The following is a 54,152-nucleotide window of genomic DNA, read 5'->3' on the forward strand; positions in this document are numbered from 1 at the left end:
TTTGTCGTACAACTCGCGTTAGAAATCAGTTTTTCACTGCCGTCTAAAACCGCTTCGTTTACGCCTAAAACCACCATTTTTATAGCTTCCGTTTCCGATGGAGCAGCTAAAATTACCTTCTGCACACCTGTTTTCAAATGCTGCGAAAGCTCGTCGACTGTTTTAAACTTTCCAGAACTTTCAATAACGTAATCCACCGAGTGCCGATCCCAGCTAATGTCGGCCGGATTGCCGTGTTGCGAATAATTAATCTGATGCTGATTCAGCGTAAAACCCTCCGCCGTTGCTTCTATTTCATCTGATAAAATACCGTGAATGCTATCGTATTTCAACAAATGAAGCATGGTACTTTTGTCGGCAACATCGTTTATAGCTACCACTTCAATGTCGGTTTCTCGCGCCAATAAACGCAATAAAGTGCGTCCAATGCGGCCAAAACCGTTAATGCCAACTCTAATTTTTGCCACTTATAAAATGTGCTTTTGTGCTTTATACGACGAGCGAACCAAGGCACCGCTTTCAACGTGTCTAAATCCTAAGCTGTAGCCGTATTCTTCGTATTTCTTAAACTGCTCAGGTGTGATAAATTCTTTCACAGGCAGGTGTTTTTTACTCGGCTGCAAGTATTGGCCAATCGTTACTACGTCAACATCGTTGGCACGTAAATCGCGCATGGTTTCCATAACTTCGGCCTCAGTTTCTCCCAAACCAAGCATAATTCCGCTTTTTGTTCGGTTAATTCCGTTGGCTTTCAAGTATTTTAAAACGGCTAACGAACGATCGTATTTCGCCTGAATACGTACTTCACGTGTAAGTCGGCGTACCGTTTCCATATTGTGCGATACCACTTCTGGATTGGCTGCAACAATGCGGTCAAGCTGTCGCTCGTTTCCTTGAAAATCGGGGATAAGCGTTTCTAAAGTGGTACCCGGACTCATACGTCGGATGGCAGCCACCGTTTCTTCCCAAATGATCGATCCGCCGTCTTTCAAGTCGTCGCGGTCCACGCTAGTTATAACTGCGTGTTTGATATTCATAATTTTAATGGAACGCGCAACTTTTTCAGGTTCTTCCCAATCAACGGTCTCGGGTCTGCCTGTTTTTACGCCACAAAAACCACACGAACGCGTACAAATATTGCCGAGAATCATAAACGTTGCCGTTCCTTCTCCCCAACATTCGCCCATATTCGGGCAACTTCCCGAGGTGCAAATAGTGTTTAATTTATATTGATCTACCAAACCGCGTAATTCGGTGTATTTTTTTCCGATCGGCAGTTTCACCTTTAGCCATTTTGGCTTGGCTTGTGTAGTGTTTTGTTGTTCTAAAACCGTCTCCATAGTTTCAAATTACGAGGTAAAGATACGTTTAAAATCTTGTTTTTTGTGGGCGGCAATTCCCGCTTTTCACTTCATCCCGATTGCTATCGGGACGCAAAGCAATATGCGCGTTCACTCGGCGCACAACGGGCTTCCTGCGGTCGCCGTTTTGCTTCGGTTCACGCAGCAAATTGCTTTTTGCGCGCTTTCCGTTGCAATCGGGGCCGCAAAAGCGTTACAACACAGTCTTATCCGATTCTTCTGCTTCTTTCTTGTCGTAGTGTTCCCGAATCTCAACGGGCTTAGCACCTCCGTGCATACGCATTTGCAACACGTCAACCAAAAGCGAAAACGCCATAGCAAAATAGATGTATCCCTTCGGAATTTCCACACCGCAACCTTCCGCTACAAGCGAAAATCCGATCAACAAAAGAAAGGCCAACGCCAGCATTTTAAACGCCGGATGCTTGTTTACGAAATTACTGATAGGTTCGGCAGCAAACATCATTATGGCAACTGTTACAATAACCGCAACATACATAACCCACACTTCGCGAACCATTCCTATAGCTGTTATAATCGAATCAATCGAGAAAACCATATCCATAATTAAAATCTGAACCAGTACTTTTCCAAAGGTTACCGCCGCTGTTTTTACGGTTTGATCGCCGCTAACACCTTCCATTTTATGGTGAATTTCAGTTGCGCTCTTGTACAACAAAAACAAACCTCCGGCCACTAAAATCAAGTCTTTACCAGAAAATCCTTTTTCAAAAACATGAAACAAAGGTTCTTCGAGTTTGAGTATAATGCCAATAATTAGCAGTAAACCAATTCGCAAAATTCCGGCAAGAATTAATCCCAATCGGCGCGCTTTTTTCTGTTCGCTAGCAGGCAATCTGTTGGCTAAAATACTGATAAAGATTACGTTGTCTATTCCTAGAACAACCTCTAAGGCAATTAAGCTGAGTAACGAAATAAGTAACTCGTATTCCATAAGTTTTGTTAGTTTGTGCGCAAATTTAGTTGCTGTTTAAGCTTTGTTGTATCTTGTTTAGGGTACTTTAACAAATTTTATTCTGTTACCTTTGGCCGCTTAAAATACCAGAAGATTTAATTCGAAACCATGGAAGTAAAAGATACCAACGGAACCTTGTTACAAGACGGCGACACAGTTACCGTTATTAAAGATTTAAAAGTGAAAGGTAGTTCGGCAGTCATAAAGCGCGGAACAGTTGTTAAGAACATTCGCTTAACCGACGACGCCGCAGAAATCGACTGTCGAGTGAATAAAGTTGCCCTAGTTTTACGTACCGAGTTTGTGAAGAAAGCATAACACGAATTGTTGACGGCTAAAATGCCGGGACTACCTAAGTTGTTTTTAAAAAAAGCTAGCCTTGAAATTAATCTAGGCTAGCTTTTTCAGAATTTTTTATATATTTTTTTAGTAGGTTTGTTAAACTATTTAAGGCTACTTTTCCTCATATAAGGTCGTAGTTTTTTGTAGTTTAACTCGTTGTCTTTTTTATAGATTTACACGCTCTTTCGGTTTTTTCAATTAATTTCCGATCTTTTCCAACTGTCCAACTTTTGGCCAATTTGGATCTATTTCTAGAGCAACAGCAACATAAACGTCGCCTTTCTTATAATTAAATGCAGTTCCTTTTTTCATTTCTGCAGTAATTTCTTTCGGACTTAAATTGTACATCGCTCCAGTAATTGGATCGATAACTAGGCCAATAACGCCACCAATTAAAATATTTCCAAAGTACCAACCATTTAGTTTCTTGGTGAGCTTTGTTTCGTATGTTTGATAGCCCTCTAATTTTATTGATACTTTGTGTTCTTTTTTACGAGAAAGTTTTACATCAAGAGGCGTTTTTCCTATAATTTCGTTATTAACGTAAACAGTCGCAGCACTCGGATTACTGACAAACTTGACATTCTGCTTTGATCCAGATACTATGGTCGCACAACTTGATAACAAAGCAACGACAAGTGAACACGCAATTAGTTTTTTCATCATGGTTTATTTTAGATTTATTATTTTTTCAACGCAGCAACTACGGTTTAATTTCAAGGCTATTTAGTTTTAAAGTATCGATTTCTAAATTACATTTCTTTAAACTCCCAAAGCAAAATGGCTAGAACACCCTAAGTGCCGTTAGTTCTATTTTTTTCTATTTCTGCCAAAAATAGAAATAATAGGTAACTGCGCAACATTAAATTTTAATAAATATTTACAAAGAAGCTTGTTTTTTTAAGTCCATGGCAATTGTAGCTAACACCCGTCGTACTTGATATTGGTGTACTAGCAGTCGAGCAAAAACTACTGATTGGTTTAAATTCATAATAACTGATTTTTAGATAAATATGAATTTTAATCTCGACTAATATTCGCCTTCGTTGGCAATGATTTCAGCCAGTAATTTCTTTGCGCGAAGCAATTTAATTTTCACGTTATTGAGCGGTTCATTGGTTTTGTTCGCAATTTCTTGATACGACAATTCCTGGAAGTACCGCATTTGGATTACTTGCTGGTAATGCGGTTTGAGCTGCTTGATTTGTCGAAGCAAGTTCGATAAATTTTGTTCTGTAATGAGCACATCTTCCGCGGATGGTGTATCGTCGATAACGCCATACGCCAATTCTTCATCGCCTAAATTGTGAATTTCATGCAGTGCTTTTCTCTTGCGAATCAGGTCAATGTGTACATTCTTGGCAATGGCAATCAGCCAGGTATTGAATTTAAACTCGGGGTTGTAGGTTTTTAGCTTATCGAACGCTTTAGCAAATGTTTCAATGGTAATATCTTCTGCATCTGTTTCGTTTTCAGTTCGTTTCAGCATAAAGCCGTAAACTTCATTCCAGTACTTGTCGAGCAAATGCGTAAAAGCCGTTTGATCGCCTGCAATAGCTAATTGTATGTACTGATTTATTTCCACTGAACTGGTTTTGTAAACGTATTGGCAATGAAGATACACAATTGTGTGAAAACCAATGCTATTTCAAGAATTGGATAAAAATACATCGTATCTTTTTCCTGTAGTTTTCCAGCTGTGAAACCTAAACACAACCAGGTTGAGAGGTATCGTAAACCAATTAACGACACTACGATAATCCATTCAAATTGGGCAATAAGCAACACCGTTGCCAATACTGGAAAAGCTAGTTGTGTAGCATAGAAAATAGATAGCTGTATCCGATCGAATGCTTTGTAATAGTTTGCAGTGGTCGAATGCCTACGCTTTTGGCGAAACCAAGTTCCAAAAGTTGTCTTCGGTTCGCTGATGGTAAAGGCATGTGGCGCATCGGCATAGGTCGTATTTTTCTTGGTAGCTACTTGATTCACAAATAAATCGTCGTCGCCCGAACGCAATTTTAAGTGATCTCTAAATCCATCTACTTTGAAGAACTCCTCGCGCTTATATGCTAAATTTCGGCCAACTCCCATGTACGGTTTTCCGGCTAAAGTCCATCCAAAATATTGAACGGCAGCTAACAAGGTTTCGTATCGAATCAGTTTATTCAAAAATGAATTGGGTATTTTTCGGTATTTTCCATAGCCTAAAACAATCGTTTTTTGCATGGTAAACTGTCCGGCCATTTCCTTTAACCACTGATTTGACGCCGGAACGCAATCGGCATCAATAAAAAGTAAGTATTCTTTTGTGGCTGCTTTAATGCCTAATGTCAGTGCAAATTTTTTGTTGCCCCAAAAAGCTTCGTTATTAACTACTTTAACGATCTTAATCATGGGGTATTGCGCCTGAAACTGTTCAAAGACCTCTAAAGTTTCATCGCTAGAAGCATCGTCAATCAAAACAATTTCAAAGTCGTGGTACTCTTGCGCAGCTAAAAGTGGAATGAGGCGTTCAACGTTTTTCTCTTCATTCTTAGCGCAAACTAAAACCGAAACACCAATTTTTTTTGGCGTTCCGCTGCGAACGGGTTTAAAGCTAAATTTCGCAAAAACAGCCCAATAATAAAGGAGTTGCAGCACAACCACAACGGCAAAAACACAAAGTAAAATGGCATACATAGCTAGCTGTTCAGTTTTGTCGGCGGCAAAGGTACAAAGCTGCGTTCGATTAAAAAATTTTGTCGGATTTCAGTCGGCTACTTCTCAAAGAAATGTATACGAAAGCACGAAACTCTCACACATTTTACCTTAAACCGATTCGGGAACTAAATTAACTTCGGGTTCAATCGCTATATCAAACGTATCTAAAACTACTTGTTTGACTTCCAAGGCTAATTGGTACAACTCAGGGCCGCTCGCCGAACCGTAATTTACAAGTACCAACGCTTGTTTTTCATGCACTCCTGCGTCTCCGCGACGAAATCCTTTGTAACCAGACTTTTCGATCAGATATCCTGCAGGTATTTTTACTGTTCCATCTTCGAGTAAGTAATATTTGATATCGGGATGTTTGGCCAGTACTTCCGCAAATTTATCGGCACTGATAATCGGATTTTTGAAAAAACTACCGCTGTTGCCCAATACATTTGGATCGGGAAGTTTCGATTGGCGGATTTTAATCACCGCACGACTTACATCTATCGGCGTAGGTTCGCTGATGCCGGCAATTTCCAATTCTTGCAAGATATCGCCGTAATTCAAATGTAACTGGTGGTTTCGTTTTGTGAGTTTGAATACAACTGAGGTAATGATGTACGTACCTTTTAGCGCGCCTTTGAAAATGCTTTCGCGATATGCAAATTGGCAATCGTCGGTATGAAAGGTTTTAAATTCTGCTGTTTTTCGGTGCAAAGCTTCGCAATACACCATTACGTCTTTGATTTCTACGCCGTAGGCACCAATGTTTTGCATCGGTGCAGTTCCCGTGTTTCCAGGAATGAGCGATAAATTTTCCAATCCGCCGTAGCCATTTTCCAAACAGTACACCACCAATTCGTGCCAATTCTGTCCGGCTTGCGCTTTGATCCAAACAAAATCGTCGTCTTCATCTAGAATTTCAATTCCCGAAAAATTAATTCGCACTACCGGAATGGCAATATCGCGACTCAACAATATATTACTGCCTCCGTTTAAAACAAAGTAGTTGCTGTCTTTTAATTCTTCGACAATTTCTACCAGCTCAGACAAAGTGTTTGCCGTGTAAAGTTCTTGAGCTGTTACATCAATTCCAAAGGTGTTGAACGGCTTTAGCGATACGTTTTTGTCGGGCGTCATATAAATTCAATTGGTGCGTCGGTGATTATGCTGCCAAATTTCGCGTTATAGATTTTATGCCACAAGTGAAAAACCAATAAAGGTGTTATTACCGCAGTATATTGGTTCGGATTTTTGAAAAACTCATTCACCAAACGGTTCTTGTCAATATTTTTGAAGTAAGGCAACTCGAAAATCGGACTTTTTCGCAGCGCTTCTACGTCGTTTCGCAAGGCATCTATTTGGGTTAAATACTTGGTGTAGGGCGCACTTAATCCAACTTTTCTGAAATCGGTTACTTCTTTTGGCAAACGTTTCATCAACGACTGTTTCTGAACATATTTACCTTTTTTTCCAGTGAACAACCAACGATCGGCTAATTTTCCTGCGCCGATGATCAGTTTGTGATCGAGAAACGGTTCCCGACATTCAATCGATGCTCCCATGGTACAACGGTCGTTTCGATCAAGTAACGATGCCAAGTAAGTATGCTGATCAAAGTACAGCGCCTGTCTTTGTAAATTATTGGGATACAATTGTTTCGCTTCCGCCAAAATTTGATAACGATAAGCGTTTTCAGGCTCGGAAGCCAAATTATACTGCTTTTTTAAATCGTTCGGGTACAAGTTACTGCCGTTATAGATAACGCGAGCATCATTCGAGCTTATTTGCGAATAGCGGTAAAGTTTATCCCACCTTTTCGAACTTCGGAAAAATTCTAAGGCACCGCTTACTCGAGCCGCATGAATTAAATTTGGATAGGCGAGCGGTTTGTAGCGTACATAACCGCCAAACAATTCGTCGGCACCTTCACCCGAAAGCAACACTTTTACATTCGATTTCGCCAAACCTGCTAAAGCTAGCAGATGCGGTTCGCTCAAATGCGTAAGCGGTTCGTCTTGTAAATAAATGGATTGCAATAAATTGCCGTAAAAATCGCTGCCGTTAATTTCCAACTCATGGTGTTTGAAACCAAACTGGTTCGATACTTTGCGAGCTAACTGCGATTCGTCGTGCTCTGCTTCTGCGAAAGCAACATTAAAAGTATTGATGTTTTTAAACTGCTGTTGAAATAAGGAAGCCGCCACAGCTGTCGAATCGAGCCCGCCGCTAAGCATTAAGCCAACAGGAACGTCGCTAACCATACGTAATGCCACCGATTCGTCGAAAGTTTCTGTAAACCACGCTACTGGGTCATTGATTTGAGAAGCCTTTGCAATTTCTTCACCCAAATTCCACCATCGAGTTTCGCTAATGTAGCCTTGTGCGCTGATTTTTATAAAATGACCAGGTAACACTTTTTTGATGTTTGCAAAAAGTGTGCTTGTCCCCGCAGCGAAGCGATTAAAAAAGTATTCTTTGATACTTTCGGTAGCTAATACAATCGGAATATCGGCACTAAAAAGCGCTTTTTGTTCACTTGCAAACAGGTACGTATTTCCGTGCGTGGTGTAATAGAGCGGCTTTACACCCATGCGATCGCGAACAAGCGTGAGGCTGCGCTCTTGCGTATCGTAAACGGCAAAAGCAAACATGCCACGTAAGCGAGGTAAAATGGCAGTTCCATACTTACTATAGCATTCAACTAAAACTTCAGTATCTGAATTTGATTTTAATTGAAAACCGTCGGCGCGAAGCTCGTCGGCTAATTCTTTGAAATTATAGATTTCACCGTTATACGTAATCACAAAACGCTCATTTGCGGATGTAAATGGTTGATGCGCCGCCGACGATAGGTCGAGTATGGATAAGCGTCGGTGACCGAATCCGCAATTCGAAGCGGTGTAATATCCGTAGTCGTCCGGACCGCGATGCTCCAATGCGAGCGTCATTTTTTCCAGAAGCGCTCTTTCTGTAAAGAGGTTATCTTTAATTTTAAATATTCCGGTTATTCCACACATGTTGTTTTTGGTCGATTAGTTTGTGATAGCGCGCTGCGATTATCTTCATATTTACGTGATAATTCGCATTTTGGGCTACAAATTCTCTGTTTTTTTGGGTGGCTTCAACGATTTTATCTCTGTTTTCGCCGATCCATAATAACGAATCTGCTAGTTTCTGTGGGGATGCAGAAACGAGCAATCCGTTTTCCAAATCAGTTATAAATGATTGGTTCCCAGGAATATCGCTAACCACTGGAAAACAACCCGCAGCCATGGCCTCAAAAAGCGAGGCTGAAACGCCCTCGGTTTCCGGCATTGATATATAAATCGGGTGTTCCGACAGTAATTTCGGTAATGCTGTATTGGGAATGCGGCCTGTGAAAACAACCTCTTTGCTAATGTTTAGCTCGCGAGCAAGGGATTGCAACTGTTCTTTCTGCGCACCATCACCAATTATAGTTAGTTGAAAATCAACATTTCTTTGCTTTATTATTCCAAACGCCTTTATTACTAAATCGTGTCGATATTCCGGAAGTAAGCTTCGCGTGACAATGCACTTTAATTTCGGTTCCGATTCTGGAAAGCGCGTAAAATAAAAACGGTCGGTGTCAATTCCTTTGGGTAGAACCAACACTTTATCCATATCTACACCCGCTGCCTTCATCGAATGCGTCATAACAATGCCCCAAGCATGAATCAAATCCGCTTTTTGGAATGCGTAGTTCTGTATGGCTTTTTTTAACGGATAAAGAACCGAATTTTCAGGCCATAAGTCGGTTCGTCCTTGTTGAGCAATCACGCAGGGTCTTACTTGCGAAAGCGCGGCTAGAAATCCGTAACTGGTTGTTCGTTCTGCAATTACCATATCCGGACGTTCTTCTCGAATAATGCGCTTTATTTTCGGTAAGCAAAATAAATACTCGAACATCCGCTGCGTGCGATCTTTAAAGCTGTAGCCGCCTTGTCCCAATTCCCAAGTCACGAATTCAAAATCGCCATAGGTTTCGAGTCCGCGCATCCAAGTTTGGGCGTCGGTACGGTACACTTCACCTAAAAATAAAATCTTTCTTTTCATTAGTCGGCAACGTCGAAAGCGCGATTTAAAAAGTCGTTTAAAGGTTTTATTATTTTGAAATTTGCGACAACATCAGAAATGAAATTGCTCTTAAATAAATCGTCGAACGGGATATCGCGCTGTACGATAAAACTTTTTAGTTGTAAGTGTTTGATGGCAGGATGATCTTTTTCGAAATCTTTTGGAGCTGTTTTTAGTGTGTGCTCGTCGCGTTGTAAATCTCCAAAAGTAGACTTAAACTTTTTTTCCGAAAGTATTTCCTGTAAATCGTCGTAAAAGAAGGCTATTTCTGTGCGGATTTTCTTTAAATCTTTGGCCTCGGGCATGTAAATTCCTCCCGCGAGAAAACTTCCTTTGGGATCAACGTGCAAATAATATCCGGCTTTCGGATTGTTGGCATGCGCGGGCGAAATCCAAAAGCCCATATGTGTTTTGTAAGGCGATTTGTCTTTGGAGAATCGAATGTCGCGATTAATGCGAAAAACCACTTTTTTAGCTTCTACATCGGCCATTCCTAAATCGAATTCTTGGACGCCTGATAATAACTCTTGTGCCAATTCCAAATAGTGTTTCCGATATTTTTGGTAGCTATCTTGCTTACTTTGAAACCAATCGCGGTTGTTGTTTTCGGCCAGATCCTTTAAAAATGCTATCGCTTCTTGCTGTATCATTTTGTTTTTTCTTCAAATTGAGCTGTTGTGAATGAACCTATTTCTGCCCACTTTTGTTCGCCAGCCTCGTAAAATTGCACGTACGGAAGTGTGGTTACGTTAAATGCTCTAGCAAGCATTTTATTTGCTTCTACGTCTAATCGCAACACTTGTACTTCTGGATGCGCCTTTTCAAAAGCTTCAACCTCGGGTTTCATTTTAATGCAAGGCGCACACCATGAGGCCGAAAATACAACCAAAGTCTTTTTTCGCGCGCGTAATTTTGCTTGAAAATCGCTCACCGACATTCCTTTCTGATTTTCTGGAATGGGTAATTGTGCTTGGTTTTGATACGCACTGTAGCCTCCTTTTAGTTCGTAAACGTTCTTGAAGCCGTTCGAAACCAAAGCAGCCGCCGCCTTTTTGCTTCTTCCTCCACTCAAACAAAAAACGAGTACAGGTTTTTCTTTGTCGAGTTGTTGTACTTCTTTATTGAAATCGGCACCATTCCAATCGATATTTTTCGATTTGGAAATCGTTCCGTTTTTGAATTCTCCGGGAGTACGTACGTCTAACAGTTGTGCGTCTTTATGCAGCGCAAGTTTTTGAAATTCAGTTACATCTACTTGTTTGAAGTCGGTCGTTTGTCCTTGACACGAGGAACCGATTAACAGTAAAATAGCGTATGAAATTAGTTGCTTTATTCTCATAGTACGAAGGTAAAAGAATATAAATTATAGATTAAAGATTTTGTACGAAATTCCAGCAGCTGTAAGCACTTTCAGCGTTCGGTCTTCGTGGGTATCGGTTACGAAAATCTGTCCGAAGCTACTTTTTGCCACCAAATCGATAATGTATTGGACGCGGAATTCGTCGAGTTTGTCAAAAATATCATCGAATAGGAAAATGGGTTTTTTCCCAATTTTTTGATGCAGCATGGTAAATTGTGCCAGCTTTAATGCAATAAGAAACGACTTTTGTTGTCCTTGCGAGCCAAATTTTTTGATGTTGTGTTTGTTGAGTTTGAATTCGAAATCGTCGCGATGGGTACCAACCGTTGTAAATTGAAGTACGCGATCTTTGGGCAAACTTTCGTGAAGTAAATCCAGAAATCCGCCTACACTTAGATCCGATTTATAAGAAATTTCGGCACTCTCAGCCTGTCCCGAAATGGCTGCATAGTATTCTTGAAACAGCTCGTTGAAAGGTTCTATAAATGCTAAACGCCGTTCGAAAATCAGTTGTGCTTCTCGATCGAGTTGCGCATTGTAGATTTGGAGTGTATCGTTGTCGAAAGTCAGATTTTTAGCAAAAAACTTTAGCAAGGCGTTTCGTTGCGCCAAATTGCGTTGGTATTGAATTACGGCTTGCAGGTAGAGTGGGTCGGTGGAAGCAAGAATGGTGTCCACAAATTTTCGTCTGTTTTCGCTTCCATCGGTAATTAAATCGCGATCGGCGGGCGAAATTAGAACAGCAGGTACGAAACCTAAATGTTCCGAAAACTTCTCATAAGCCTTGCCGTTTCGCTTGAGCACTTTTTTTTGTCCGCGTTTTAGGCTGCAAATCAATTGTTCGTTTTTATTGTCAACGTTGTATTTGCCGTCGATGACAAAAAAGTCGGCATCATGACGAATATTCTGAACAGCCAACGGATTAAAATAGCTTTTGCCGTAGCTCAGGTGGTAAATGGCGTCGAGGACATTGGTTTTTCCGATGCCATTTTTTCCTACAATGGCGTTTAAACCTGCATCAAACTCGAACGATGCATCTTCAAAATTCTTATAATTTAGCAAATGTAGCTCTTGTAGTACCATAAAAAATTTTCGCCGAAAGGCCTCTGCAGAAAACCAAATCGCGGCTGCGGCGGAAAGGTATTTAATAAATCGAAAAATTGGGCTTTTTGGTTTGACAAAAAATTATATTTTTGCACCTCACAAATTTAGAACAATTACGAATGGCAACATACAATAAAAGAGGTTATAAGGCACCGAAACCAAAAGAGGAGAAAGAGCAAGTTGAGGTAATTGAAGATATCAATATCGACGAAAGCCAAAGTACAACCGCTGGTGTTTTTAATACTTTAGACGAAACTGCTTCAAAAACAGAAGCATTTGTTGCTAAAAATCAGACTATTATCTTAGGTGTTATCGGAGCCGTAACTTTAGCAGTTGTTGGTTACTTTGCCTACACAAAATTTATTGTAGAGCCTAAGGAAGAAGATGCGGGAAGCCAAATGTATTTAGCTCAGCAAAACTTTACTAAAGCACTTGATGGAACTAAGAGCGATTCGCTTTTTAAATTAGCACTAAACGGTAGTGAAGGTAAATTTGGTTTCGTTAAAATAGCCGACGAATACAGCGGAACCGACGCTGGAAACATGGCGAACTACTACGCTGGTGTGGCTTATTTGAATTTGAAAGAATTCGATAAAGCTATTTCGTATTTGGAAAAGTTCCAAGGTAAAGATCGCTTCCTTTCTATTTTAGCTGCTGGTGCGATTGGCGACGCTTACGCGGAAAAAAATCAACTTCAACAAGCTTTAGATCAATATGTGAAAGCGTCTGAAATGGAGCAAAACGATTTTACTACTCCGCGTTTCTTGTTCAAAGCAGGTAAAGCGGCTTTAGCTCTAGGTAAGAAAGCCGAGGCATTGAAATTTTTCACGTCGATTAAAGAATCGTACGAGAATACTCCAGAAGGACAGCAAGCAGACACGTTTATTGGTCTAGCTCAATAAATAAAAATTTATGGCGACAGCAAATACCAATCTGTCGAACTACGATAAAGCTTCAATCCCAAACGCGAATGATTTTCGGTTTGGGATTGTTGTTTCAGAGTGGAACGATACCGTTACTGAAGGACTATACGCGGGTGCCGTTCAAGCCCTAATCGACTGTTGTGCGCAACCTCAAAACATAGTGCGCTGGGATGTTCCCGGAAGTTTCGAATTGATTTACGGCGCTAAGAAAATGCTTGAAATTGAAAAGCCCGACGCGCTTATAGTTATCGGTTGCGTGATTAAAGGCGAAACCATGCATTTCGAGTTTGTTTGTGAAGGAGTTACTCAAGGAATTAAAGACCTTAATATTTTAAGTGATACGCCAGTTATTTTTTGTGTCCTGACGGATAATTCCATGCAGCAATCTCTTGATAGAAGCGGCGGGAAGCACGGAAATAAAGGTGTAGAAGCTGCCATTACGGCAATCAAAATGGCCGAACTTCGCCGTAAGGCTAATCAAAAATCTTCCACAAAAAAAGTAGGATTTACCGCTACGCCAAACTTGGAAGCCGCTGTTCCAAAAATTGATAAAAAATAGGGCAAAGGAAGTCGAAAAAGTATGGCATTCTTCGATTCGCTTTAGTTATCTTTACGTTTCATTAGTTTTTTGAAATGTCCAGTATTATACAATTACTTCCCGATCATGTTGCCAATCAGATAGCTGCCGGAGAAGTGGTACAAAGACCGGCTTCTGTTATAAAAGAATTACTGGAAAACGCTGTAGACGCACAAGCTACCGAAATTAAATTATTGATCAAAGAAGCTGGAAAAGCTCTCGTGCAAGTAATTGATAACGGAATTGGAATGTCGGTTACCGATGCCCGAATGTGCTTTGAACGTCATGCTACCAGCAAAATCCGATTGGCCGAAGACTTATTTCAATTAAATACCAAAGGTTTCCGTGGCGAAGCCCTAGCTTCTATTGCCGCAATTGCGCATGTTGAATTGAAAACGCGACAAAATAACGACCAATTAGGAACTCAAATCGTTATCGAAGGTAGTAAAATCGTTTCGCAGCAACCTACAGTTACACCTCAAGGAACGAGCATTGCTGTTAAAAACCTTTTTTTCAACATACCCGCGCGACGCAATTTCCTTAAATCAGATGTTGTTGAAAATAAACATATTATAGACGAATTTCAACGCGTTGTACTCGCACATCCTAATATTCATTTCTTCTTGTATGTGAATGGGAGCGAAGTGTATAATCTGCCCGCAGGGAATTTACGTCAACGGATTGTGGCTGTTTTTTCAGGAAAGATGAACGAGCGTATTTTGCCGCTGCAAGAACATACCGAAGTTGTAGGTATTAACGGCTTTATCGGAAAACCTGAGTTCGCCAAGAAATCGCGTACAGAACAGTTTTTGTTTGTAAACGATCGTTTTATCAAAAGCGGATATTTGCATCATGCCATCATGGGCGGTTTTGAAGGGCTGATTCGCGAAGGGATGCAACCTTCGTATTTTATCTATCTGCAAATCGATCCGAAACACCTCGATATCAATATTCATCCTACAAAAACAGAAATAAAATTCGACGACGAGCACACGATCTACGCCATATTGCGTTCGGCCGTAAAGCACTGTTTAGGTCAGTTTAAAGTAGCGCCCGCACTCGATTTTGAGAAAGATCCGAGTCTGGAAACTCCGTATGAATTGTATGGAAAGGAAGTTAGTATACCCACAATTCAAGTAGATCCGAATTTCAATCCGTTCGGCGAAGCACCCAAACAACAGCGCGGAACTTCATCGTACTACAAAGGACCAGAACCCGCTTGGAAAGCCTTGTACACCGATTTGCCCAATGATTTGCCTGTTATTGAAGCAGAATTTGTTCCCTCACAAACCAACTTGTTTGAAAATACCCGAGTGGAGACCGAATTTGCTCAAGTACAACAGTTGTTCAATAAATACGTGCTTGCAAAAACAGCTAATGGCTTGTTAATTGTCGACCAAAATAAAGCACATCAGCGTATCTTGTACGAAGATTTCTTAAAAAATATCACAGTAACCAAAGGCTTTTCGCAACAGTTGCTTTTTCCAATTGAAATGCATTTAAGCGGTCCAAAAAAAATGCTATTCGAAGACATGAAAGACGCTTTGTATCACATCGGTTTTCAATTTGATATAACAAATTCCGACGGAGTAGTTTCCATTTTGGGAATTCCGCCACTTATTCAAGAATCGGATGCAGAAGATGTTATCAATCAGTTAATAACCGTTATTTCGGAAGGAAGCGTTTCGGATGCGTTCGATTTAAATGATAAAATAGCAAAGAGTTTGGCAATGAGTGTGGCCGTTCGAAACGGACAGTCATTATCGCAATCGGAGTTAGAATCCTTACTACAACGCCTTTTTTCTTGTATGGATTCAACCGTATCGCCCTTTGGAAAACCCATTCAATACACTTTTACTCAGGAAGAGTTAGACCGTAAATTCACATTATGATACAAATTACCGAAACCGTTAAGCATTTGCTTATCATCAATGTAATTCTATTTGTAGGTCGGTTTTTTGTTCCGGCTTTAAACGACCTCCTTGCACTGCACAGTTTTTACGACAATCGTTTTCAATGGTGGCAATTGGTGACGCATATTTTTATGCACGGTGGTATTTTTCACATTTTGTTCAACATGTTTGCCCTAGTTTCATTTGGTTCGGTGATGGAGCAATTTTGGGGAAGTAAAAAGTTTTTGTTTTTTTATTTTTCATGTGGAGTTGCTGGTGCTTTGGTGCAAGGTGGAGTTAATTTTTTTGAAGTTACTCAGGTAATTACTAGTATGCAGGAGCTAGGATTGAATGTAAACCAGATTCGAAGTGTTTTAAATGTGCAGTTCTTATCGGGTAACTATTATGACGGCAGTTTATTTGAAGAAGGTATTCGACAAGTCTTGGGAACTACTGATATTTCTAAAGTTCAGCAATCCGATTTTAACTTACTGTTTTCAACCGCTATCGATGTTCAAACACCAATGGTTGGTGCTTCGGGCGCTATTTATGGATTAATGGTGGCTTTTGCTTTTCTGTTTCCCGAAGCCCGTCTGGCCATGTTATTTTTACCGGTTCCTATCGCGGCAAAGTATTTTGTGCCTGGGATTGTTGCGATTGATTTATATCTAGCTTTAAAAGGCAGTTCTTTGTTTGGGTTTGGCAACATTGCCCACTTCGCGCACTTAGGCGGAGCAGCCATGGGATTTTTGATTATGTGGTATTGGAAACGAACTCAGTTTAACAAAAACAGATGGAATTAATATGAGCACCATTCTAAATGACTTAAAATGGCAATATCGAAGCGGCGGAATTGTACTGCAACTGATTATTTTAAATGTCGCTTTGTATTTAATACCGGAGGTTTTATTTACGATTCTGAAAATTTTAGGCCTGTCGGTCGATTACCTTTCTTGGGTAAATGTAAGCTCCGATCCTTCAAACCTGCTGTATAAACCTTGGTCTTTGCTTACGTATGCATTCTTTCACGCAGGTTTCCTTCATTTGCTTTTTAATATGCTCATCCTGAATTTTTCGGGACGCTTGTTTTTAACTTATTTTAAGGAAGCTCAGCTGCTGTCTATTTATCTCGCTGCCGCCATTTTCGCCGGACTTATCTTTATTCTTGCCTACAATTTGATACCGGTTTTGCAATACCATACAGTTCCCATGGTAGGTGCTTCAGGAGCTATCATGGCAATTGTTCTAGCAACGGCAACGTACAATCCGCTTATGGAAGTACGACTTTTACTAATCGGAAACGTAAAATTGTGGCACATCGCTCTGGTTTTAGTATGTCTCGATATCATTCAATTGTTTACCTCGAACACGGGCGGCCGATTCGCCCACTTAGCAGGCGCTCTAATGGGGTATTTATATATGAAGAATCTGCAAAACGGCGGAAATTTCTTCAAGCTTTTCGATCGATTGGCAAATTTTTGCCTGGGCATAAAGCAAGCAAAAAAGCCTGCTAAAATGCGCACAGTTCATCGTCAAACTGCTTCTAAACCAACAAATAAACCCGTAAAAGATTCTGAACAACAACGTGTCGACGAGATTTTGGATAAGATCAGTAAATCGGGCTACGACAGTTTATCGACCGAAGAAAAAGAGTTTTTGTTTCGCGTCGGGCAAAATCAATAGTTCTCAAACCAAAGCTTGTTGCTATATTTGAAGTATGGCAAAATTGTCTTGGTTTAATAAGGTGGTCTTTTTCTTTAATTGGTTGCTGGCAGCAGCTACTATTATTGCTTACCTATTGCCACGAATTGCGCCAAGTTTGTATCCCGTTCTTGCTGCATTAACGCTGTTTCTACCTGCGTTACTTATTGGAAACGGCTTGTTTCTTATTTTTTGGGTAATTCAACTGAAACGCCAAGCAGCACTTTCCTTAATTGTCTTGCTCATCGGCATCACCTTTGTCAATAAATTTTATGGTTTTCGATCCGATATCAATCACGAAAAGCAAACCAATGAGGTAAAAATTGTTTCTTATAATGTTCGGTTGTTCAATAAATTTCGTTGGTCTGACAAGCGTGCGGTTCCGTTGGAAATCTCGGATTTTGTCAAAGAGCAGAACCCAGATATTCTGTGTATTCAGGAATTTAGTGCTAATACCGATTTCCATACCGAGCAATTTCCATACAAGCACACCACTTTACGTCATAAAAAGATAAAAACCGGACAAGCCATTTTTTCCAAATATAAAATCATTAATAGCGGCGTGGTGAGCTTTCCAAATTCTGATGCAGAAGCCATATTTGCAGATATATTAATTAAAGCTGATACGGTGCGTGTGTACAATATGCATTTAGAGTCGGTACGCATTTCGCCAAGCGTTAACAAAATTAACAACGACATTAACGAACTCGATCAGTCTAAGTCGGAATTTATGCTACGTCGAATCGGAAGAGCATTCCGCAAGCAGCAAAATCAGGCCGAAATGCTGCGTTTACATCGTGCCGACATTCGATTTAGAACGATTGTTTGCGGCGATATGAATAACTCGGCGTTTTCTTACGTGTATCGACAAATTAAGGGCGATTTAAACGACACTTTCGTGGAAGCAGGATCAGGTTTGGGCAAAACGTACGACTTTAAGTATTATCCCGCACGAATTGATTACATACTTGCCGATAAACGTTTCGAGGTAAAAGATTTTGATACGTTTAATGAAATTCAAGACAGCGATCATTTTCCGATTGCTGCTGTATTAGCTTTTACAAATTAAGCGTTTGGCGTTTGAGATACTCGCCCGCTTTCCTTCCTTCATTAAAGAGTAAATCAAGGATGCTCAGATTGTTCAAAAATCCGTGTTTTTCTATAAAAACTTGATGATACGACTCAAATTCGTGCCTGTCTTTTTTTCTATTTGCCAATTCACGCCCGTTTGTTTGCAACGGATTTTTAAAGAATTCTGTGGTTTTGGTGTACGATTTCTTCACTTGTAAACACTTCAACGCAAGATCTATGGTATGGAACTGTAAATCGGTTAAGAATTCATACTTCTTACCGTACAAATCCTTGAAGAAGTCTTCGTAAAATTCAAAGTAGGGCGAACTGCGATAGGCTGCTTCAAGCGATTTAAAGTGCTGTTTGCGCCAATCTTCGGCATATTCAATGCGCATGTCGCGTGTTTTTTGGTGTAACTGTTTTTTGTGTACAACAGGTACATTTAGAAGTTGCAAGCCATTCGGACTATAAATAAAGGCTCGATTTCTGTTGGTTTGCTTTTGGAAGTTGTCGTCGCATTCAAAAACAATTTCATCGTTTTGAATCAATGCTACGTATTCCGAAATGGATCCAAAATACGTGGGTGTAAGCAAAATGGTCATGGTTTACGCTTCTTTCTTTTTAAAGACAAAACGAATTAATATTTGGTACACTACAACCACAAGTCCGAAAACCCAAAGATAACTCACTGCGGGGCCATCTCCATTCACCGTCGTAAACATGCGCGACCAACGTATCTTACTTAAACCAGACGCACTTCCGTCCCAACTCATCCATACAAAAACGGCCTTACCAACCACGTGATCTTCCGGCACAAAGCCCCAATAACGCGAATCGAGTGAATTTCCGCGATTGTCTCCCATCATCCAGTAGTAGTTCTTTTTGAAAGTGTAGGTTTTTGTTAGTTGATTATCAATGTAAACATCATTTCCTACTACTTTAACCGTATGCGGACCTTCGTATTCAGTAAGAACTCTTTTGTAAAGCGGCAAATTTGCAGGAGTTAATTCGATGCTAGTACCCGCTTTTGGAATGTAAATCGGTCCCATATTGTCGGCGTTCCAATTAATTTGCTTCCCAAAAATTGATGAGTCTGAACCAGAAATATACCTTTTTTTGACATCAGAAAACGTCGAAAATGTTGCCAATTTTGCAGCTCCTTCCTCTGTTAGTGCACTAAAAATGATAGTGTCTTTTGTTTCATTTAAATCGTATTTTTCAGTAAAACCAATAGTCTTAAAAACATACTCAATGTCAACTGGTTTGTTTAAATCCATAGCTGCTTGATAGACATACTGCAATTTAGCCCGCTCCGGATATACCACTGCTTTTCCGTTAATATAAACAGTTCCCTTTTTTATTTCTATCTGATCTCCAGAGATACCAATACATCTCTTTACGTAATTGGTTCTTTTGTCGATAGGCTTATCGTATCTGCGATCAGCAAGCTTGTACATGTTATATAACGTATCGCACGGCCAGTTAAAAACAACAATGTCGTTATTTTTGATTTCTTGAAATCCGGGAAATCGAAAATAAGGATACTGTAATTTGTTAATCCATGAATCTTTATTTGTGTCGTCGTAAGCGTACGATTTTACATTTATGAATGGAAGAGTGTCGTGAACCATGGGCAAGGCAACAGCCGACATTTGAGGTCGCGGACCGTAGTGGATTTTACTAACAAAAAGAAAATCTCCAACTAAAAGTGTTTTTTCCAGCGAAGGAGATGGAATCTGAAACGGCTGCATCACGTACGTATGTACTAGCGTAGCAACTATAATTGCAAATAAAATTGAACTAATTGTATCGCCTGTTTTTGTTCTAGGTACTAAGCTTCTGTTTTCAATATAGGTGAGTTTTGCAAAGTAGTTTAAAAAGTAGAGATAGAATCCAAATGTTAAAAGGGTCAGAACTGTATCTGTCTCGGAATTCTTCCCAAAACTACGAGCCGTCTCAACCCAAATAACAGGAAACATTATCAGGTTTACAACAGGTACAAATAAAAGAATAACCCAGTACGTTGGGCGATTTATAATCTTCATTAAAACTATGGCATTGTAAATCGGAATGGCTGCTTCCCATGCCTTGCGACCTGCGCGAACGTAGAGTTTCCAGGTTCCTAAAAAATGGATTACTTGAAAAAATAAAATAACGATAAGCCATTCACTAAATGTCATAGTTTAAATTGTATTAAGGAAAAATGTTCTCGTTTAAGCGTAGAACATCTTTCATGGTGTAAATTCCTTTCTTGTCGTGTAAAAATTCGGCAGCTAACACGGCGCCGTGTGCAAAGCCTTCGCGATTGAAGGCAATGTGACTAATTTGCAATTGGTCGATATTCGATGAAAATGTTACATAATGCGTTCCCGGAACAGCATCTTCCCGAATGGCGTTAATCTTTAGATCGGTTTCTTGCGTGGGTTCCAAACTCCACTTGTCGTAACGCGAATTGCTAATCACCTGATTTGCCAAACTAATTGCCGTACCACTCGGCGCATCAAGCTTTTGCGTATGATGAATTTCTTCTAACTCGATTTTATACTCGGGAAATCTTCCGATAAGTTTACTGGCAAATTGGTTGATTTCGAACAATAAATTCACGCCTAAACTAAAATTCGAACCGTATAAAAAAGCAGTGTCTTTTTCTTTACACAACGCTTCCATTTTATGGTAATCAGCCAACCAACCCGTAGTTCCTGAAACTACCGGAATTCCCAATTCCAGCGCTGCTGAAATATTGCTAACTGCAGTTTCTGGTGTGCTGAATTCAATAGCCACAGCGGCTGCTTCCAAGCCCGAAAATGAAGCGCTGCTGTTCTTTCGTAAAATAATCTCGTGACCGCGATTTTGTGCGATAACTTCGATGATTTTACCCATCTTTCCATATCCAAGCAGTGCTATTTTCATCAAAATTGATATTGAAGTGTCAAACCTATATTTTGCCCATTTGATATATCTGAAGGAAATATCTCGGGAACAACTGTGAGCGTATCATTGACATTGTATTGCTTTAAATGTGCGTCGACATTGGCATCGATGATGTTCAACACATACAGCCCCACGGTTACTAACAATGAAAGGTCGCGATTTCTCTGAAACGTTCGTTGTGCATTAATCAACGTTTGGTCGTTATATTGTCCCAAGAATTGATCGGGCTGCCCGGCAAGTCGCTGTTTATAGGCTGTACGGAATTTGTGATACTCGTTATTGTTTCGCTGATACATAAAAAAACCTGTACCCAAAGCGCCGTAAACAATCGGTATTTTCCAGTATTTCTTGTTATATGCCTGTCCAAGACCTGGAAGAATTGCCGAATAAAATGCAGCTTTCGCAGGTCGCAACGGATCAATTTGATTCGTTTTAATGGTATCAGACTGTTTCAACGGAGTCCCAGGACCTTGCGCCAAAGCAAACAAAGGCATGGAAATCAGTAATATGTAAAAGTACTTTTTCAAGAATTTTGCAATAATTCCAGAATTCGAGCCAAGTCGGCTTCCGATTTGAACGGAATGGTAAGTTTTCCTTTTCCGTTTGCACCTACTTTTACATCAATCTTCACCGCTATTTTCGCTGCTAAGTCCGAAACTTTGTCGGTATGCGGCGTAACACTCGGCTTCGGTGCTTTTCCCGTTGCAGTTTGTTGTCCTTTTTCCTGATATTCTTTCACCAATTGCTCGGTTTCGCGAACGGAAAGATTTCGAGAAATGATTTTCTGGTAAATGTCGGCTTGATCGTCTTGGTTTTCCACCGAAATCAATGCACGGCCGTGTCCCATCGAAATAAAACCATCGCGAATACCGGTTTGGATAATCGGATCAAGTTTTAACAATCGTAAGTAATTTGTGATCGTCGAACGCTTTTTACCAACACGTTCGCTCATTTGTTCTTGCGTAAGCTGAATTTCGTCGATTAAACGCTGATACGACAATGCGATTTCAATCGGATCTAAATCGTGACGCTGAATATTCTCCACCAAAGCCATTACCAACGATTCGTTGTCGTTTGCTAAACGTACATAAGCCGGTATCGTAGTCAATCCAGCAATTTTCGACGCGCGCATACGACGCTCGCCCGAAATCAGCTGATATTTGTTAAAGTCGAGTTTTCTTACGGTAATGGGTTGAATGACACCAAGTTCTTTAATCGAACTCGCTAATTCGTTTAAAGCTTCTTCGTTAAAGTTACTGCGCGGTTGAAACGGGTTGATTTCGATAAAATCTAAATCTAACTCGATAATATTTCCAACTACTTGTTCGGCGTTCTTGTCGTCGGCCGATTTAATATCGTTGTTCGGATCTTTCAACAATGCTGATAATCCGCGGCCAAGCGCTTGTTTTTTGATTGCTTTGGTCATACTAGCTAATCTTCTTTATAATTTCCTGAGCCAAACTCAAATAATTGGTAGCTCCTTTGCTTGTGGCGTCAAAATTAATGATACTTTCTCCAAAACTCGGCGCTTCACTCAATTTAACATTTCGTTGAATGATCGTCTTAAACACCATATCTGCAAAGTGTTTCTGCACTTCTTCAACAACCTGATTCGACAATCGCAAACGCGAATCGTACATCGTCAGTAAAAGTCCTTCAATATCTAAATGCTCGTTGTGGATTTTCTGAACACTTTTAATCGTATTGAGCAATTTTCCTAAACCTTCCAATGCAAAATACTCGCACTGAATCGGAATCAATACCGAATCCGCAGCGGTTAACGCATTCAAAGTCAGTAATCCCAACGACGGCGCACAATCAATTAAAATATAATCGTACTTATCTTTAATTTCCGCAAGTGCTTCCTTAAGCATGTACTCGCGATTTTCCTTGTCAACCAACTCAATTTCAATCGCCACCAAGTCGATATGCGCCGGAATCACATCCACGTTCGGAGCGGTACATTGTTGTATCGCTTCTTCCGGTGTGTTGCTGTGTTCTAAAATTTGATACGTACCAATTTCTACCTGATCCACATCAATACCTAATCCCGAACTGGCATTGGCCTGTGGGTCGGCATCTATCAGCAATACTTTCTTCTCCAAAACACCGAGCGCCGCAGCTAAATTCACAGTGGTTGTGGTTTTTCCAACACCGCCTTTTTGATTGGCGACAGCAATTATTTTACCCATTCAGTAGTCTGATTTTTGTGGCGTAAAAGTACAATTATTTAGCGCGTAATCAAGTCAAATTTGTTAACCAAACAGCGTTTTATTAACCAATTTCTAAATTGTTTTAAGTCGCTGATTACAAGATGTTTTTCTGCAAACAATAACTTTACTGCGCACTAACAATTTCATAATCCGAACTTTCTAAAGTACTTTTCCAACTACCGCAATCGCAAATTCTACGATCGCGCTAATATTCCCAAACGTTTAGCTACAAATCTGGTGTAAATAACGCCTTAACTCGACTTCTTCGCTTTAATCATCGCTTCGAGCATATCCCACATTTCTGCCGGAATTTTCTCCAACAAATTAAATTGTCCTGCTCCTTGCAACCACTCGCCGCCGTCGATAGTAACGACTTCGCCATTCACGTAAGCCGAAAAATCCGATACGAGATATGCCGCTAAATTGGCCAATTCCTGATGATCGCCCACACGCTTCAACGGTACTTTTTTCGACATGTCGAACTGCTGTGCTAAATCGCCCGGCAACAACCGATCCCAAGCGCCTTTCGTTGGGAATGGTCCCGGAGCAATGGCGTTCATACGTATGCCGTACTTCGCCCATTCCACAGCCAAACTCCGCGTCATCGCTAAAACGCCCGCTTTTGCCGTAGCACTCGGAACCACGTACGCCGAGCCTGTCCACGCATAAGTGGTAACTATATTCAACACATTTACGTTGGTTTTCTTTTCCGAAATCCAGTATTTTCCAGCTGCGAGCGTACAATTTTTCGATCCTTTCAAAACAATATCAATAATAGTATCAAACGCATTTGCCGATAAACGTTCAGTAGGCGAAATAAAATTACCAGCTGCATTGTTCACCAAAACATCAACCGTTCCAAATTGTGCAATTGTAGCTTGAATCATCTGTTCCACTTGGGCGTAATCGCGCACATCGCAAGCTACTGCAAAGCACTTTCCGCCGGTTTTGGCCGACATTTCTTCCGCGGCAGCGCTAATCTTCTCCAAATTACGCGAGGTAATCACAACATGCGCACCCAATTCCAAAAAATAGGTACTCATGGCCTTTCCTAAGCCACTTCCGCCACCTGTAACTATAATCGTTTTGCCTTCCAAGGCGCCGTCGCGCAGCATTTTATCTGAATATCCCATGTTTGTTTATTTTTTCACAAGATACAGTTTTAAGCGAAAAATGGATTTTCTACTGCCGATTTTTATTTGGGCAAATCCCTCCGCCTTCCCAAATCCCGCCCGTCGGGTCGCGCTTTCCGTTGCAACTCCTCGCCGCCGGGTTAGCACCACGGCAGCTGCGGGGTTTCCACTGCAATCGCTTTTGCGGAAAATCGTTACCGAAAATTCGTTTCCAGCAGTAGGTTTAATGCGAATTCACGTTAATTTTACCAACAAATTGACCAGCTGTGGATGCCACCTCAGATTTTTTAAGTTCCGACGCCGCACAACGAATCAAAGATTTGCGTAAATCCAAAATCGATGTGCAACAACTTCAAACCGATTTACGTTCTGGCGATCGTGCGGCTTTAAGTCGGTGCATCACACTTATCGAAAGCAATTTACCCGAACACAAACTCGAAGCAGCACAGCTTTTAAACACACTCGAAGCTAAACAAAATACGGTTCGTTTAGGCATTACTGGCGTTCCGGGCGTTGGAAAAAGTACGTTTATCGAAGCTTTTGGTTTGTATGCCATTTCAAAAGGGTATAAAGTGGCTGTACTGGCGGTCGATCCGAGTAGTCAGCTTACGCGCGGCAGCATTCTCGGCGATAAAACACGTATGGAAGAGCTGGTAAAATCCGAATCGGCGTTTATCCGACCTTCAGCTTCTGGAACAACTCTGGGCGGAGTGGCAGCAAACACGCGCGAAATCATTACGCTTTGCGAAGCCGCCGGATATAACTTCATCATCGTCGAAACCGTTGGAGTAGGGCAGAGTGAAACTACTGTTGCCGACCTAACCGATTTCTTTTTGCTTCTTCATCTGGCAGGCGCCGGCGATGAGTTACAAGGCATCAAGCGCGGTATCATGGAAATGGCCGATTTAATCGTGATCAACAAAGCCGATGGTGCCAATGTAAAACCTGCCAAACGCGCACAAGCCCAACTCCGAAGCGCATTGTCGTTGTTTCCGCCCAAAACGAACTTCTACGAAAGTAAAGTACTTACAGCTAGCGCCTTAGAACACAGCGGAATTGCCGACGTTTTCGATGAAATTTCGTCGTACTTCCAGCAAGCAAAAGAAAACGGACAATTCGAGTTGCATCGCAAAAAACAAGTGCTAAAAGCTTTTCAAAGTATGATTCAGCAAGCACTTTTATTCGACTTTACGAATAACGAAAACGTAAAAGATTCGTGGCAAAAAATGATTCTCGAATTGGAAAACGGGAAAATTTCACCTCGAACTGCGGTACAACAATTGCTAGAACTTTATCGAAAGGCGTAACTACTCGTCGTAGCGCGCAATTTCACGATCGTAAAATTCGGTAGCTTCCACAATCAAACGCTCTAATTCTTCGCTCAATTCTTGTTCCTCGGCTTCTTCAATATCGTCGATTATTTCCACTTCATCGTTTCGTAAATTAATTACAAAGCGCGGGAAATCAAGATGAATTACAAAAATATCGTCCGGAAAATCGGTATTATCGCCAAGTACAAATTTGGGTAGTTCCATAGAGTTAAAGTTTAATGTGAAGGCAGCACGCTTGCACTTTCAGGGTTGTCAATTTTATTATTGATGATGAATTTCTTACTCAAATATAAAAATCTGGCGTACAACAAAAAGGCGGCCGTTGCTAAACTTCCCAACAATCCGAACCAAATCCCTTCTGCTCCGTATTCGAGCTTGATTCCCAAATAATAACACAGCGGAAATCCGACAATCCAATACGCCACAAACGTAATGTACATCGGAATTTTAACGTCTTGCATGCCGCGCAAAGCACCCAGCACAACCACTTGCATGCCGTCGAAAATCTGGAAAAAGGCAGCAGCTATCAATAATTTCGCTGCAATGGCAATTACTTCTGTGTTATCGGCCAATTGCGTATTGTTTTCCATATTCAAAAACTGCTCCGGTAAAATCTGGTGTAACGCAATGAACACCAAAGCAAAAACGATTTCTATAAAAACAGTCAGTAAAAAAACAGATTGCGCCACCAACCGAAGTTTCTTAAAATCTTGTGCTCCAACGTAATTGCTCACACGAATCATGGCCGCAGCGCCCAATCCAACTGCAAACATAAATGTGAGCGAGGCCAAAGAAAGCGCTATTTGGTTCGCCGCCTGTGCATTGGTGCCGATAATGCCACTTAACCAAATGGCAGCCGTAAATAAAAGTACTTCGAACAGCATTTGCGCCGCCGACGGTATACCGATGCGAACTATTTTTCGCGTAATTTCTCGATCAAACGAAACCGTAGGCAAGGCATCGAAATACTCGCGCAAGCCTTTCGAATAACGCGTAATTAGGTGCATAAACACAACCATGAGTATGCGCGAAATCACCGTTCCAATAGCAGCACCGATAATTCCTAACTTCGGAAAAATCCATATGCCGTAAATCAATACATAGTTCAAAATTACATGCGCAACATTGGCAAGAATAATGGCGTATAACGAGTATTTGGTTTGCGACATCCCATCGGCAAATTGCTTATAACCTTGGTAAACAATTAAAGGAATCAGCGACAATGCCACGTAATCGATAAACGGTTCGGCTAGCGCAATGACCTCGGCCGGTTGGTTGAGTTGGCGCAACAATGGTTTCGAAAGAAAAACGACACCAAAAAGCAAAACACCAAGTACGCTACACAGCAACAAGCCTTGTTTGAGCGCTTTTACCAAAGTGGTTTTGTCGTTCGCAGCATCGGCAGCGCCAACAATAGGCGTTATGGCCGTCGAAAATCCGATTCCGAGCGACATTGCGATGAAAATCACGCTATTTCCCAACGAAACCGCCGCAAGTTCGGTGCTTCCCAGCTTTCCAACCATAATATTGTCGGTGATGGAAATTAAGGTGTGTCCAACCATGCCAAGCATCACCGGATACGCCAGTTTCAAGTTGTAACCAAACTCTGCAAAATACTTTTTCATAGCAACAAAAATCGGGCAAAGATAGCGCACTGTATTCCGACTATCGGTCATTAATATCATAAAACTTAAACGAAATTGCGTAAGAGTAAGCTTTCATAAAGGCGGTTCTTTGCAGCTCAGATCAATACTATTTGGTTTACTTATATGAAAAATACTTTACGCTCTTTTTGTTTGGCTTTTGTAATCGGATTTTCAGCACCAAGCGTTTTTGGTCAGGAAACTATCGCAACGGCAATTGAAAACTACGATCAGGGCTTTCGACTCGGATTTGGATTGAATGGTGGTTTGCCACTAAACGATCCGTATGATTTCTCGCTAGGCGGCGATGTTCGTTTGCAGTACGACTTAACAAAAAAAACTTCTTTAACCCTAACAACGGGCTTTACCAACTTTTTCGTTAGCGGAAAAGACAACGATTTAGGGTTTATTCCCTTGAAAGCTGGATTCAAAGTTTTTGTGTATGAAAATGAGTTTTATTTAATTGGCGAAGGTGGTGCTGCTTTTGCCGTGACCAACAATTACGATAAAACTTCTTTATTGTTATCGCCTGGAGTTGGTTATGCTACAAAAGTGATCGACTTTAGTTTACGTTACGAATATTTAAAAGATTTTATCGACGAATCAGGCGATGAAGGTATCGGGCAAGTTGTAGCTCGTTTAGCCTACGCTTTTGAGTTGTAGAAAACTTTTTCCACCATTCCATTGTTTTCAAAAGCCTCTCTCGGGAGGCTTTTGTATTTTTGGATCTATGAAATTTACAGCAATTCAAAATTTTGGGACTGTTCACGGAATACACTCGTCTTCCGGTTTGCTTTGGTTGAACGATTATCTTTTCTGCATTAGCGATAATTCTGATTTTCTTTTCAAAATAAATCCGACGAATTTTACCTTCGAGGCGATTCCCACCATCGAAAATGCACAACATTGGGTCGAAAAAAAGCACAAACGCGATTACGAGATCATTTATGCAGATTCGGAAGGTATTCACCTCTACGGAAGTGGTTCCAAAGAAAAGCGAAAGATAAAAACCTCGTTTGCTGATCTCGAAAATTTAGCCATCAGCACGGAGTGTTTGCTGTACGATGCTATTAGCAGTCGCGGTATTTCTGACGACGATTTGAATTTGGAAGCCCTGTGCAAACACGACGATACGTATTACATCTTCAATCGCGGCAACGGACCGATGAAACAAAATCGCGTTTTCAAAGCGCGTAAATTAACCAACGGCTCCTTTGAAATCGTTTCGGAACGCGATATTCAACTTTATTTCAACAATCTCGATTTCACCTTCACCGATGCGTGCGTTTGCAACGACTTTATTGTATTTACCGCTGCCGCAGAAGCTTCGGATTCCACCTATCTAGATGGCGAAATTGGTGGTAGTTTACTGGGAGTTCTAAAAATCGATTCCTTGGAAGTGCTGTACACACAAATCGTTTCCCAAGAACATAAATTCGAAGGAATTACCTGTTACAAAAGCTCCGAAACTACCCATCATTTCTATCTCGCCGAAGACAACGACCGCAACGACGGCGCATTAACGATGTACGGAGTTGAGTTGGAACTTTGATTCTAATTTAAAAATGGAGCACAAAGTTCCGCGAAGTTTCTCACGAAGGCCACAACGCTTTCCTTTCAACAGCTTTACAAAATGAATTATCGTAAAGTGTAAATGATACGAAGTCTAGCTTCTATCCCGATGGCTATCGGGACTAGCTTCTATCCCGATAGCAATCGGGACTAGCCTCTATAACAATAGCACAAAGTTCCGCGAAGTTTCACACAAAGGCCACAACGCTCTCCTTTCAACAGCTTCAAACAATGAATTATCATTAAGTGGAGATGACACGAAGTCTATCCCGATAGCAATCGGGACTAGCTTCTATCCCGATAGCAATCGGGACTAGCTTCTCAAAAAAAACACTTCCCCCTTTCACCTACAACGCTGCCAATTTCTCTAATTTCTTCGCTGCCAGAAATCCGTTGATGTCTTCGAAGTGTTCCACGACGCGTTTGTTGGTAAATTCGAAAACTTTCGTGGCCAAGCCGTCTAAGAAATCACGATCGTGCGAAACTAAAATCACAGTTCCTTCAAAATCGCGCAAGGCTTCTTTGATGATGTCCTTGGTTTTCATGTCTAAGTGATTCGAAGGTTCATCCAAGATTAGCAAATTCACGGGTTCAAGCAAGAGTTTTATCATTGCCAAGCGCGTGCGTTCGCCACCTGACAGTACTTTCACTTTTTTGGTAATATCGTCGCCGTGAAACATAAAAGCACCTAACAAATTCTTGATTTGCGTACGAATATCGCCCACCGCAATCTGGTCGATGGTTTCGAAAATACTTACATTTTCGTCCAGTAAAGCCGCCTGATTTTGTGCGAAATAACCAATTAGTGCATTATGTCCGATTTCAACGCTTCCGCTATCTGGCGCAAATTCTTTCATGATGGCCTTTATCATGGTCGATTTCCCCTCACCATTCTTACCTACAAACGCAACTTTTTGTCCGCGTTCAATCACCATATTAGCGCCTTTAAACACCACGTGATCGCCGTATTTTTTCTCCAAATCGGTTACCACCACCGGATATTGCCCGCTTTTCGGTGCCGGTGGGAATTTTATTTTCAGTGCCGAATTATCAATTTCATCCACTTCAACTAAGACTAGCTTTTCCAGCATTTTCACGCGCGATTGTACCTGCAACGTTTTCGAGTACGTTCCTTTAAATCGCTCGATGAATTCCATGTTTTCAGCAATCATTTTTTGCTGTTCGTCGTAGGCTTTTTGCTGATGCGCACGGCGGTCTTTTCGCAGTTCTAGGTAGTGCGAATATTTTGCGCGGTAATCGTAAATACGGCCCATGGTTACTTCGATGGTGCGGTTGGTGATGTTGTCGATAAACGCTCTATCGTGCGAAATAACCACAACGGCTTTAGCAGCATTCACTAAAAAATCTTCCAACCACTGAATACTTTCAATATCCATGTGGTTTGTAGGCTCATCGAGCAAAATCAAATCGGGTTTTTTCAACAACAGTTTTGCCAATTCAATACGCATGCGCCAGCCGCCCGAAAATTCGCTGGTTTTTCGGTTAAAATCCTCGCGAACAAAGCCCAGGCCGAGGAGTACTTTTTCCACATCGGCTTCGTAGTTTATTTCTTCAATGGCGTAAAACTTTTCGCTGAGGTCGCTTACTTCCTCAATCAATTTCATGTAGGCATCCGATTCGTAGTCGGTTCGTACGGTAAGCTCGTTGTTAATGGCTTCGATACGGTCGCGCATGGCGAAAATTTCCGAAAATGCCTTCGATGTTTCTTCAAAAACCGTACAGTTGTCTTGCGTGAGTAAATGCTGCGGAAGGTACGCAATTACCGTATCTTTGGGCATCGATAAACTGCCGCTGCTGGGTTTGCGTTCGCCGGCAAGAATTTTCAAAAGTGTCGATTTCCCCGCGCCATTTTTCCCCATCAAGGCAATTTTATCGGTTTCATTAATGGAGAACGAAACGTCGCTAAAAAGCGTAGTTCCACCAAACTCAACCGATACGTCGTTTACTGTAAGCATTTTTAAAAAATTTGCGCAAAGGTAGTCTAAAACAAGCCATTTTTAGCTCTTTCAGCCACAGCGTCCGACAATTATTTTCAATCGAATTCCGGTGTTTGAATCGATTTTTAGAAGCCATTCCCGTTTTTCGCTGTAGTCCTCAAAAAATACGGCACGTTCACACGCCTTGCCGCTGGCTTCTTGGGTCGCCATCGCAACGCGTTTCACGTAGCCGTTTTTTTCTCCGGGCTGCCGCTGCAACCGGGGCTAGGAAATACGTTACTAACGTTTGGTGGAAATACGTATATTCGTGAGAGCTAAGAAACGAAGCGCGAGTGCGATTTACTATGTCAAAAATACGAATAAGCTTATAGGTTCAATGCGTTGTTATTTAATAGTTTGTGAACTGTGAAAATTGCGGATTATGTCGGTATTTTACGAATGGTCAAGGCAACAATTGGCGTAAATGCCAACCAATATTCAAGAATATTTGGTCTTTGTTGACAGATAAACCAATTTTAAATAATCAACAGAACTTGATCCTATTCACCCACGGCAAAATAGTGGGTATTTACACTATTAAGCAATGGGAATCTACTATCTTTGAATTGTTAAAAATTCATTAGGCGCAAATGAACCGAATTAAAGAAGTTTTGAAAGAAAAAGGTATCTCACAAACTTGGCTTGCCAAGCAGCTGGACAAAAGTTACAACACGATTAACGAGTATGCACGTAATGTGAGACAACCTAGTATCGAGGATTTGTACCGAATTGCAAAAATTCTAGATGTTAACGCCAAAGATTTATTGAAAGAAGAATAATGAGCAAAGAGAATCAAATAGAAGAAAATCTAATCGAGCAATTAAAAGGGCTGAAATACTCGTATCGGCCTGATATAGTTGACCGGAAAACGCTTGAGCAAAATTTTAAAACAAAATTTGAAACGCTCAACCGTGTTCGCTTATCTGACAACGAATTTTTGAGACTTAGAGAAGAAATCATTCAGCCCGATGTGTTTAAAGCTTCGAAACTTTTGCGAGAAAGACAATACTTTCAGCGTGAGGACGGAACGCCTTTACATTACACTTTGGTAAACAACAAAGACTGGTGTAAAAATGATTTTGAAGTTATTAGTCAATTACGAATCAATACAGAAAACAGCCATCAACGGTACGACATTATATTACTGATTAACGGACTGCCTGTTGTGCAAATTGAGTTAAAAAAACTAGACATTTCTCCACGGAAAGCACTTCAGCAGATTGTAGATTATAAAAACGAAGCGGGCAATGGCTACGGCAATTCGCTGCTGTGCTATATGCAGTTGTTTATCGTAAGCAACAAAACGAACACTTTTTATTTTGCCAACAACAAGAATCAGCATTTCGCTTTTAATGTAGATGAGCAGTTCTTACCCATTTATCAATTAGCAGATGAGAACAATAAGAAAATAACGCACCTTAATTCGTTTGCTGAAAAATTTCTGACTAAGTGCACCTTGGGCAATATGATTAGCAAGTATATGGTTCTTATTGAAAGTGAACAGCGATTGCTTGTTATGCGACCGTACCAGATATATGCAGTGAAGGCAATTATTGATTGCATTCAACAAAATCGTGGCAACGGCTATATTTGGCATACTACAGGAAGCGGCAAAACGCTAACTTCTTTCAAAGCATCCACTTTGCTGAAAGATAGTACCGAAATTGAAAAGTGTTTGTTTGTAGTGGATCGCAAAGACCTTGACCGACAAACCCGCGAAGAGTTTAATAAGTTTCAGCAAGGAAGTGTGGAAGAAAATACCAATACCGAAACATTGGTAAGACGTTTATTATCTTCTAATTATGCCGACAAAGTTATTGTTACAACCATTCAAAAATTAGGATTGGCTTTGGATGGCACAAACAAAAAGAATTACAAAGATCGATTAGAGCCACTCCGCAATAAACGAATGGTTTTTATCTTTGATGAGTGCCATCGGTCGCAGTTTGGAGATAATCATAAAGCCATCAAAGAGTTCTTTCCATGTGCCCAGCTCTTTGGTTTTACAGGCACACCCATTTTTGATGAAAACGCAACCTACCAAATTAGAGAAGGCGAAGAAGCCTCGTACAAAACCACGCAAGATATATTTGAAAAGCAATTACACGCTTACACTATAACGCATGCCATTGAAGACAGAAATGTATTGCGTTTTCATATAGATTATTTCCAAGGAAGAGGAAATTTAAACCCAAAACCAGGAGAACCTATAGCCCAACAAGCAGTGGTTGAAGCGATTTTAGAAAAACACAATAACGCAACTAACTCTAGACGTTTTAATGCGGTTTTGGCAACAGCCACAATCAATAACGCCATTGAATATTACAACCTATTCAAGGAAATTCAAAAAAAGAAACAATCCGAGAATCCGGATTATATTCCGCTAAACATTGCTTGTGTGTTTTCGCCTCCAGCGCAGCTAATAGCAAAAGATGGAGATCAGAAAAGTCTAAAAAACGCCGAAGATGTTAGGCAAATGCAAGAAGACTTGCAACAGGAAAAGTTAGATAATCAAACAAATCCTGAAGAAAAGAAAAAAGCACTGATAGAAATTATAGCAGATTACAACCAACAATTTGGCACTAATCACTCTATTAATGATTTTGATATTTATTACCAAGATGTTCAAAGACGTATCAAAGACCATAAATACAGCAACAAAGACTACGCACACAAAAACAAAATTGACATTACAATAGTGGTAGATATGCTGCTCACAGGTTTTGATAGTAAATACTTGAACACGTTGTATGTGGACAAAAATTTGAAGTACCACGGATTAATACAGGCATTTTCGCGCACCAATCGTGTATTAAATGACACCAAACCTCACGGAAATGTATTAGATTTTCGTTCGCAACAAGAAGCCGTAAACAACGCCATAGCACTATTTTCAGGGGTTGATAGCCAAAAATCTAGAGAAATCTGGTTAGTTGAACCAGCTGCTGTGGTATTAGAAAAGTACAAAAAGGCCGTTGAAAAATTGGGCTATTTTATGCACGAACAAAATTTAGTTTACGAGCCGCAAGAAGTGTACAATGTAAAAGGCGATGCCGCAAAGATTACGTTTATCCAGAACTTTAAAGAAGTACAACGCCAATTGGTAGCGTTGCAACAATTTACTGATTTAAGCACCGAACAAAAACAACAGATAGAGCAAATATTGCCTAAAGAAAAATTTGTTGAGTTTAAAAGTTCCTATCTCGAAACCGCTAAACAATTCAAAAAACGACAAGAGTCTGAGGGCGACCAGGCACCACCCGAAATTCAACAACTCGATTTCGAATTTGTGTTATTTGCTTCTGCTGTAATTGATTACGATTATATAATGAGTCTGATTGCCGACAGTACGCAAAAGAAACCAGCCAAGCAAAAAATGACCAAAGCACAGGTGATTAGTTTGCTAAGCTCAAATGCCAACTTGATGGACGAGCAAGAAGATTTAACCGAATACATCAATGGTTTGGATTGGAACAGCGGACAAGATGTAGAAACACTTCGCATAGGGTACGACACTTTTAAAGACGACAAATACAACAAAGAACTCGCTGCCATTGTTCACCAACACGGCTTGCAAACGGCCGACTTGAAAAATTTTGTAGAAAACATACTTAGCCGAATGATTTTTGACGGAGAAAAACTCACCGACCTGTTAGAACCCTTAGACCTGAGTTGGAAAGAACGCCGAGTAAAAGAACTGGCATTGATGGCAGACTTAGTACCCCAATTAAAAAAATTAGCCCAAGGGCGTGAAATATCAGGACTAGCAGCTTATGAGTAAAGATAAATTGATACCTGACTTGCGTTTTCCTGAATTTAAGAATGAGGGAGAATGGGTTATTGAAGAATTGGGTGTCCTTTCAGAAATAGTAAGAGGTGGTTCACCTAGACCAATTGAAGATTATTTTACAACCGATGAAAATGGATTGAATTGGTTGAAAATTGCAGACGTTCCTTCTGATGCCAAATATATTACCCAGACAAAGGAAAAGGTAAAAAAGGAAGCTTTAAGTAGCACCAGAGAAGTCAATTCGGGCGATTTAATTCTGTCAAACTCTATGAGTTTTGGCAGACCATACATATTAAATATCACAACTTGTATTCATGATGGTTGGATCGCAATAAGAAAAATATCAAATAAAACTTTTGAGGATTATTTATATTATTTCATTTCTTCTGAATCAAGTCAAACTTATTTTCAAACTAATGCAGCTGGTGCAGCCGTAAAAAATTTGAATGCAGAGATAATAAAACTACTTCCAATTTACTTACCCAAGAATAAAAAAGAACAACAAAAAATCGCATCCTGCCTTTCGTCCTTAGATGAAGTGATAGCCGCCCACAGCCAAAAGTTGGATTTACTCAAAGACCACAAAAAAGGCTTGATGCAAAACCTTTTTCCTTCAGCTGGTGAAAAAGTGCCGAAGTATCGGTTTAAGGAGTTTGAGAATGATGGTGAGTGGGTTTCATACTTATTGAAAGATTTAACGAAAATAAATCAAGGATTACAAATTCCTATTTCAGAACGATTCACGGAAAAGGTAGAAAATAGTTTTTTCTATATAACAAATGAGTTTTTAAAATCAAATAGCGAAAGAAGATATTACATAAAAGACCCATCCAAAAATGTAATATGTAATGAGGATGATGTATTGATGACGAGGACTGGTAATACTGGTCAAGTGGTAACCGGTGTTTCTGGTGCTTTCCATAATAATTTTTTTAAGATTCAGTTTGATAGAAATATTTTGAACAAAGATTTTTTGGTGTTTTTTTTAAGACTACCTGACACGCAACGTATTATTCTTAGTTATGCTGGGACTTCAACTATACCCGACTTAAATCATTCTGACTTTTACAGAATCTTAATGAAAATTCCGTCTTCCAAAGAACAACAAAAAATCGCTTCTTGTCTTTCTTCTTTAGATGCGCTTATCACTGCACAAACGGAAAGGATAGAGCAATTGAAGTTGCATAAAAAGGGATTGATGCAGGGGTTGTTTCCTAAATTAGACGATTAGAAATTATGAATTTGAATAAAACATACCTGTATAGAATGACGCACATTGACAATGTGCCACATATTCTGATGTATGGTATAACGCACAGAAATTCGCCCAATGCCAATCCAAACTTTACCCCAATTGGGGATTCGAGTTTAATTTCGACCAGAGATAAGTTTGTTTTGGATAATGGAAAATTATTAGGTGAATATGTACCTTTTTATTTTGGTACAAGAATGCCCATGCTTTATGTAATACAAAAGGGGTACAATGGAGTTACAGTAACGGAGGCAAAAGATATTGTTTATTGTGTTACTTCGGTACAAAGAGTTATCGATACGAAACTTGAATTTGTTTACACGAGTGGACACGCTTTTGATTTATTCTCTTCGCAGTTTGAACCTCAGGACGTTTTTGACATCGAGAATCAAGTTGATTTTCAAGCAGTGAAAGTAAAAGATTGGAAAGATCCTTCTGACCTAGATTTAAAAAGGAGAATGCAAGCAGAGTTTCTACTTTTGGGGGATTTGCCATTTGAAGATGTTTTGGGTTTCATAGTTAGAAACGAAGAGGCAAAAAATCAACTTTTAAATTTTGGAGTTGCAGAAAATCAAATAAAAATTATAACAAACGCATACTTTTAAACCATGATAAATTACTTAACAGGAAATATTTTAGATAGTACCGCACAAGCCATAGTGAATACCGTCAATACGGTGGGTGTTATGGGCAAAGGTATTGCTCTTCAGTTTAAAAATCAGTTTCCAAATAATTACAAGTTGTATAAAGTAGCTTGTGAGAAAAATGAACTCAAAATTGGCAATCTGTTGATAACCGAGGAAGAATCACTTTTATCTGGTAAAAAAATCATTATCAATTTTCCGACTAAAACACATTGGCGTTATCCATCAGAATATGAGTACATTGAAAAAGGACTCGAAGAACTTAAAAAAGTAATCCTCGATAGGAATATAGAATCAGTTGCTATTCCACCGTTGGGCGCAGGGAATGGAGGGTTAGATTGGCAAAAAGTTAAACAAATGATAATTGATTCACTTTCAGAAATTGATTGTACGATTTATTTGTACGAACCAACTGCTGCTATTAAAGAAATTTTAATTGCGGAAAGAGTGAAATTAACTCCTGCAAGAGCAATGCTTTTGTCCGTGCTTTATGAAATGGTGCGCAACGGTGAGTTTGTTTCAGAATTTGCAGCAGAAAAAACTGCTTACTTTTTACAGAGATTTGGTGCTAAAGAAGAATTCAAACTAAAATTCGAACCGAATTTTTATGGACCTTATTCGGGTAAAGTTCGACACGTGCTGTATTATTTGAATGGAAGTTATGTAATGGGATACAGTGCAAAAGATAAAAAACCATTTGATGACTTAAGCCTTATTATGGATGCAGAGCACGATGTTGTAAAATTTCTTAATCAGCCTGAAAATGAGAGGTACAAGGTCATTTCAGATAAAACAAAAAGTTTTTTAAAAGGTTATTTTTCTCCATTTGGTCTTGAGTTACTTTCAACTATAGATTTTATAAAAACAGAAAAAGATAAACATAATACTGAGGATATTTTAAGAGAACTTGAAAATTGGAGCGATAGAAAAAGAACCTTATTTGCGAATCCTGTTTTTATAAACAAGGCACTATCAAATATTAACCAACAGCTAGTTTGAATTAAATGACAAATAAAGACCAACAACAACTGGGTAAAACCCTTTGGAATATTGCAGACGATTTGCGGCACGAGCTCGCTGACCTTAAAGGTTTTTCTGAAAGAAATTTGGAAGATGCTAAATTAGTATCTCCCATAAACCCCAAAGAGCAACAAAAAATCGCTTCTTGTTTTTCTTCCTTAGATGCACTTATCACTGCACAAGTGGAGAAAATAGAGCAATTGAAGTTGCATAAAAAAGGATTGATGCAGGGGTTGTTTCCTAAATCAATTACGAATTAAAAATTACGAATGACGAATATGATCAACGAGGAATACAAACAATGGATAGTTGAACTGAAAGGAAAAATCCGTTCGGCTCAGGCAAAAGCTGCTGTATCTGTAAATACTGAGTTGATACAACTATATTGGGAGCTGGGCAAAATGATTGTAGCACAAGAAAACACTTGGGGCAGTAAACTAATAGCGCGAGTATCAAAAGATTTACAGGCTGAGTTTCCCGATTTGAAAGGATTGACAAGGAGTAATTTATTCTACTGCAAGCAATTTTACAATTTTTACTACAACAACGAATTAGTCCAACATGCTGGTGGACTAAATTTGCCTCAAGCAAAGGCAAAATTACAAAGTAATGAAAATCAAAATAATGAAATTGTCCAACAGCCTTTTGGACAATTTACACAGCACCCCGCAGTACTCATTCCTTGGGGGCATAACATTCTTATTTTTACCAAAGTAAAAGACATTAAAGCTGCAAATTTCTACATTCAGCAAACTATAGAAAAAGGTTGGAGTAGAGATTGGTTGCTGAATGCCATCAAAATGGATAGTTACAGTCTAGCTCAAAATAATATCAAGTCGCACAATTTTGGCGAATCACTTCCTACAATTCATTCCGATTACGCCTCTGAAGTATTCAAAGACGCTTATAATCTAAGCTTTTTAGGAATTACAGAAAAGGTAAAAGAAAATGAATTGGAAAAACGATTGGTAGAAAAAATAAAATCGTTTGTGTTGGAATTGGGTAAAGGTTTTACGTTTATAGGTAACCAATACTGTTTGGAATACAACTATAAAGAATATTTTGTGGATATGCTTTTCTACCATAGAAATTTACAATCTTTAGTGGCAATTGAACTGAAAATAGGAAGTTTCAAAGCCGAATACGTGGGCAAAATGAACTTGTATCTTTCATTACTTGATAAATTAGAAAAAGGTGAAAACGAAAACCCTTCTATTGGGATTATACTCTGTGCAGACAAAGACCATTTAGATGTTGAAATTGCCCTACAAGATATAGGTAAACCCATAGGCGTGGCTGAATATCAACTATTGTTACCAAAAAATGAATTACAAGCCATAATAATGAATGAAATAAATGCCAATGAAAAAAACAATGATAAGGAATAATTCATCTAAAAAGTTTGCATCTTATATTCCTTTTTGGGCCTAACTTTTATTTCATTAGAAAATCACGAAATCGAAAATATAAAAATTAAAACATTGTTAATCAATCACTTGCTTATTTCGTTATAAAAACACGTTTGAAAAATTAATATATTAAATGACAAATAAAGACCAACAACAACTGGGTAAAACTCTTTGGAATATTGCAGACGATTTAAGAGGTGCTATGAATGCGGATGATTTTCGTGATTATATGCTTTCGTTTCTCTTCCTGAGGTATTTGTCTTATAACTACGAAGAAGCGGCAAAAAAAGAATTAGGTAAGGATTATCCTGAAGCTACTGATAATCTTATTAAAGATTTTGGAGTTACAACGCCACTGCAATTGTGGTATGAGTCAAATTTTGAACATATTACGGAATTTGAACAACAGATGCGCAGAAAAGTGCACTATGTAATCGAACCTGCCCACTTGTGGAGTAACATCAGCGAAATGGCTCGCACACAGAATCCAGAGCTCTTGGTTACACTTGAATCAGGTTTTAGATATATAGAGAATGAATCTTTTGAAAGTGCCTTTCAAGGCTTGTTTTCTGAAATTAATTTGAATTCGGAAAAACTTGGAAAAACAGCTGCGGAACGGAATAAGAAACTTTGTACCATCATTCAAAAAATTGCAGAAGGCATTGCCGAATTCTCTGCCGACTCTGATACTCTTGGCGATGCTTATGAATATTTAATAGGCGAGTTTGCAGCAGGTTCAGGTAAAAAAGCAGGTGAGTTTTATACACCGCAACAAATTTCTACTATTCTTTCTGAAATCGTAACCTTAGACAGTCAAGAACCAAAAACAGGTAAGAAAAAGAAGTTAGACAAAGTACTAGATATGGCCTGTGGTTCAGGTTCGTTGTTGCTTAATGTAAGAAAACGAATCAAAGACAGTGGCGGAAGTGTGGGTAAAATATACGGTCAAGAAAAAAATATTACTACTTACAATCTTGCCCGAATGAATATGCTTTTGCACGGTATGAAAGACACCGAGTTTGAGATATTTCACGGAGACACTTTAGAAAATAGTTGGTCATTGCTCAATGAAATGAATCCGAGTAAAAAAATAGAATTTGATGCTATTGTTGCCAATCCGCCATTTAGTTTGCGTTGGGAACCCAATGACACCTTAGCCGAAGATTTCCGTTTTAAAAGTTACGGCTTAGCACCTAAATCAGCAGCCGACTTTGCTTTTCTACTGCACGGTTTTCACTTTTTAGGCAAAGAAGGAACAATGGCAATTATCTTACCACACGGTGTTTTATTTCGAGGTGGGGCAGAAGAACGAATCAGAACCAAACTTTTAAAGGATAACCATATTGACACAGTGATTGGTTTGCCTTCCAATTTGTTCTACTCAACAGGTATTCCAGTTTGTATTTTGGTTTTAAAGAAATGCAAGAAGCACGATGATGTTTTATTTATCAATGCATCAGAACATTACAAACAAGGCAAACGACAAAACACATTACGAGAAGGAAAAAACGAAGAGCCAAACGATATTCGCAAAATCGTTGAAACATATCAATACCGACCGGACCATATTGAAAAATACGCGCGCAGGGTTTCAATGGACGAAATTGAAAAGAATGGTTACAACCTTAATATTTCGAGGTATGTCAGCACGTCGGAAGACGAAGTGCAAATTGACTTGAAAGACGTAAATAACAAATTGAATTTAATAAATGAAAGAATAAAAGAAAATACGGACAAGCACAATGAATTTTTAAAAGAGCTAGGACTAAAACCGATCTAATTTCCACCACGCTCCACAAAACCTCCCAACTTCTAGACATTTCGCAGTACTTTTACATCTATACGTTATGTGTGTACTCCTGCTTGGTTGCCAGGGAAGTGCTCCGAAATCGCCACCATCGAAAATCGTTAAAACGTTATAAACCAGTAATAAGAATATGAAAAACCTCATCGTATTAGCTTTGATTTGCTTTTCAACTGTCGTTTTTGGACAGACGAATGAATGCAAAAAATTTAGAAACGGAAAATTCAAAATTGTTGATGAAGAAGTTGGTAATTCGATCATCACAAGAAAAGGGTCAAAGCAAATTGAATTTGGAGAAGAATCAGGGCTGAAACTTGAATTCAAAGTGAAATGGATTGACGACTGTACATATACCCTTGAACTGAAAAAAGTCCTTGAAAATCCGAATAATATTGAATTTCCAGTAGGAATGATCTTGACGGTTGAGATCATTGAGACGAAAGAAAATTCATATGTACAGAAATCAACTTCAAATCTGTTTGATTTGGTTTTTGAAGGTGAACTTATTAAAATAGAATAAAAGCGTTTTACAACAACCCGTATAGCTTATCGAAGGGTTGCCAGCAAGGTTTTCGCATCGCAGCTAGCTTTGGATCGGTGGGCAGAAAAGTGCTTAGAATCCGCCACAAGCCCTAGCCAAACCGTTGTATCGCATTTTTCAAATTTGTATCATTAGAACTAAACTTTAAAATATGGAATCAATCGACATCAAAGAACCAGCCATTTTAATCAGACTCAATAAGACTTTTGAACCAAAAATGGACAGAAATGTACTTTTTGACTACACTCGTGGAAGATGGAAAGTAAAAACCGAACGAGCCAAAAAAGCAAAGTATGGAATTGCTGTATATAAAGGTATTATTCAAGAGGTTTACGAAATTGAAAAATGGCATAAAGCCGGAACAACCGAAAGTTCGAGAAAACCAAATGATAGACCAGACTTAAACTCAACAAAAAGTTTAGAAGGACGTTATGAATTTACTGGAAAACTTGCTTCAGAAGAAATAAGAAAAAAATATAACCAAAAGTCTGTGAAGCATTATTTTGTAAAAGGAAATGCAAACCCAATTAATTATGTTAACGTATAAAAAACTCCCATCCGCTCCACAAACGTCTCCCAACTTCTAGGCATTTCGCAGTACTTTTACATCTAAAAGTTATAGTATGTACTCCTGCTTGGTTGATAGGGAAGTGCTTCGAAATCAGCCATTCGTGTTGCTGAAAAACGTTAACTGAAATGTTTTTCCGACGCCCAATTACTCGTTTGCTCGTTTTTTGCGTTAATTGGTAATCGAGGATTTATTTCATAAAGTTGTTCAATTTTTTCAATAGCATAGTCAAAAGTAATCAGTTCTTTCAAAAGTAGTTGGTCGAATACATATAAAATCCCCTTCACTGAAATTCCATTGGCGGTTGCTTGCCTTCTCAATTTTCCATCACCGGAAAGCAATATACCGTTTAATTTATCAGCATAATACCAAACTGAACAATCTTCAAAACTCAATCCTGAACTATTATCTAAAATTGCTGAGATGCGTTGAAAATCTTCTTCTTCTTCTGTGATTATTAATTCAATTTCCTCAGAGTTTATATATTTTTCAATTATAATCTTTTGATCTTCATTGAGTTCTTCAAATACGAAATCCGTAGTTTTCAATTCTAAATCTAACTGAATAAATTCGTTCATTAAATTAAGTTGAACTAAATCAATCAATATATTAGCATCGTTTATTATTATTGTCATTGATCAAATTTATAGTAATGAATTTTCATTCAGTAAATTGATATTTTGATTCAATAGCGATGATGCTTTACTAATCGAAATAATTTCTTGTGATAAAGCTCTATATACCAACTGTTCAAATCGGTTTGACTTTTCTGGTGTCGGAAATCTTGGCAAATTAACTTCACGTTTCAAACTTGGGTTGAAGTTAATCTTTTTGTAAAAATCAATTTTTCTATTTTCGGTAAATATGCCGGCATCGACCAACCTATAAATAATAGCTTGAATACTCATACCATATTTTCTCTGAACTTCAATTAATTCGTTTAAAGAGATTAAATCTCTTTTTACTCCAAACTCTTTAATTACAAGTTTTTTAGGAAAAAGAAATTCTGATGCAAATTTGTTACAATAATTCTCTTCGTCTTTTAGATTACATTCGGGAATGTTTAGAAGCAAATGACCTAACTCGTGTAATAAAGTAAAACGTTTTCTCTCTACTGGAAAATTGCCATTTACAACAATTACGGGGAATTTATCATTTACGAAAGTTGCTAAACCGTCGAAATTATCATCTACGTCAAAAAGCTCAATAACTTTTATTTCATTATCTTCTAAAAGCTGAATAATATTATGAATTGGATCAAGTCCAATTTCCCATACATTCCTCAAAGTCAAAACTATTTTTTCAATATCCTCAATAGAAGTGACTTTTTCATTTTTAATAAAATTTTTAAAAGAGTAATCAATTTGTAATAAACTTTCTATCTCTAAATAGTTTTCAAGGTTTAACTTTATTAACTGCTCTAAAGATTTTTGCTTTTTATTTGAAAAAGAACTTTTTTTTCTAAAATTTAGAACACCTAATTCTATTTTACTAGGTTTAAAAAAATAATCGATTTTTACTTTTAATGATTTCCCCAATTTCAAAAGATTTGAACTACTAGGTATAGATTCACCTTTTTCATATTTACTAATCATTTGTTTAGAAACACCAATCATATCAGCTAATTCCTGTTGGGATAACCCTTTTAGAGCTCTAGCATTTTTAATTTTTTGAGAGACTATTTCTTTCATATGATTTTAGTTTAGTTGACAAAAATACAAAAATTAGTTGATTTGTAAACCGCGTCTAAAAAAACATAACACGTTAGCGAACAGCCGTACCTATTTTACACCATCATTCCCAAACCCCCGCTCCGCAAACTCTCCCGACTTTGAGGTACTTCAAGCCACTTTTCCTATTTCGTACCTCAGTAAAACCCAAATCACATGAAACTTCCCAGCTTTGTCCCTAATTCTATCCTGAAAAATCGGATTTCCCAAAGAACGATCGTTTATTTTATTACGTTTTCGCGCTAAGGATGGCAGAGGAAATCCTGCCACGAGCGGCTGTTGCCGAGTGGCACCCCGATAGTTGTCGGGGGTAGCGAACAGCCTGACCTGCCGAAACCAATTTTAGTTGAAGTACATTCATTGGCAGGGAGCGCCCCTATTATTCAAAAATCTATTCTCCGTTAAGTTTGGTTTGCCTTAATTCCCTAAAATTTCAGAAGCAAAAACTCCTATTCCTCCAACATCTTGGCTACAACCATCTTCGCCAAAATCACATCTTCTTTCGAGACCCAAACACTAACCGCGGCATCAGCCGTTCCGAAGCCCGCCAAGCGCGCCGATTCATACTCATTGCGTATGATGGCCGTAATTCCTGCCTCGCGCAAATTGTAGTTGACCGCCTGTGCCAAGATTTCGGAGCCGCTGAATACCTCTATCACTTTATTTACTCAAGTACATTTTTCTTCGGGCGTACAATTCGTAGAACTGATCGTCTTTCAAATCGTCGATAAATAAAATGGATTCTCCGGTCGATTTCATTTCCGGTCCGAGTGCTTTATTGACATTTCGGAATTTAGAGAACGAAAAAACAGGTTGTTTTATCGCGTAGCCTTGCAGCTGCGGATTGAATGTAAAATCGGTTACCTTATTAACGCCAAGCATTACTTTGGTCGCGTAATTTACGTAAGGTTCGCCGTATGCTTTCGCGATGAAAGGCACGGTTCGCGAGGCACGCGGATTCGCTTCGATGATGTAAACCGTATCGTCTTTGATGGCAAACTGCACGTTGATCAGACCAACCGTTTTTAGCGCAAGTGCTATTTTATGCGTGTGATCTTTAATTTGTTGCATGACAAATTCGCCCAAATTAAAGGGAGGAAGTGTGGCATTGGAATCGCCCGAATGGATACCGCAAGGTTCGATATGTTCCATGATACCAATGATATACACGTTTTCACCATCGCAAATCGCGTCGGCTTCGGCTTCGATGGCACCGTCAAGGTAATGATCGAGTAGGAGCTTATTTCCGGGAATGTTCTTGAGCAAATCGATCACATGTTCTTCCAGCTCTTGCTTGTTGATAACGATTTTCATTCCTTGACCACCAAGTACGTACGACGGGCGTACGAGCAGAGGGAAGTCGAGTGAATCGGCTAGAACAGAAGCTTCATCGGCAGTTTCAGCAATTCCGAATTTTGGATAGGGAATGTTGAGTTGCGAAAGAAGTTCTGAGAATCGACCGCGATCTTCGGCTAAATCTAGCGCGTCGAAGCTGGTTCCGAGAATTCGGATGTTGTATTTCGCGAGTTTTTCGGCGAGTTTCAGTGCGGTTTGTCCACCTAATTGAACGATAACGCCTTCCGGTTTTTCATGCTGAATGATGTCGTAAATATGTTCCCAAAATACGGGTTCGAAGTACAGTTTGTCGGCTGTATCAAAGTCGGTTGATACCGTTTCGGGATTACAATTAATCATGATGGTTTCGAAGCCACATTCTTTGGCCGCTAGAACGCCGTGAACACAGGAGTAATCGAATTCGATACCTTGTCCGATTCGGTTTGGACCGCTACCTAGCACCACAACTTTTTTGCGATCGGTTACGATACTTTCGTTGGCAACAAATCGTTCGCCGTTTGCTAATTCCACTTCTGCTTCGAAAGTAGAGTAGTAGTAAGGCGTTTGTGCTTTGAATTCGGCGGCACAGGTATCAACCAGTTTATAAACGCGTTTAACACCTAATTGTTCGCGAAGCTTGTAAATCTGACTTTCCAAACAGCCTAGCATATGCGCAATTTGCCGGTCGGCGAATCCTTTTTGTTTGGCTTCGAGAAGTAGGTTTTTTGGAAGCGTATCGATTTGGTAGGTTGAAATCGTTTTTTCGAGTTGGTATAATTCTTCGTATTGACGCAAGAACCACATGTCGATTTTCGTGATTTCGTGTATACGCGATAACGGAATTCCCATTTGAATGGCATCGTAAATTACAAAAACCCGATCCCAAGAGGCGTGGGTTAATTTATCGATGATTTGCTCGTAGTTGGTATAGCTTTTTCCGTCGGCACCTAGTCCGTTTCGTTTAATTTCTAGCGATTGCGTTGCTTTATGAAGTGCTTCTTGAAACGAGCGTCCGATGCCCATAACTTCGCCAACGGATTTCATTTGGAGTCCAAGTGTTCTATCGGCACCTTCAAATTTATCGAAATTCCAACGCGGTATTTTTACGATTACGTAATCGAGTGTGGGTTCGAAAAGCGCTGAAGTTGATTTAGTAATTTGGTTTTGAAGCTCGTCGAGCGTATATCCTAATGCGAGTTTCGATGCAATTTTAGCGATTGGGTAACCGGTTGCTTTTGACGCCAGTGCAGACGAACGCGAAACCCGTGGGTTGATCTCGATGGCTACGATATCTTCTTTTTCATCCGGCGAAACCGCAAATTGAACGTTACAGCCACCAGCAAAGTTTCCGATGGAACGCATCATTTTGATGGCCATGTCGCGCATGCGTTGAAAAGTTTTGTCGGACAATGTCATGGCGGGCGCAACGGTAATCGAATCGCCGGTATGTATTCCCATCGGATCCATATTTTCGATGGAACAGATGATTACTACGTTGTCGTTTTTATCGCGAAGTAATTCGAGTTCGTATTCTTTCCAACCCAGCAACGCCTTATCGATAAGAACTTCGTGTATTGGCGAAGCTTCGAGTCCGCGTGTAAGTAAATCATCGAAGTCTTCTTTGCGATGCACGAAAGCTGCTCCAGTACCTCCAAGGGTAAACGACGGACGTATAACGAGTGGAAATCCGAATTCCTGGGCGATTTCTTTTCCTTTCAGAAACGAGTTTGCTGTTTTTGCAGGTGCAGCTCCTACGCCAATTTGTTCGAGTAACTGCTTAAACTGTTCGCGGTCTTCGGTAATATTGATGGCGTTCACGTCGACACCAATCATTCGTACGTTAAAATCGTTCCAAATGCCTTTTTCGTCGGCTTCTAAACACAAATTCAAGGCTGTTTGTCCGCCCATTGTTGGGAGCACGGCGTCGATTTGTGGGTGCGCTTTTAAGATTTCGATGATCGATTTGGTGGTGAGTGGCTTCAGATAAACGTGATCGGCCATGGATGGGTCGGTCATGATGGTCGCAGGATTGGAATTAATCAAAATAACTTCAATTCCTTCTTCTTTAATGGAACGAGCTGATTGTGATCCGGCGTAGTCGAATTCGCAGGCTTGTCCGATAACTATTGGTCCTGAGCCGATAATTAAGACCGATTTAATGGAGTTGTCTTTTGGCATATAGTTGTAGTTGTGTTGTTGTGGTAAAGGTAAATTTTAGACTTCAGATATTCGCTTTTTAATTCTAAAAAAAAAAGGCGATACCGATTAAAGTAACGCCTTAGTTCATTAGAGATAAACTCATTATTTTTTATGTCTTGGTTCGCACGAAACTGTTAATTTGTGACGACCTTTTGCACGTCTGCGCGCTAGAACTTTTCTTCCATTCGCAGAAGCCATTCTGTCCATAAAACCGTGCTTATTTCTTCTTTTTCTTTTCGATGGTTGAAATGTTCTTTTGCTCATTGCCTGTATCTTTAAAATCTAAATTAGCTGTTGATGGGTTTGGTTTCTGAAAAACCGAGTGCAAATATAAGAAGACTTTTTTGTTAGGCAAGTCGTTGCGAAAAAAATAATTTAAGTTTCGGGAATTAGTATCTTTGCCGACCAAAACGGAATCATCATGTATCACAAGAATATCAAGTTATTTCTCTTTGCCGCGCTTAATGTTTTGGCTATCTGGCAGTTTACCGAATCTGAAATCGGAAACGGTATTTTCTTAATCGTACTGTCGCTCATTTTCATTTTACTCTACTTTAAGAACGAATTCATCATCTTGGCGTTCTTTAAACTGCGTAAACAAGACTTTGAAGGCGCAAAGAAGTGGTTGGCATACATTAAAAATCCGCAAGCAGCACTGGTGCGCAAACAACAAGGTTACTTTGAGTACTTACATGGTCTTATGCTTTCGCAGACCAACATCACGCAGGCAGAAAAGCATTTCAAGAAAGCCGTTGAATTGGGTTTGTCTATGGATACCGATTTAGCTATTGCAAAACTTAATCTTGCCGGCGTTGCCATGACGCGTCGCAGAAAACTTGAAGCTACCAATTTGCTCAATGAAGCTAAGAAATTAGACAAACAAGGTTTGCTGAAGGATCAAATCAAGTTGATGAAAGAACAGATGAAAAAGATTTAATGTAGCTTTTACGTTAATTATTTGGGTTTTATTCGTTAAATATTCTCGCTAATCATTAAAAAATCGAAAAATTTAACACTTTTGTGTTTGTTTGTCGATTTTTTTTATACTTTTATCTCTATAGTGCTGAATATCAATTCAGATTGAGATGAAAAAAATTCTACCATTAGTACTGTTTTTGCTCGGTAGTTTGTCGTTTTCACAGACAGACCAGAAAGCGTACAGCGATGCGATTCGAAAGAATATCAAACGCTACAGTGCCATTAGCGATCGAGCTTATCTGGTTGGAAAGACTGCCGAAGCTGAATATCTTTTTGATACTTTAGTTAACAATCATTTGGTTGGAACGCGTTTTAACGATTATCAATTTAAAAGGTTGTACGGCGGTAAACTAAAACTATCTTCAATTAAAAAACCCATATTAATCCAAACTTACGCCTCATGGTGTATCATAAACAAAGGTGAAATACCCGCTTTGAACAAACTAGCGCGCCAGCATGCCAAAGATTTACAAATCATTGTGGTTTTTTGGGATCGAAAACAAGCAGCCAAAGCCGTAGCTGCACAATTTAACGGCTATATCGAAGTGTGTTATGCCAACGAATCGTATTCGAAAGATACCGAGGTTGTGGCTACGATGAAAAATGCCATTGGATATTTGTCGTCGTATTTCCTAAACGACAATCTGGAAGTGCTTAGTATTCGTAAAGGCGCTCCGTTACAAATTCCAAAGAAAACGCCTATAAAAGAGGCTATACGTTTGAATTTCGAATTCTATAATGCTCAAATTGCTGATATCTTAGTAAAGAGCAATCTCAAAAAAGAGCACATCGCACATCAATAATCTACTGCGGAATCAGGATTTCGTATGGTTTACGATTTAAATTCGGCAGTTTTTTGTCGCGTAACCACGGATTGTGATATTTCAAGGTTTTGTAATTAATTCCTTGCATTTTCGCGAAACGAACTAAATCGGTGATCGTAGTATCTACAACTACTTTTTTAGTCGGAATCGGTTTGTATAGTTCGGCTGCACTAAACGTAAATCCGTAGGTTGCCGGATTTTTCATGACTTCTTTTAGTGCTAGAATTCGAAAAACATAGCGGTGCGTTTCTTCTGTGAGCAACAAATCGTAGTAATTTGTTTCGTTTTGGATATCCATTTGCTTTTGCACACCTGCCATCCCGCCGTTGTAAGAAGCAGCGGCTAGTGTCCACGATCCGAATTTGCGTTTGGCGTCGAGCAAGTACTTACAAGCTGCTTCGGTTGATTTCTCGACGTGATAGCGCTCGTCAACAAACTCAGTTACTTCCATGCCGCGCTCTTTTGCTGTGGTGGGCATGAATTGCCAAAATCCTTTGGCTCCGGCCGATGACGTTGCGTTCATCAAAGCGCTTTCTGCCACGGCTAGATATTTAAAATCGTCTGGAACCCCATTTTTCGCCAATATAGGTTCGATGATCGGGAAAAAGCGTGCCGAACGTTTAATGATCAACAAGGTCGATGCATCTAAATTTGCATTTACAATCAATTCACGTTCAAAGCGTTCGCGCACATCCTCGACGTGCAAAGGTGTAGCTTCTCCGGCGAATTCAGCCGCATTTGGCGAATACGGATGTTTGATTTCGTTAGCGCGATACTGTACCGCAAAAATCGATGTGGCAATTATTCCGCTGCCAATAAGTACACTAAGAGCTAATGTTCTCCAATTCGTTTTCATTTCGTTCTATAATTTTTGGCAAATTTTCATTTAGCCATTTGTATTTATTTAAGATCATGATGTGCGTTCCGTCCTTAATCCAAATCGCATTTTTGATGTATTTCGGCGGAAAAACCTCGTCGGCATCACCATGTATGTGTATTACTTCGGGATCAACCTCGATTCGATTCCATAAAATTACTTGTTCGATCGACCATTGCAAATATTTTTCATCGCGAACCGACAGAAATTTCTCATATAACTTCAAACGTTTGTTTATAGTATCACCAAAACTAAATTTTGCCAATTGTTCTACATTTAACAGCAATTTTATTGGTAAAAGCTTGTACGCTTTGGTAGTTTTGGCAATTTTAAAGCGTCTCGGAAATTCCAGATTGCTTTTTACACTCGAAATAATGATTACTTTTTCAGGATTAACAAAGTTCTTCATTTCCTGCACTAAAATGCCGCCAAACGATACGCCAATTAAAATAATGTGTTTTCCGGTTACATTCTTCGACAATCGTTCGGCATAAGCCGTCAATGATTCGTTTTCTAATGGAATTTCCCATTCCAATAAATGTACGTTATAACGATCACTAGGTAGTGCAATACGTTCAAATATAAGTGGACTAGCAGCCAAACCAGGCATCAAATAAACGTCGTATTTTTTAGGTCTCAACATAGTCGTAACAATGAATGATTAAAAGTAGCGTTATCTAAGTGAGTGCAGCGTAAAAGTTCCGTTAAATAATTAACAGTTTACTGTAGGAGGCTTCAGTTAAATAGGATTGAACAATTGCCAAAAGCTTTCAATTTACACTATTGAAAGCAGATATCTTACTGCTTTTCGCTATTTTTAACGCAGCTACTTCCACTCAACCCATGTTTCTCGAGTTTAGATTATGAACGACGAATTGTTGCGAAATAAGATTGTTGCTTTTTTTAGCGGTATCGACACGTACTACGGCGTAAAGCTCGAGGTTACTGAAAGTATTTATACCGCTTTTCCCGATGTGACAACTACTGACGGAACTTGGAATTTATCCGAGTTTGTTTTAGCAAATGCTGCGTACCGAAAAGACGGCAATCGGTTTATGATTGAAGGTAGTGGTAGGTATATCGAATTTGCTGCCTTGCAAATTATCGGATTTACGCAATCGGGTCGACACAAATATGAAATCGTGGAACAATACGGAACTAGTGTTTTTCGTGTTACGAAATTGCGATTTTTTGATCGGTATTGATACCCTTTTTCACTCACTTTTATTTGGTAACGTTTTTTCCAGCCCCGACAGCCGCGAAAAGCGCGCAAAATAAAACCAAGCTATTTTGCCGGAAGCTGTGGCGACCAGCGGAAGCCACGTGCTGAACAAACAAAATACTTGGTTTTATTGCGTACTTGAAGCAAATGGCGGGATTAGCTACCAAAAAATAAAATCCGCAAATAAATAATTATCTAACTGTTTCGGTTAAAAATCGACCGTAATTTTTAATTGTCCTCCTAAACCATCTCGTATGATTCGCATCAACGTTGAAAGCCGAATATCGCTCGCATCGTTTTCAATGCGCGAAATATAGTTTTTGGTTGTTCCGCATTTTTCGGCCAGCTGTTCTTGCGTCAAACCTTGTTCTTTACGCAATTCTTGGAGCATCACACCGAGTTTAAAAGCTTCGAATTCGGCTTCATAAAGATCTCGCTCTGCAGTACCTTTTTTTCCGTACTGTAAATCCAAATGGGCAGAAAATGAAGTAAGCTGATTTGTAGCGGCAGTATTCATAGATACTGTGCTTAAAAGTCAATTTTTCTGTTACAGGCAATATGTTCTTGAAATCGATTACTCCACTTGAGGTGCAACACGAACCAAACCGTCGTCGTCGATTTTCGTTAAAATCACCGCTTCCAAAACATTGGCAAACTCCGGATTCCACGGCTTTTTCACCTTCACGTAGTTTTCCGTAAATCCGTGCATGTAGCCCGAACGATTCTCGGTTTCCCACAAAACCGTGCGTTTGGTGCCCAATTGCGATTCGTAAAACGCCCGACGCTTTTTAACCGACAGCCCGCGCAACATTTTACTTCGCTTAGCACGTACGGCAGTATCAACCACATCGCTCATTGCGGCGGCTTCCGTGTTGTCGCGTTCCGAGTACGTAAAAACGTGCAGGTACGAAATATCTAAATCGCTCAAAAACTGGTAGGTTTCCAAAAAGTGGGCATCGGTTTCCCCCGGAAATCCAACTATAACATCCACGCCAATACAAGCATGCGGCATTACCTCGCGAATCGCTGTAACGCGGTCTTGGTAAAGTTCGCGCAAGTATCTGCGTTTCATTTTTTTCAAAATGTCGTTGCTGCCCGATTGCAGCGGAATATGGAAATGCGGTACAAAAGTTTTGCTTTGCGCGACAAACTGAATGGTTTCGTTTTTGAGTAAGTTTGGCTCGATCGACGAGATTCTCAAACGCTCAATTCCCGTAACTTGATCTAAAGCTTGCACTAATTCTAAAAAGGTGTGTTCGTGCTTTTTATTTCCGAATTCTCCTTTGCCGTAATCCCCAATATTTACGCCGGTTAGCACAATTTCTTTGATGTCTTGTGCGGCAATTTCAGCGGCATTTTTCAATACGTTTTCCAAGGCATCGGAACGCGATATTCCGCGCGCCAATGGAATCGTGCAATACGTGCATTTGTAATCGCAACCGTCTTGTACTTTAAGAAATGCCCGCGTACGATCGCCAATAGAGTAGGAGCCTACGTAAAAGTCGGCTTCCGATATCTCACACGAATGTATTTCACCCCGATCGTTTTTCGATAAATCGTTTAAGTAATCGGTAATTTTAAACTTTTCCGTTGCACCCAAAACCAAGTCAACACCATCTACAGCCGCCAATTCCTCGGGTTTTAGCTGCGCGTAACAACCTACAGCTGCTACAAACGCAGTTGGATTAAGCTTTTGCGCTTTACGAACAATTTGCTTGAACTGTTTATCGGCATTTTCCGTTACCGAACAAGTGTTAATGACGTAAATATCAGCCACTTCCTCGAAATCGACACGGTCAAAACCTTCCTGCGTAAAACTGCGCGCAATAGTCGAAGTTTCCGAGAAGTTCAGCTTGCAGCCAAGTGTGTAAAAAGCAACTTTTTTAGAATTCATTTTTTTATTTGGGCGTTACCCGGCGTTTCCCAGCGCAGTCCGAGCAAAGCCGGGTCGGGCTGTACGTTACAAGCTTTTTTGGGCTTTTCCTAGCTTGGCCGCTCAGCCCAAAAAAGGCTTTCCACTGCCATCCCTAACGCGAAAATAGTTGCCCAAAAAAAGCATGCAAAAATACTGAGAATTATCTAAAAAAATTGTTTTTAAAACTCATTTTCCCTACCACTTCTTACCGACTGCTTCTTGCCTTTGCCGTTTCAGTTCGTTGACCGATTCCCATAACTGCAATTACAGCACTTTCGTAAGGATTTCATTTCATCTATGTCGCATACTTTCGCATCTTTGCAGCATGAAAAAACGTATTTTAGCAATCGATTACGGAGGCAAACGCTGCGGTATCGCTGTTACCGACGAGCTGCAACTCATTGCTTCGCCGTTAACAACTGTCGATACCAATGAATTGTTTCCTTTTCTCACGAAGTATTTCCAAACCGAAGTCGTTGAAACCTTACTTGTTGGCGAGCCTAAACGTTTCGACGGTTCCGATTCGCAAATTGCTGCCCCAATAAACCAATTTATCGCAAAATTCCAGCAAGAGTTTCCCGCCATAGCCGTGGTTCGCATCGACGAGCGTTTTAGTTCCAAAATGGCATTCCAAACGATGATTGATAGCGGAATTTCGAAACAAAAACGTCGCGACAAAGGCACAGTAGACAAGATTGCAGCAGCGATCATACTTCAAGATTATTTGCATTATAGAAAATAGGGTGGTGCTCTGAAACAGTTTTTACCAAACTTCGTTTTAAAGTTTTTTCGATTGACTGTGAGCGTTTTGTAGTCGAGTACGAAGCGAAGTTAGTAACTGTTTTCAAATATTGATTACGGTTTTTCCGTAAATTTTGATTTATTTTGATTTTTTAAAATTCGAGTGCAAGAGGCGGGACGAGGAGTGAAAATGTATGGATTTTACTTTGGATGTGGCGGCTAGAGCGGCAATTTACGTGAGCTTTTTGTTGTTTGTAAAAAATCGTGGTAAACTACCACTTATCTGACAGTACGGAAGTTCGTTGGAACGATTTTACGGTTTTTCCGTAAATTTTCAGTTTTTTGGTTTTCAAAAACGCGAAGTGAGAAAGTGTGAATAGG

The 54,152-nt window shown here is 39.7% G+C and carries 54 protein-coding genes and 1 pseudogene (1 of these 55 only partly in view); 24 read left to right on the forward strand and 31 right to left on the reverse strand.

Annotation, left to right across the window (positions count from 1 at the left end; genetic code table 11):
* The 3 genes from gap to Q0064_RS02760 form a co-directional block, all read right to left on the reverse strand.
* Positions 1 to 467: the start of a type I glyceraldehyde-3-phosphate dehydrogenase gene (gene gap / locus Q0064_RS02750; RefSeq protein WP_298143958.1), read on the reverse strand. It extends 535 nt beyond the left edge of the window; the window shows 467 of its 1,002 coding nt (coding positions 1-467); its start codon is at positions 465 to 467; its stop codon lies off the left edge, out of view.
* A complete protein-coding gene (gene lipA / locus Q0064_RS02755) occupies positions 468 to 1,340 on the reverse strand; it encodes a lipoyl synthase (RefSeq protein WP_094487488.1) in 873 nt (290 codons plus the stop codon).
* A 214-nt stretch (positions 1,341 to 1,554) separates the two neighbouring features.
* Positions 1,555 to 2,316, reverse strand: a complete 762-nt coding sequence (locus Q0064_RS02760) for a TerC family protein (protein ID WP_094487487.1) — start codon at positions 2,314 to 2,316, stop codon at positions 1,555 to 1,557.
* A 138-nt stretch (positions 2,317 to 2,454) separates the two neighbouring features.
* Between Q0064_RS02760 and Q0064_RS02765 the strand changes: the two are divergent.
* A pseudogene (locus Q0064_RS02765) lies at positions 2,455 to 2,655 on the forward strand (alkylphosphonate utilization protein); the annotation flags it as partial.
* 222 nt (positions 2,656 to 2,877) lie between these two features.
* On the opposite strand, the gene Q0064_RS02770 reads toward Q0064_RS02765, so the two are convergent.
* The 9 genes from Q0064_RS02770 to recF form a co-directional block, all read right to left on the reverse strand.
* Complete coding sequence (locus Q0064_RS02770; RefSeq protein ID WP_298143968.1) at positions 2,878 to 3,342, reverse strand: PEGA domain-containing protein; 465 nt, start codon at positions 3,340 to 3,342, stop codon at positions 2,878 to 2,880.
* A gap of 367 nt (positions 3,343 to 3,709) precedes the next feature.
* On the reverse strand, positions 3,710 to 4,264 hold the full coding sequence (locus Q0064_RS02775; protein ID WP_298143971.1) for an RNA polymerase sigma factor: 555 nt from the start codon (positions 4,262 to 4,264) through the stop codon (positions 3,710 to 3,712).
* The gene (locus Q0064_RS02780; RefSeq protein WP_298143973.1) at positions 4,255 to 5,361 is read right to left on the reverse strand and encodes a glycosyltransferase; all 1,107 of its coding nucleotides are present in this window, start codon (positions 5,359 to 5,361) and stop codon (positions 4,255 to 4,257) included. Before Q0064_RS02780 ends, Q0064_RS02775 begins: the two co-directional genes overlap by 10 nt.
* Before the next feature lie 129 nt (positions 5,362 to 5,490).
* Entirely contained in the window at positions 5,491 to 6,516 is a 1,026-nt protein-coding gene (gene murB / locus Q0064_RS02785; protein ID WP_298143976.1) for a UDP-N-acetylmuramate dehydrogenase, read from the reverse strand.
* Entirely contained in the window at positions 6,513 to 8,396 is a 1,884-nt protein-coding gene (gene asnB, locus Q0064_RS02790) for an asparagine synthase (glutamine-hydrolyzing) (protein ID WP_298143979.1), read from the reverse strand. The genes murB and asnB overlap by 4 nt, the downstream gene beginning before the upstream one ends.
* Positions 8,371 to 9,453, reverse strand: coding sequence for a glycosyltransferase family 4 protein (locus tag Q0064_RS02795; protein ID WP_298143982.1), 1,083 nt, complete (start codon positions 9,451 to 9,453; stop codon positions 8,371 to 8,373). The genes asnB and Q0064_RS02795 overlap by 26 nt, the downstream gene beginning before the upstream one ends.
* Positions 9,453 to 10,124 (reverse strand): DUF2461 domain-containing protein, encoded by a 672-nt coding sequence (locus Q0064_RS02800; protein ID WP_298143985.1) that lies wholly within the window; start codon positions 10,122 to 10,124, stop codon positions 9,453 to 9,455. The genes Q0064_RS02795 and Q0064_RS02800 overlap by 1 nt, the downstream gene beginning before the upstream one ends.
* On the reverse strand, positions 10,121 to 10,813 hold the full coding sequence (locus Q0064_RS02805) for a rhodanese-like domain-containing protein (RefSeq protein ID WP_298143989.1): 693 nt from the start codon (positions 10,811 to 10,813) through the stop codon (positions 10,121 to 10,123). The genes Q0064_RS02800 and Q0064_RS02805 overlap by 4 nt, the downstream gene beginning before the upstream one ends.
* A 24-nt stretch (positions 10,814 to 10,837) precedes the next feature.
* A complete protein-coding gene (gene recF, locus Q0064_RS02810) occupies positions 10,838 to 11,917 on the reverse strand; it encodes a DNA replication and repair protein RecF (RefSeq protein WP_298143990.1) in 1,080 nt (359 codons plus the stop codon).
* A gap of 140 nt (positions 11,918 to 12,057) precedes the next feature.
* Between recF and Q0064_RS02815 the strand changes: the two genes are divergently transcribed.
* The 6 genes from Q0064_RS02815 (at position 12,058) to Q0064_RS02840 (ending at position 18,100) form a co-directional block, all read left to right on the forward strand.
* Complete coding sequence (locus Q0064_RS02815) at positions 12,058 to 12,840, forward strand: tetratricopeptide repeat protein (RefSeq protein WP_298143992.1); 783 nt, start codon at positions 12,058 to 12,060, stop codon at positions 12,838 to 12,840.
* Positions 12,841 to 12,850: 10 nt separating this feature from the next.
* Positions 12,851 to 13,420: a 6,7-dimethyl-8-ribityllumazine synthase gene (ribH, locus tag Q0064_RS02820; protein WP_298143995.1), complete on the forward strand. Its 570-nt coding sequence runs from the start codon at positions 12,851 to 12,853 to the stop codon at positions 13,418 to 13,420.
* 74 nt (positions 13,421 to 13,494) lie between these two features.
* Complete coding sequence (gene mutL, locus Q0064_RS02825) at positions 13,495 to 15,330, forward strand: DNA mismatch repair endonuclease MutL (RefSeq protein WP_298143997.1); 1,836 nt, start codon at positions 13,495 to 13,497, stop codon at positions 15,328 to 15,330.
* The gene (locus Q0064_RS02830; protein WP_298143999.1) at positions 15,327 to 16,133 is read left to right on the forward strand and encodes a rhomboid family intramembrane serine protease; all 807 of its coding nucleotides are present in this window, start codon (positions 15,327 to 15,329) and stop codon (positions 16,131 to 16,133) included. Before mutL ends, Q0064_RS02830 begins: the two co-directional genes overlap by 4 nt.
* Before the next feature lies 1 nt (position 16,134).
* A complete protein-coding gene (locus Q0064_RS02835; RefSeq protein ID WP_298144001.1) occupies positions 16,135 to 17,013 on the forward strand; it encodes a rhomboid family intramembrane serine protease in 879 nt (292 codons plus the stop codon).
* Positions 17,014 to 17,047: 34 nt separating this feature from the next.
* Positions 17,048 to 18,100, forward strand: coding sequence for an endonuclease/exonuclease/phosphatase family protein (locus Q0064_RS02840; RefSeq protein WP_298144003.1), 1,053 nt, complete (start codon positions 17,048 to 17,050; stop codon positions 18,098 to 18,100).
* Here the strand turns inward: Q0064_RS02840 and Q0064_RS02845 are convergent.
* From Q0064_RS02845 to Q0064_RS02875, 7 genes are all read right to left on the reverse strand, one after another.
* Entirely contained in the window at positions 18,090 to 18,704 is a 615-nt protein-coding gene (locus Q0064_RS02845; RefSeq protein WP_298144005.1) for a WbqC family protein, read from the reverse strand. The two genes, Q0064_RS02840 and Q0064_RS02845, sit on opposite strands and share 11 nt — an antisense overlap.
* A gap of 3 nt (positions 18,705 to 18,707) precedes the next feature.
* A complete protein-coding gene (lepB, locus tag Q0064_RS02850; protein WP_298144007.1) occupies positions 18,708 to 20,282 on the reverse strand; it encodes a signal peptidase I in 1,575 nt (524 codons plus the stop codon).
* Between the two features lie 13 nt (positions 20,283 to 20,295).
* Positions 20,296 to 21,012 carry a 4-hydroxy-tetrahydrodipicolinate reductase gene (gene dapB / locus Q0064_RS02855; RefSeq protein WP_298144009.1) on the reverse strand — a complete coding sequence of 239 codons (717 nt, stop codon included), beginning with the start codon at positions 21,010 to 21,012 and terminating at the stop codon, positions 20,296 to 20,298.
* Positions 21,012 to 21,560, reverse strand: a complete 549-nt coding sequence (locus Q0064_RS02860) for a DUF5683 domain-containing protein (RefSeq protein ID WP_298144011.1) — start codon at positions 21,558 to 21,560, stop codon at positions 21,012 to 21,014. The genes dapB and Q0064_RS02860 overlap by 1 nt, the downstream gene beginning before the upstream one ends.
* Complete coding sequence (locus Q0064_RS02865; protein ID WP_298144013.1) at positions 21,557 to 22,459, reverse strand: ParB/RepB/Spo0J family partition protein; 903 nt, start codon at positions 22,457 to 22,459, stop codon at positions 21,557 to 21,559. The genes Q0064_RS02860 and Q0064_RS02865 overlap by 4 nt, the downstream gene beginning before the upstream one ends.
* Position 22,460: 1 nt before the next feature.
* The gene (locus tag Q0064_RS02870) at positions 22,461 to 23,225 is read right to left on the reverse strand and encodes an AAA family ATPase (protein ID WP_094487467.1); all 765 of its coding nucleotides are present in this window, start codon (positions 23,223 to 23,225) and stop codon (positions 22,461 to 22,463) included.
* A 272-nt stretch (positions 23,226 to 23,497) separates the two neighbouring features.
* Positions 23,498 to 24,379 (reverse strand): SDR family oxidoreductase, encoded by an 882-nt coding sequence (locus Q0064_RS02875; protein ID WP_298144017.1) that lies wholly within the window; start codon positions 24,377 to 24,379, stop codon positions 23,498 to 23,500.
* Positions 24,380 to 24,645: 266 nt separating this feature from the next.
* On the opposite strand from Q0064_RS02875, the gene meaB reads away from it, so the two are divergent.
* Positions 24,646 to 25,686 carry a methylmalonyl Co-A mutase-associated GTPase MeaB gene (meaB, locus tag Q0064_RS02880; RefSeq protein WP_298144020.1) on the forward strand — a complete coding sequence of 347 codons (1,041 nt, stop codon included), beginning with the start codon at positions 24,646 to 24,648 and terminating at the stop codon, positions 25,684 to 25,686.
* On the opposite strand, the gene Q0064_RS02885 is transcribed toward meaB, so the two are convergent.
* Entirely contained in the window at positions 25,687 to 25,914 is a 228-nt protein-coding gene (locus Q0064_RS02885; RefSeq protein ID WP_298144023.1) for a hypothetical protein, read from the reverse strand.
* An 11-nt stretch (positions 25,915 to 25,925) separates the two neighbouring features.
* Positions 25,926 to 27,335 carry an MATE family efflux transporter gene (locus Q0064_RS02890; RefSeq protein ID WP_298144026.1) on the reverse strand — a complete coding sequence of 470 codons (1,410 nt, stop codon included), beginning with the start codon at positions 27,333 to 27,335 and terminating at the stop codon, positions 25,926 to 25,928.
* 144 nt (positions 27,336 to 27,479) lie between these two features.
* On the opposite strand from Q0064_RS02890, the gene Q0064_RS02895 reads away from it, so the two are divergent.
* Positions 27,480 to 28,016: a hypothetical protein gene (locus Q0064_RS02895; protein WP_298144027.1), complete on the forward strand. Its 537-nt coding sequence runs from the start codon at positions 27,480 to 27,482 to the stop codon at positions 28,014 to 28,016.
* Between the two features lie 67 nt (positions 28,017 to 28,083).
* Positions 28,084 to 28,905: a hypothetical protein gene (locus tag Q0064_RS02900; RefSeq protein ID WP_298144029.1), complete on the forward strand. Its 822-nt coding sequence runs from the start codon at positions 28,084 to 28,086 to the stop codon at positions 28,903 to 28,905.
* Between the two features lie 367 nt (positions 28,906 to 29,272).
* On the opposite strand, the gene Q0064_RS02905 is transcribed toward Q0064_RS02900, so the two are convergent.
* Positions 29,273 to 30,901 (reverse strand): ABC-F family ATP-binding cassette domain-containing protein, encoded by a 1,629-nt coding sequence (locus Q0064_RS02905; RefSeq protein WP_298144032.1) that lies wholly within the window; start codon positions 30,899 to 30,901, stop codon positions 29,273 to 29,275.
* Between the two features lie 611 nt (positions 30,902 to 31,512).
* Between Q0064_RS02905 and Q0064_RS02910 the strand changes: the two genes are divergently transcribed.
* The 10 genes from Q0064_RS02910 to Q0064_RS02955 all read left to right on the forward strand — a co-directional run bounded on the left by Q0064_RS02910 (position 31,513) and on the right by Q0064_RS02955 (position 41,929).
* Positions 31,513 to 31,701 (forward strand): helix-turn-helix transcriptional regulator, encoded by a 189-nt coding sequence (locus tag Q0064_RS02910; protein ID WP_298144035.1) that lies wholly within the window; start codon positions 31,513 to 31,515, stop codon positions 31,699 to 31,701.
* On the forward strand, positions 31,701 to 34,703 hold the full coding sequence (locus Q0064_RS02915; protein ID WP_298144037.1) for a type I restriction endonuclease subunit R: 3,003 nt from the start codon (positions 31,701 to 31,703) through the stop codon (positions 34,701 to 34,703). Before Q0064_RS02910 ends, Q0064_RS02915 begins: the two co-directional genes overlap by 1 nt.
* Complete coding sequence (locus tag Q0064_RS02920) at positions 34,696 to 35,943, forward strand: restriction endonuclease subunit S (RefSeq protein ID WP_298144040.1); 1,248 nt, start codon at positions 34,696 to 34,698, stop codon at positions 35,941 to 35,943. The genes Q0064_RS02915 and Q0064_RS02920 overlap by 8 nt, the downstream gene beginning before the upstream one ends.
* A 35-nt stretch (positions 35,944 to 35,978) precedes the next feature.
* Positions 35,979 to 36,569 (forward strand): DUF4433 domain-containing protein, encoded by a 591-nt coding sequence (locus Q0064_RS02925; RefSeq protein ID WP_298144044.1) that lies wholly within the window; start codon positions 35,979 to 35,981, stop codon positions 36,567 to 36,569.
* A gap of 3 nt (positions 36,570 to 36,572) precedes the next feature.
* A complete protein-coding gene (locus tag Q0064_RS02930; RefSeq protein WP_298144047.1) occupies positions 36,573 to 37,607 on the forward strand; it encodes a macro domain-containing protein in 1,035 nt (344 codons plus the stop codon).
* Positions 37,608 to 37,612: 5 nt separating this feature from the next.
* Positions 37,613 to 37,888, forward strand: a complete 276-nt coding sequence (locus Q0064_RS02935; RefSeq protein ID WP_298144050.1) for a hypothetical protein — start codon at positions 37,613 to 37,615, stop codon at positions 37,886 to 37,888.
* 9 nt (positions 37,889 to 37,897) lie between these two features.
* Entirely contained in the window at positions 37,898 to 39,016 is a 1,119-nt protein-coding gene (locus Q0064_RS02940; RefSeq protein WP_298144052.1) for a PDDEXK nuclease domain-containing protein, read from the forward strand.
* Between the two features lie 154 nt (positions 39,017 to 39,170).
* Entirely contained in the window at positions 39,171 to 40,817 is a 1,647-nt protein-coding gene (locus Q0064_RS02945; RefSeq protein ID WP_298144055.1) for a type I restriction-modification system subunit M, read from the forward strand.
* A gap of 157 nt (positions 40,818 to 40,974) precedes the next feature.
* Positions 40,975 to 41,361, forward strand: a complete 387-nt coding sequence (locus Q0064_RS02950) for a hypothetical protein (RefSeq protein ID WP_298144058.1) — start codon at positions 40,975 to 40,977, stop codon at positions 41,359 to 41,361.
* Between the two features lie 172 nt (positions 41,362 to 41,533).
* A complete protein-coding gene (locus tag Q0064_RS02955) occupies positions 41,534 to 41,929 on the forward strand; it encodes a hypothetical protein (RefSeq protein ID WP_298144061.1) in 396 nt (131 codons plus the stop codon).
* A 140-nt stretch (positions 41,930 to 42,069) separates the two neighbouring features.
* Here the strand turns inward: Q0064_RS02955 and Q0064_RS02960 are convergent, their stop codons facing one another.
* From Q0064_RS02960 to rpmH, 5 genes are all read right to left on the reverse strand, one after another.
* Positions 42,070 to 42,585: a hypothetical protein gene (locus Q0064_RS02960; RefSeq protein WP_298144064.1), complete on the reverse strand. Its 516-nt coding sequence runs from the start codon at positions 42,583 to 42,585 to the stop codon at positions 42,070 to 42,072.
* Positions 42,586 to 42,594: 9 nt separating this feature from the next.
* A complete protein-coding gene (locus tag Q0064_RS02965) occupies positions 42,595 to 43,641 on the reverse strand; it encodes an XRE family transcriptional regulator (protein WP_298144067.1) in 1,047 nt (348 codons plus the stop codon).
* Between the two features lie 488 nt (positions 43,642 to 44,129).
* Complete coding sequence (locus Q0064_RS02970) at positions 44,130 to 44,339, reverse strand: DUF2007 domain-containing protein (RefSeq protein ID WP_298144070.1); 210 nt, start codon at positions 44,337 to 44,339, stop codon at positions 44,130 to 44,132.
* Between the two features lies 1 nt (position 44,340).
* Positions 44,341 to 47,193: a carbamoyl-phosphate synthase large subunit gene (gene carB, locus Q0064_RS02975; protein WP_298144073.1), complete on the reverse strand. Its 2,853-nt coding sequence runs from the start codon at positions 47,191 to 47,193 to the stop codon at positions 44,341 to 44,343.
* Between the two features lie 123 nt (positions 47,194 to 47,316).
* Positions 47,317 to 47,478, reverse strand: a complete 162-nt coding sequence (rpmH, locus tag Q0064_RS02980; RefSeq protein WP_007136275.1) for a 50S ribosomal protein L34 — start codon at positions 47,476 to 47,478, stop codon at positions 47,317 to 47,319.
* A gap of 157 nt (positions 47,479 to 47,635) precedes the next feature.
* On the opposite strand from rpmH, the gene Q0064_RS02985 reads away from it, so the two are divergent.
* Together Q0064_RS02985 and Q0064_RS02990 are read left to right on the forward strand one after the other, a co-directional pair.
* On the forward strand, positions 47,636 to 48,151 hold the full coding sequence (locus Q0064_RS02985; protein ID WP_298144077.1) for a DUF2892 domain-containing protein: 516 nt from the start codon (positions 47,636 to 47,638) through the stop codon (positions 48,149 to 48,151).
* Between the two features lie 148 nt (positions 48,152 to 48,299).
* Positions 48,300 to 48,995 carry a redoxin domain-containing protein gene (locus Q0064_RS02990; protein ID WP_298144080.1) on the forward strand — a complete coding sequence of 232 codons (696 nt, stop codon included), beginning with the start codon at positions 48,300 to 48,302 and terminating at the stop codon, positions 48,993 to 48,995.
* A 1-nt stretch (position 48,996) separates the two neighbouring features.
* On the opposite strand, the gene Q0064_RS02995 is transcribed toward Q0064_RS02990, so the two are convergent.
* Both Q0064_RS02995 and Q0064_RS03000 read right to left on the reverse strand, forming a co-directional pair.
* Complete coding sequence (locus tag Q0064_RS02995) at positions 48,997 to 49,872, reverse strand: lytic transglycosylase domain-containing protein (protein ID WP_298144083.1); 876 nt, start codon at positions 49,870 to 49,872, stop codon at positions 48,997 to 48,999.
* Positions 49,841 to 50,536 carry an alpha/beta hydrolase gene (locus Q0064_RS03000; RefSeq protein WP_298144086.1) on the reverse strand — a complete coding sequence of 232 codons (696 nt, stop codon included), beginning with the start codon at positions 50,534 to 50,536 and terminating at the stop codon, positions 49,841 to 49,843. The genes Q0064_RS02995 and Q0064_RS03000 overlap by 32 nt, the downstream gene beginning before the upstream one ends.
* Positions 50,537 to 50,756: 220 nt before the next feature.
* Here Q0064_RS03000 and Q0064_RS03005 point away from each other — a divergent pair, with 220 nt between their 5' ends.
* Positions 50,757 to 51,098: a hypothetical protein gene (locus Q0064_RS03005; protein ID WP_298144089.1), complete on the forward strand. Its 342-nt coding sequence runs from the start codon at positions 50,757 to 50,759 to the stop codon at positions 51,096 to 51,098.
* A gap of 225 nt (positions 51,099 to 51,323) precedes the next feature.
* Here Q0064_RS03005 and Q0064_RS03010 read toward each other — a convergent pair whose 3' ends face one another.
* The gene (locus Q0064_RS03010) at positions 51,324 to 51,632 is read right to left on the reverse strand and encodes a helix-turn-helix transcriptional regulator (RefSeq protein WP_298144091.1); all 309 of its coding nucleotides are present in this window, start codon (positions 51,630 to 51,632) and stop codon (positions 51,324 to 51,326) included.
* Positions 51,633 to 51,689: 57 nt separating this feature from the next.
* Entirely contained in the window at positions 51,690 to 53,009 is a 1,320-nt protein-coding gene (mtaB, locus tag Q0064_RS03015) for a tRNA (N(6)-L-threonylcarbamoyladenosine(37)-C(2))-methylthiotransferase MtaB (RefSeq protein WP_298144094.1), read from the reverse strand.
* 346 nt (positions 53,010 to 53,355) lie between these two features.
* Between mtaB and ruvX the strand changes: the two genes are divergently transcribed.
* Positions 53,356 to 53,772 carry a Holliday junction resolvase RuvX gene (ruvX, locus tag Q0064_RS03020; RefSeq protein ID WP_298144097.1) on the forward strand — a complete coding sequence of 139 codons (417 nt, stop codon included), beginning with the start codon at positions 53,356 to 53,358 and terminating at the stop codon, positions 53,770 to 53,772.
* The last annotated feature ends 380 nt before the right edge of the window (positions 53,773 to 54,152 follow it).

The organism is Flavobacterium sp. (assembly GCF_027490375.1).
Taxonomy (GTDB): Bacteria; Bacteroidota; Bacteroidia; order Flavobacteriales; family Flavobacteriaceae; genus Flavobacterium.

Coding starts and splice junctions, on each gene's coding strand:
- lipA (WP_094487488.1), bottom strand. CDS start 1,340: ATGGAGACGGTTTTAGAACAACAAAACACTACACAAGCCAAGCCAAAA.
- Q0064_RS02760 (WP_094487487.1), bottom strand. CDS start 2,316: ATGGAATACGAGTTACTTATTTCGTTACTCAGCTTAATTGCCTTAGAG.
- Q0064_RS02770 (WP_298143968.1), bottom strand. CDS start 3,342: ATGAAAAAACTAATTGCGTGTTCACTTGTCGTTGCTTTGTTATCAAGT.
- Q0064_RS02780 (WP_298143973.1), bottom strand. CDS start 5,361: ATGTATGCCATTTTACTTTGTGTTTTTGCCGTTGTGGTTGTGCTGCAA.
- murB (WP_298143976.1), bottom strand. CDS start 6,516: ATGACGCCCGACAAAAACGTATCGCTAAAGCCGTTCAACACCTTTGGA.
- asnB (WP_298143979.1), bottom strand. CDS start 8,396: ATGTGTGGAATAACCGGAATATTTAAAATTAAAGATAACCTCTTTACA.
- Q0064_RS02795 (WP_298143982.1), bottom strand. CDS start 9,453: ATGAAAAGAAAGATTTTATTTTTAGGTGAAGTGTACCGTACCGACGCC.
- Q0064_RS02800 (WP_298143985.1), bottom strand. CDS start 10,124: ATGATACAGCAAGAAGCGATAGCATTTTTAAAGGATCTGGCCGAAAAC.
- Q0064_RS02805 (WP_298143989.1), bottom strand. CDS start 10,813: ATGAGAATAAAGCAACTAATTTCATACGCTATTTTACTGTTAATCGGT.
- recF (WP_298143990.1), bottom strand. CDS start 11,917: ATGGTACTACAAGAGCTACATTTGCTAAATTATAAGAATTTTGAAGAT.
- Q0064_RS02815 (WP_298143992.1), top strand. CDS start 12,058: ATGGCAACATACAATAAAAGAGGTTATAAGGCACCGAAACCAAAAGAG.
- ribH (WP_298143995.1), top strand. CDS start 12,851: ATGGCGACAGCAAATACCAATCTGTCGAACTACGATAAAGCTTCAATC.
- mutL (WP_298143997.1), top strand. CDS start 13,495: ATGTCCAGTATTATACAATTACTTCCCGATCATGTTGCCAATCAGATA.
- Q0064_RS02830 (WP_298143999.1), top strand. CDS start 15,327: ATGATACAAATTACCGAAACCGTTAAGCATTTGCTTATCATCAATGTA.
- Q0064_RS02835 (WP_298144001.1), top strand. CDS start 16,135: ATGAGCACCATTCTAAATGACTTAAAATGGCAATATCGAAGCGGCGGA.
- Q0064_RS02840 (WP_298144003.1), top strand. CDS start 17,048: ATGGCAAAATTGTCTTGGTTTAATAAGGTGGTCTTTTTCTTTAATTGG.
- Q0064_RS02845 (WP_298144005.1), bottom strand. CDS start 18,704: ATGACCATTTTGCTTACACCCACGTATTTTGGATCCATTTCGGAATAC.
- lepB (WP_298144007.1), bottom strand. CDS start 20,282: ATGACATTTAGTGAATGGCTTATCGTTATTTTATTTTTTCAAGTAATC.
- dapB (WP_298144009.1), bottom strand. CDS start 21,012: ATGAAAATAGCACTGCTTGGATATGGAAAGATGGGTAAAATCATCGAA.
- Q0064_RS02865 (WP_298144013.1), bottom strand. CDS start 22,459: ATGACCAAAGCAATCAAAAAACAAGCGCTTGGCCGCGGATTATCAGCA.
- Q0064_RS02870 (WP_094487467.1), bottom strand. CDS start 23,225: ATGGGTAAAATAATTGCTGTCGCCAATCAAAAAGGCGGTGTTGGAAAA.
- Q0064_RS02875 (WP_298144017.1), bottom strand. CDS start 24,379: ATGGGATATTCAGATAAAATGCTGCGCGACGGCGCCTTGGAAGGCAAA.
- Q0064_RS02885 (WP_298144023.1), bottom strand. CDS start 25,914: ATGGAACTACCCAAATTTGTACTTGGCGATAATACCGATTTTCCGGAC.
- Q0064_RS02890 (WP_298144026.1), bottom strand. CDS start 27,335: ATGAAAAAGTATTTTGCAGAGTTTGGTTACAACTTGAAACTGGCGTAT.
- Q0064_RS02895 (WP_298144027.1), top strand. CDS start 27,480: ATGAAAAATACTTTACGCTCTTTTTGTTTGGCTTTTGTAATCGGATTT.
- Q0064_RS02900 (WP_298144029.1), top strand. CDS start 28,084: ATGAAATTTACAGCAATTCAAAATTTTGGGACTGTTCACGGAATACAC.
- Q0064_RS02905 (WP_298144032.1), bottom strand. CDS start 30,901: ATGCTTACAGTAAACGACGTATCGGTTGAGTTTGGTGGAACTACGCTT.
- Q0064_RS02910 (WP_298144035.1), top strand. CDS start 31,513: ATGAACCGAATTAAAGAAGTTTTGAAAGAAAAAGGTATCTCACAAACT.
- Q0064_RS02915 (WP_298144037.1), top strand. CDS start 31,701: ATGAGCAAAGAGAATCAAATAGAAGAAAATCTAATCGAGCAATTAAAA.
- Q0064_RS02920 (WP_298144040.1), top strand. CDS start 34,696: ATGAGTAAAGATAAATTGATACCTGACTTGCGTTTTCCTGAATTTAAG.
- Q0064_RS02925 (WP_298144044.1), top strand. CDS start 35,979: ATGACGCACATTGACAATGTGCCACATATTCTGATGTATGGTATAACG.
- Q0064_RS02930 (WP_298144047.1), top strand. CDS start 36,573: ATGATAAATTACTTAACAGGAAATATTTTAGATAGTACCGCACAAGCC.
- Q0064_RS02935 (WP_298144050.1), top strand. CDS start 37,613: ATGACAAATAAAGACCAACAACAACTGGGTAAAACCCTTTGGAATATT.
- Q0064_RS02940 (WP_298144052.1), top strand. CDS start 37,898: ATGACGAATATGATCAACGAGGAATACAAACAATGGATAGTTGAACTG.
- Q0064_RS02945 (WP_298144055.1), top strand. CDS start 39,171: ATGACAAATAAAGACCAACAACAACTGGGTAAAACTCTTTGGAATATT.
- Q0064_RS02950 (WP_298144058.1), top strand. CDS start 40,975: ATGAAAAACCTCATCGTATTAGCTTTGATTTGCTTTTCAACTGTCGTT.
- Q0064_RS02955 (WP_298144061.1), top strand. CDS start 41,534: ATGGAATCAATCGACATCAAAGAACCAGCCATTTTAATCAGACTCAAT.
- Q0064_RS02960 (WP_298144064.1), bottom strand. CDS start 42,585: ATGACAATAATAATAAACGATGCTAATATATTGATTGATTTAGTTCAA.
- Q0064_RS02965 (WP_298144067.1), bottom strand. CDS start 43,641: ATGAAAGAAATAGTCTCTCAAAAAATTAAAAATGCTAGAGCTCTAAAA.
- carB (WP_298144073.1), bottom strand. CDS start 47,193: ATGCCAAAAGACAACTCCATTAAATCGGTCTTAATTATCGGCTCAGGA.
- rpmH (WP_007136275.1), bottom strand. CDS start 47,478: ATGAGCAAAAGAACATTTCAACCATCGAAAAGAAAAAGAAGAAATAAG.
- Q0064_RS02985 (WP_298144077.1), top strand. CDS start 47,636: ATGTATCACAAGAATATCAAGTTATTTCTCTTTGCCGCGCTTAATGTT.
- Q0064_RS02990 (WP_298144080.1), top strand. CDS start 48,300: ATGAAAAAAATTCTACCATTAGTACTGTTTTTGCTCGGTAGTTTGTCG.
- Q0064_RS02995 (WP_298144083.1), bottom strand. CDS start 49,872: ATGAAAACGAATTGGAGAACATTAGCTCTTAGTGTACTTATTGGCAGC.
- Q0064_RS03000 (WP_298144086.1), bottom strand. CDS start 50,536: ATGTTGAGACCTAAAAAATACGACGTTTATTTGATGCCTGGTTTGGCT.
- Q0064_RS03005 (WP_298144089.1), top strand. CDS start 50,757: ATGAACGACGAATTGTTGCGAAATAAGATTGTTGCTTTTTTTAGCGGT.
- Q0064_RS03010 (WP_298144091.1), bottom strand. CDS start 51,632: ATGAATACTGCCGCTACAAATCAGCTTACTTCATTTTCTGCCCATTTG.
- mtaB (WP_298144094.1), bottom strand. CDS start 53,009: ATGAATTCTAAAAAAGTTGCTTTTTACACACTTGGCTGCAAGCTGAAC.
- ruvX (WP_298144097.1), top strand. CDS start 53,356: ATGAAAAAACGTATTTTAGCAATCGATTACGGAGGCAAACGCTGCGGT.